The following is a 47,979-nucleotide window of genomic DNA, read 5'->3' as shown; positions in this document are numbered from 1 at the left end:
GCCCCGGCCCCGCCCCCCCCCTCCCCGAAAAGGCCGGTTGCGGATACGGCCCGCACTGGTTACCTTTACGCCATACTGCTGCCTGTTGATGCTGTTGGCATCTGCGCGGCAGCTGGGCTGACATCTGGTCTGGCATCTGGTCTGATATTTGGCCAGGGTCAAAGGCCACCATAAAATACATGTAAAAGCGGCACCGCCGCGGGAGAAAATATGTGGGATCTGGCATGGGTATATGACCCTTCGGCATGGGCCGGTCTGGGCACGCTGATACTGCTTGAAGTGGTGCTTGGCGTGGATAACCTGGTGTTCATATCGATTCTTGTGGGCAAGCTGCCACCGGAAAAGAAACGCCAGGCATTCATGACCGGTCTTGGTCTTGCCCTGCTCATGCGCATGGTACTGCTGGCCTTTATGGCGCGGCTAGTCATGCTCACAGACCCCCTGTTTACGCTGGGCGGGCACGGCTACTCGGCCCGTGACCTCATCCTTATGGCTGGCGGCGTCTTTTTGTTGCTCAAGGGCACCATGGAGCTGCATGACAGGCTTGAGGGCCACGCTGGCAGATTCAATACCGAAGGGCCGCGCGTTAGTTACTGGCAGGTGATTTTTCAGATCATCATACTGGACGCCGTATTTTCGCTCGATTCCATCATTACCTCTGTGGGTATGGTTGACCACGTGTTCATCATGATGCTGGCCGTGGTGGCGGCCATGGTCATCATGGTGCTGGCGGCCGCCCCCCTGCTGGAATTTGTGGAACGCCACCCCACGGTCATTGTGCTCTGCCTTGGTTTTCTGCTGATGATCGGCCTGAGCCTGCTGGCAGACGGCCTTGGCTACCATATCCCCAAGGGCTACATGTACGCGGCCATCGGTTTTTCCGTGGCGGTCGAGGCCTGCAACCAGTGGGCCCTGCGCAGCAGGCGCAGGCGCTACAGCATGCGCGACATGCGTGAATCAACTGCGCGCGTGATTCTCAACCTGCTGGGAGGCGGCGTTCCCGGTGGTGGCGAGGCCCAGCTTGAGGCTGCGGCTCTGGCGGGTGACGCCAACGGGCAGCTTTTTGCCCCCAAGGAAAGGGACATGGTCGCCCGCGTTATCCGCCTGGGCGGCCGCACGGCACGTTTTATCATGATTCCACGCCAGCGTGTGGAGTGGCTCGACAGCAATGCCGACCGCACCACGGCCACCCGGTTTGCTGCGGCCTCACGCCTTGCGTGGCTGCCCGTGCTGCGGCGTGATACCGACGAAGTGCTGGGTGTGGTGCACCCCGGCGACATTCTGCTGCAGGAACAGCAGGGCATAGGCAACAAGGAATGGAACCTGAAGACCTACCTGCGCCCCGCGCCAACAATTTTTGAGCATACCCCGCTGCCGACCATCCTTGAAGATTTTCGTACCCATCCGGCCCCTCTGGCCTTTGTGCGCGACGAATACGGCAGCGTTGTGGGTATCATTACCCCCGCAGAACTGCTGAGCGTGCTTGCCGGGCAGATGGGTGACATGCCCGCTGGCCCAGAGGTATGCCGCAGGCCTGACGGCAGCTGGGTGTTTCCTGGCCGCTTGGCGGTGGATCTGTTTGCCAGCTGGCTTGGGGTAAGCCTGCCGCCGCGCCTTTTCAGCGCCACCCTTGGCGGGTTGATCTTGGAACGGCTGGGCCGCATACCCGAACAGGGCGCGCGCCTGCGCTATCAGGGCTGGGAGCTGGAGATAACCCGCATGGACCGCCGCCGTATCGACGAAGTGAGGGCGGTCAAACTGCTGTTGCCCCACAGCGACAGCCGCAAGAAAAAAAAGTAATCCTGCATCTGTGTAAAACTGGTCTGACATGTTGACAGCTTGCAGGATGCGAGCGTAGGGTTGCCCCATGAGCATGAACACGCATTCTTCTTTCCGCCAGGTAGCGCTGCTATCCATTATGTGCGCCGTAGTAGTACGGTGTCACACTTTGCGCGCGTCTTGAGCAGGGAAGGTCTGAAGGCATATTTAAACCCCGCTGGCGCGAGTCGGCGGGGTTTTTTAGTCCGCACCGCCGCCGACAAGCCCCACCATCGAAAAGGAGTCTTGCGGCGATGTTACGTCTTACGGGAGCAGAACTCACCATCCGCCTGCTGGAAAACCAGGGTGTTACGCACATTGCGGGTATTCCGGGCGGCTTCAATCTTCCCCTTTACGACGCTCTTGGTCGCAGGGGAACAATCCGCCACATTCTCGCCCGGCACGAGCAGGGCGCTGGTTTCATAGCTCAGGGCATGGCCAGGGTAACTGGTCGCCCCGGCGTTATCTTTGCCACATCCGGCCCCGGGGCCACCAACACGCTCACGGCTCTGGCCGATGCGCGCATGGATTCCGTGCCGCTGGTCTGCATCACCGGGCAGGTTCCCCTGAGCATGATCGGTACAGACGCCTTTCAGGAGGTGGACATCTACGGCATGTCCATCCCCGCCACCAAGCACAACTTTATTGTACGCTCCATCGAAGAGCTCTTGCGCGTCATTCCCGAGGCTTTTGCCATTGCCGCAGGCGACCGCCCCGGTCCCGTGCTGGTGGATATTCCTCGTGACGTGCAGGTGGCTGTGGCCGAGCTGCAGGATCTGCCCGTAGCAGGCGGGGCTGCTCCCATGCCCAAGCCCGATGCACAGGCTCTGGCCCGTGCCGCAGAGCTTATGAACCGCGCAGAGCGCCCCCTGCTGTTGCTGGGCGGCGGCACGTCGTCTCCCGAGGCGTCTGAAGCCGTGCTGGCTTTTATGGAAGCACGACGCATACCGGCGGTCATGTCGTTGCGTGGGCTTGGCGCCATACCGCACGGGCACGAGCTGGTCGTGGGCATGCTGGGCATGCACGGGGCGCGGGCCTCCAATCTGCTGGTAGAAGAATGCGACCTGCTCATGGTGGTGGGAGCGCGTCTTGGCGACCGCGCCACCGGCAGGCTGGACAGCTTTTGTCCCAAAACCGGCATTGTACACATTGATATTGATGCCTGCGAAGTGGGCAAGCTGCGCACGCCACAGGTAGGCATTACGGCAGATGCGGCAGATGCCCTCAACGCCCTGTTGCCTCTGCTGCACAGCAACAATCACGAGCCCTGGCTTGAGCGCGTGGCCGCCTGCAAGGCAGAGCACGGCCTGCGTTTTGACCGCACGGACGAGGTGTGCTCTCCCTATGGCATCATCCGGCAGGTGGCGGAGATTCTGGACGGCAAGGGCATTGTGGCCACAGACGTGGGCCAGCACCAGATGCGCGTGGCTCAGGCCTACCCCATGACCCAGCCCCGGCAGTGGCTCACATCGGGCGGGCTTGGAACCATGGGCTTTGGCCTGCCCGCCGCCATTGGCGCTGCGTTGGCAAAGCCTGAAGAAACCGTGGTCTGTTTTTCTGGTGACGGCAGCCTGCTCATGAATATTCAGGAAATGGCCACCGCTGTTGAAAATCAGGCCAACGTCAAGATCATTCTGTGCAACAACGAGGCCCTTGGCCTTGTGCAGCAACAGCAGGATCTGTTCTTTGGGGGCCGCCTGTTTGGTTCGGCCTTTACGGCGGGTACAGACTTTGTGCGCATTGCCCAGGGGTTTGGCATGCCTGCCTACAGCCTGAATAGCGAGAGCGACCCCAGGGCCGTGCTGCAAAAGGCCCTGACAAATCCCGGGCCGTGTCTGCTTGAGGTGCGCATGAGCGCAGAAGAAAAGGTATTTCCCATGGTGCCGCCAGGAGCGGCCAACAGCCAGATGATAGAGGGGGTTAACGCATGAACGGTTCCATGACGAGCGCACTTACGACCTTGCACTTGAGCGTCAACAATCATCCCGGCGTGCTTTCGCACGTGTGCGGCCTCTTTGCTGGCCGCGCCTATAACCTTGAAGGCGTGCTGGTTACGCCCGAGGCCAACGGCGATACCTGCCGCATGTGGCTGGTGGTCAAGGACGACGGGCGCATGGAGCAGATTGTAAAGCAGGTGCGCAAGCTGCACGATGTGCTGGATGTGCAGGTGGGCCATGCAGAGCCCTCGGTATTCAACCGTCTGGCCGGTTGCCTTGAATGCTGAATAAATGCCGGGTGCGCGCATGGGGCGCCACCCGGCTATAGATGACGGATCAGGGCCTGTGCTCCTGGACGGGCTTGCGTTTGATGGACGCGCAATCCGGCCTGGAGCGCGGGCCTTTTTACGGCTCCAGCAGGTTAACCCCGTGTGAACCGTCGTAAGGAACGCGTTCGAACACCTTGCGGCGCGGGGTAAGACTGATGTGGTAATACTGGTTTTGTGGAATGTAGATAAAGGGCACATCTTCATTGCGCTGCCGCAAAAAGAGTGAAAGAAGCACACGGTTGATGGCCTGATGCCCCACAATGATCAGGGGCGCGTCGCCCGCCAGAAAAAGCGCCCGCCGTAGGCCGCGCTGCACCCGTTCGCGCAGCATGGCGTAGCTTTCGCCATTGGGGTAGGCGTATGTGTATTTGCTGGCGTTGCGGCCCAGGGTCACCTCGGGCATACGCTCGCGAATCTCGCTGTACAGCATGCCCTCGCAGTCGCCCGCCCATATTTCGTCAAATTCCTTAAAGGCCATGGCGTGGGCCTCGGGCCGCTCGGTGAGCAGGGGCGTGGCTGTTTCGTGCGAGCGTATGCGCGTTGAGGTAAATACCCATTCAATGGGCTTGTCGCGCAGGTGGGTTGCCAGCGCCTGTGCCTGTGCGCGGCCAGTGGCGGTGAGCGGCGGGTCGCCGCCGATACGGCCACGCAGGTTGAATTCCGTTTGTCCGTGGCGTGCCAGATACAGGCACTGGATCCATACGCTCACAACCATTTCGCGTATGGCGGGATAGTAGGGCGAACTCTCGCAGGGACGTTCGTCCAGAATGCGGTTGGCGGTGGAATCGACCCGCAGCCAGTATTTTTCGTCCTGCAGGGGTTCGTAGATAGTTTCGTAGTAGCTGATGCGCTTCATAAAGCTGGCGAGGGCCGCTTCTTCTGTATACGAGGCGTATTCCGGCAGGGTGGTTTTGCGGCGGATGCAGGCATTGAGCAGCAGCTGGTCTTCGTTGACGCATTCCACAAAGAGCACCGGATGGTCGGTGAGCGTCGTTTCGATCAGGTGCCTGCGGGCGCGGCTCACGTTGGTAGCGTCCAGAATGGCCACCTCGCCTTCGCTGGCCAGCCATTCCCGGGCCTGCTCCATGTTGCGCATGCAGATCATTTCGCGGGCTTCGCGGCCCGTTTGATTGTTGGGGTCGTAAAAATTGGGGTCGGTGGATTCCGCGCCAATAAGCGCCCGTCGCATGTCGCCATTGTTGAAAAGCCTGGCGGAGATGCCTTCGGTCATGAGCCCGTCGCGGATACGCTTTGCCAGCGTGGATTTTCCCCTTGCGGGCAGACCAACCATGGCCACATATAGTTTTTGCATACGACCTCCGTTGCAGCATGGTAGGAGAAAAGCCAGAAAAACGAAAGATCCCGGCACAGTTGGGGGATGCGCTTGCCTGCGAAACCGCTTGGGACTATTATATACCAAACATCTATAACAGCCGGGCACAGCCATGAAAATTGCAAGCATATGCAGAATGTTGGCTACTCGTTCTCACTGGGTCGTGCACAGTGGCTGGTTGGCTGTGCTGGCGGTTGTAATTTGCGCCAATGTTGTCTTTGACTACTTTCAGGTCAAATCTGCCGATTCCCGGCTGCTGGTATTCGAAAACAGTATTGCCGCGAACGTTGTCAAGTTTGAACTTGCCAGCGCGACCTCGCTGATCAATGCGGTGGAGGAACTGGTGACCGGGACGGATTCTCCTGGCTTGCAGTCTGCCCTCTCGCACCCGTCGGGCTCCAATACCCATATGGCTCATAATGCGGGGCCGCTGGACAAAAACCATGCGGCAGAGCTCCTTGGCGCCCTTGCCCGTAGCCACCCCCTTGTGGGAAGCATAAGTCTGGCAAACAGCTCTGGCCTTATTGCCTCCATAGGCAGTGTGGAAAATTCTTCAGACGCTGTCGTATTTACCCGCATCATTCAAATTGAAGACCGTGAGCCACTTACCCTGACGCTTATGCTCAGCAAGGGCTACTGGCAGCAGCATGCCGCCTTCAATTCCAACGAAACTGATACAGCCCTGTACACGGCATCGGGCAAGATGCTGCTGCCCTTTGCCCGCATTACAACGACTGAAGTACAGGAACTTGTCACTGCCATGCGTGGCATGGATACCGATGCAGCATCTTTCGGTGGCGGCTTAGTTCCTATGGGCACTGAAAAACTGAGATTTGTACTGCGTAAGGTTGCGGCCCCCTTTGTTGAAGGCGGCCCGCTGCTTGTCATAACGGTGATGACCGGCAGCGAAACACTTGCCCGCTGGCGCGGCAACATGCTTGTTCAGGTGCTTTGCTGGCTTGCGGCAGCCATTGTTTCCACCATAGTGCTACTGGTTGAAGCCCGGTCACGCCACCAGTTTGAAATGTCGGCGGTAAAGATGCACGAAAGCGTGCAGGCGCGTGACAAGTTCATCAGCGTGCTTATGGAGCACGCACCCATCATGGTTTCGTACTGGGATTCGCAGCGTAAGTGCCGCTATGCCAACAAAATGTACAGGAACTGGTTTGGCAAAAGCGAAACGGAGATTGCGGGTATTGATGTGCGAACCCTGCTGGGCGATGAGCAGTATGAAAAATGCGCATCCCTCATTGATGCCACCCTGCTTGGAGAGTCCCAGCATTTTGAACAGCAGCGCCTGAAGGCCGACGGTAGCCACGGCTATGTGCTTTCACGCTATATACCTGACGCAGACGGGTTTGGGGTAAAGGGATTTTTTGTCATTGCCTCTGACATCACAGAGCTCAAGCTGACCCAGCTGCAACTTGAAAGGCGCATTGAGGATCTGTACTCAATGGCAACCACGGATGCCCTTACCGGGCTCGATAACCGCCGTAATCTGCTGGAAAAGGTGCAGCTCGAGATAGATCGCGCCCTGCGCTACCGGCAGAATGTGGTATTTTTGATGATGGATCTCGACCATTTCAAGATAATTAACGACACATACGGCCACGATGCCGGCGACCGTGTTTTGCAGCGCGTGGGTACCCTATTGCACGAAACCACGCGTACGCCCGACCATGTGGGGCGGCTTGGCGGCGAAGAGTTTGGCATATTGCTGACCGACGTGACAACGCCACAGGCCACGGAGATCGCTGAACAACTGCGCCGAAAAATGGCGGCTCTTGTGGTTTCCTACGGTGATGTGGAGATATGTTTCACAGTAAGCATAGGTGTGGCGGGGTTGTTTGTCCCCGCGGAAAATCCCCTGCTAGACCTGATGAAGCGGGCAGATGCAGCCATGTATCAGGCAAAGAACAGCGGAAGAAACTGTGTGCGCGTGGCTGAAGATCTGGCTGAACCTGGGCTGGTTGAGGGTACTGCACCCAAAGCCTCGTAGCACTTCCCTCTGGGGCTGCGGAAACACGAAAAGGCAGCCCGGTAAAGCAAAAACCGTCTTTGTCGGCCCGTGTAAACGGCCAGACAAAGACGGTTTTGCAGATTATTGCAGCGTACGCGTTAACGCACGATGAGTTTCAAAAAGCGTTTTTTGCCCAGTTTGACCACATATTCACCAGCAGTCAGCGGGGTAATGGCGTCTTCGCAGCGCTCGCCGTCAACGGAAAGCGCGCCTTCTTTCATGAGGCGCTTGGCTTCGCCACGGCTCTTCACAAGGCCAGCCGCTTCAAGAAACACCGGAGGGGTGCTGTCTTCGCCGCAGGCGCAAGTGTGTTCGGGCATGTCATCCGGCACGCCGCCGCCAGCAAATACGGCGTTGAAACCCTGGCGGGCCTCGTCGGCGTCTTTTTCGCTGTGGTAACGGCTCACCATTTCGTGAGCCAGGTTTTCCTTGGCGGCCTTGGGGTGCAGCTCGCCGTTCTGCACAGAAGCCTTGAGTGCTGCGATGTCTTCAAGGCTTTTGGCAGAAAGCAGCTCGTAATAGCGCCACATGAGCTCGTCAGAAATGGCCATGACCTTGCCGAAAATCTGCGAGGGGGCTTCATCGATACCGATGTAGTTGCCGTAAGATTTTGACATCTTGCGCACGCCATCGGTACCCTCAAGCAGGGGCAGGGTCAGGATGCACTGGCTTTCAATGCCATAGTGCGCCTGAAGGGTGCGGCCCACCAGCAGGTTGAACTTCTGGTCGGTACCGCCCATTTCAACGTCGCTCTTGAGAGCAACAGAGTCATAACCCTGACACAGGGGGTACAAAAATTCGTGGATGGAAATGGGACGCTGTTCGCGAAAACGCTTTTCAAAGTCGTCGCGCTCCATCATGCGGGCCACGGTGTAGCTCGAGGCCAGCTTGATAAAGCCGGTGGCGTCCATTTTGCCAAGCCATGCAGAGTTGAAGGCTACCTCGGTCTTTTGCGGATCAAGGATTTTGAAGACCTGCTTTTTGTAGGTCTCTGCGTTGGCGAGCACCTGTTCTTCGGTGAGGGGCGGGCGGGTTTCAGAGCGACCGGAAGGGTCGCCGATGCGGCCCGTGAAGTCGCCGATAAGAAAGATGACATGGTGCCCCAGCTCCTGAAAATGGCGCATCTTGTGCATCACAACCGTGTGCCCAAGGTGCAGGTCGGGAGCGGTGGGGTCAAAACCCACCTTGATGCGCAGCGGTGTGCCGCGTTCAAGCTTTTTGCGCAGTTCTTTTTCGTCAATAAGCTCGGCAATGCCGCGCTTGATGATGGCCATTTGGCGGTCAATATCCGTCATCACCCATACCCCTGTGCTGGCTTCGGTATAATCGCCCGCGCAAAAAATATGCAGCGGCGTAGACCGAAAGTGATACCCCCAAGGCGGCGACAGTGTCAAACTGTGCCGCCAAGAAGTTCACCAGCGCTACATGCTCAGCAGCGCGGCAACCCGGCTGGCGCTCAGGCCGCTGTGCACGGAAAGTGCGCTCATGGGGTTTTGCGAGATCATGTCCATGGTGTCGTTCATCACGCCGTCCACTTCGTCGTCGGCCAGCAGGTTGGGGGCGCTCAGGCTCACCACGTCGTGCGATTGAGCGGTGGGAGCGGTGGTTTCTTCTTTTTCAATGCTGGGAAAGGCGAAGGAATTTGAAGAGTTGATTCCCGAAATATTCATGGCGACATCCTTTATGTTGATGACCCTCAGGGGGGTCAAATTTTCCGCATAGCGGCATGGTTGCCATGAAAGATGCAAAAAAGAGGCCACAAGCAGGATAATGCTGATTGCGGCCATACTCTGCAACAGGCGGAGCCTGAGGGAAATTATGTCTGCCCGGAGGGCCTGTTTCAGGCAGAATTTTCCGAATCCTGCAACTGGTCGGGGTAGTGCAGGAGACACTGGCGCAGCCGGGGGGATCCACCACGCACATTGAGCCAGTGCAGGCGGGTGCGGCGGGCGTTCCAGTCCAGTTCTTCCTGAAAGCGCAACCTCACGGCAACGCCTTCGCTTTCCACCGTTTTGCCAAAGCCCGCCCGTTTGGCAAGAAATACGTAGGGCGGAATCGTTGCGGGCAGTATGTTGGGGTGCAGAAAAAACAGATAGGTGGCATCGCCGCCAAAGGGGGGCATGGCCAGTTCCTCTGGCATGCAGATGCACGCACCGCCCTCTGAAATGTCAATGATGCGTGTGTGCGGCGCGCTTTCCTTGCTGTAGGTGCCAAGCATGGTGCGCAGGTCGTGGCAGGTGTCGGGTCGCGCCGGGGCAAGCAGCACGCTCGACATGCGGTTGTATTCGTCGCACCAAGGTATTCTTTTGCCGCTGCGCAACTGCCGTACCGTCACATGGCGCGAAAAACGCATGCCCAGGTACACAAGCTCTCCGGCTGGCCCCACTACGGTTTCAAGTATGCTGGCGGTGCCGTGTACTCCAACCCGCGCAGCGGTGTCTTCTGATATCTGGCGTCTGATGCTGAAGTAGAATGTGCCGTTGCCCACCTCCGCCTTGGGGTTGAGGGGGTGGAGTGTCATTGCACGCACGAAGAACTGGGCTTCCCTGCCGCTTACTTCACGCAACAGGCCTTCCAGTTTCATGCATGCAGGCTCGCCATTAAAAGCGAAGCAGCATTCCAGATGTATGTTGGCTCCACTGTCCTGAGCGCCTAGAAGCAACTCGTGGCAGTTTGAATTCCAGAGGCAGAATGAAGCGTCAGAAGACATACTTAGCCTTGTCAGATAGATTGAACATATAGATTATATAAGTCGCTATTTTATGTCAAAAAATTATTGGCATTTTCTATAATTGGAGCATATTTTTTGAGGAAAATTTATGTTTATATTGTAGTAGGATACGTAATTAATATCGATAGTGTAAGATTATCATTATCGGATTTTGGAAAGTGCTGGAATGAATAATTTTTTTTATAGACCTTGAAGGCAATATATACCTGCCCGGTATGGCAGGGTAAAGCCCCAACTTGCGCCAGAAAAAAGGGCCGCTTCATGTGAAGCGGCCCTTTTTAAGATCCAACCAGAACAAACCGGCATATCTTCTATCCACCATGTGGATTGCCTGACGCGGGCGTGGAAGACATGTGCGTCTCCGGCTTATATCTAGCCTTCTTTTTTAACCTTGGACTTGGTCATGGCCAGGCCAATACCTTCAAACAGTTCGAAGATGGCAAAGCCGTACCACAGGGTGTAAAGCACGTAGAACACCAGCATGGCAGCCATCAGCAGCACATGCTCGGACACCTTGGCCGCGGTAACACTGTAGAAGTTGTTACCCGGTTCCAGAGCGCGGCGCAGCACATGGTCAACCACCTGCGACTCGTTAATCAGGCGCTGCTTTTGCAGTTCCTTGATGCTGGGCGAAAGCGTGTACCACCATGCGGCGGCCACTTTAAGGGCGTTTTCGCCGCCGTACTTCTGCGAAACCTTGGCGGTGTCGTTGTTGTACAGGGCATCGGCATCGTCGGTGACAGAGGCAAGTATCTTGCCCAGGTCGCCGGTAAAGGTAACCTTGCCGTCGGTGGCCGATACATCGGTAGCACCGGCCTGCTGCAATGCCATGGCGGCAATAGGAGCAAGAGCGGCTTTCTTGAGTTTTACGGAAATCGTCACAACCTTACCATCGACACTCTGCACGTTTTTGCGAACGCCGGGGATAAAGTATGAGGAGCCCTTGGAAAGTTCGTTAAACACGTTATCAGCGTATTCCAGGCCGGTTACGTGCTTGCCGTTTTCGTCGCGCATGATGGGCATGAGCAGAGCGACAAACAGAACCAGGAACGAAATGAGCATCAAGCTGCCCCGGAAAAAGGGGGCTTTGGCGTGAATAAGCATAATCAGGCCTCCCCTCTGAGCTTGCCGAGGTTGAAGAAGAACTTGCTGAACACCCAAATGCCGAAGAAGGCAACAACAACCCAGAAGACCACGTTGCCCACGTCTTCAATGATACCCACAACACTGGGCGACCAGTTCAGCACTTCAAGCTCCACGAGCTTCTTGGGCAGGGTGGCGGCGCGGTTGATAAAGCCAGCGATGATCGAGATGGCATAAAAACCGCGAATATGGATGCCCTTGACCACCTTGGTGGTCAACGCGCCAACCTGGATGCCCAGCAGCGAGCCCAGCAGCATGCCGATGGCCAGGGTGTAGAACACATAGCCGTAAATGGCGTACTGGCCGATGGATGCAAAACCGGCGGTGAAGATGATCTGCAGAATGTCCGTACCAACGGTGGTCATGGAGGACACGCCGAAGATGTACACAAACATGGGGAAGGTGACGAAGCCGCCGCCCACGCCCATGATGGCGGCCAGAAGGCCCACGATAACGCCGCCAGCGGCGACGATCCAGCCGGAGATGCGGCGGCCGCCAGGCACGAGGTCTTCGTCAAAGCTGATCATGGGGGGCACGGCCAGAGCCTGCAGCTTCATGGCCACGCCAGTCATGCCAGCGCTGCCGCCGTGTGCGTCCTGATTGGCAGCGGCACCGCCGCGCGAGCTTTTCAGGAAGTCAAACAGCGCATAAAAGCCCAAAAAGCCCAGCAGCACGGCATAGATGGTGCTGATGAACAGTTCGGAAAGCAGGGGGTCGGCATTGTACAGGCCCTTGTTGATGGCGCCGCCAATAACCGTACCCACGCCAGAGCCCACCAGGAAGGCGATGGCCAGCTTGGTGGAGACGTTGCCCAGCTTTTTGTGCACCGTAGTGCCCATGATGGCCTTGGCGAAAATGTGGAACAAGTCAGTGCCCACCGCCAGGATGCCCTTAACGCCTGCGGCCATAAGGGCGGGCGTGATGATAAAACCACCGCCAGCACCGATACACCCGGTGATCAGACCGGCTGCAAGGCCCACTGCAATAGATGCAAGAAAGATTGTGTTGGTGTAGAACGCCGGAGCATAGGCGGTCTTGCCGCCCAGCATTTCATGATACTCATAGGCTTCGGCCAGGCAGCCTGCCAGGATGGGCAGTGCAAGAGCCAGAAGAATAAGCATCTTCTTCCTGTTTTTGAGAATGGAAGTGGATACTTCCAAATCCCATTTGGCGTAAGCCTGGGAGCTGCTCAGCAGAAATTCATACACCTGTCTGCCAAAACTCATACTCTCCTCCAATACGATTGTTCCGGCCAAAGGCCGAGGTCGTGGCCCCAAACAAACAAACCGATTAAGGCAATGCCGTGTGTCGCGTCATACACACAGCTGGGTTCTGTCAGTAGATATGTCTGAAATTTTTGTATTTTTCTCAAATTTCTCCAGCTTGTAACATGCTGTACCAAGTCACTCTGACATATTCGCTGGAATTTGTAAAAGAAATTTATCACGAGCGCCAGCGCTCAGGGTAAAATTATCTGAAAATCGTCCCATCATTAGCCAGTTTTTTGGTATGTCAGAATGCTCAATGACCACCGCTGGATATGAAAAAGCGCTCCCGCGCAATACTGTGGGGGGCGCTTTTTTGCCTTGGTTGTGAAATATTGGGCAGATTATTTTTTTGTCAAACCTTCGCTCTGCCCAAATATCACCAGCTCCATCCAGTCCAGCCCAAAATCAAGGGCTGCCTCATCGCCTTTCTGGCTGTCTTCCAGAATGGCAGCCTTGCGTTCCTCGGTGATGTTCACATGAGAGAACACGCGCATGTTTGTGATGAGTTCACGGAATTTGTCGAGCTGGAACAGACAAAGCACTAGCATGGTTACCAGCTTGGGTTCAAGTGGTTTTCCCGTCGCCCGAACCATGGCCATAAGGCGCATGTAGCGGTCATTTGAGGCGTTGAATGGCAGCAGTTCTTCGTTCTCGAGCCACTGGCGCGGTGTGCGCACCGTGCCTTTTTCAAAGCCGAGGCAGTGCGGTTCGCGCACCACAAAGAAGCGCTCCGAAATTCCGTCGGCCGCCATCTTGGTGCCGCGCCCAAGGGGGTAGTAGCGGCATGCACCGGGGCGGTCTTCGTACACCGAGCAGCCTGCGGGGGTCACAAATGGGCAGGGTTCGTCCGGCCCGTCGAGCATGCGCAGCATGGGCAGGGGAAAACCCGTGTCGGGAAAAGACCGCAGGGTGGTGAAGGTTGCAAGAAATTCTTCGCTGCCAAGGCCCAAGTTACGGCGCAGGCGCAGTACGTCGTAGGGCGTGAGGGGCAGGGTGAGTTCGGCGCAGCACCGGTTAAAACAGGGCACATCAGGGTTGCAGTCAAAGCAGAAGGTTTCGCCGGGCTGCAGTTCTGGTAGGCTTTCGAGCAGTTCGCGGCTGGCGTCAGAGGACATGGGAACTCCTGGTTGCGTGCCCGTGGCGCGGCGGCGCGGGGCGGGGGAAAACAGTAATGCCCGCCGCGCGGGCAAAAGACGGCCCGCTTGCGCAGGCCGCCTTGCCGTATGGATATGTGCAGTTTTACAGTATTGACGGGCTGTTATGTCGTTGGGCAGTGTTTGCCCTGTCAGGCCGTGCGGTGCTGTAAATGCTAGATAACCTTGTTCAGTGCGTACTCAATAATGCCTTCGGCACCGGCCTCGCGCAGGCGGGGGATAAGGTCGCGCACCACATCGATCTGTACCACCGATTCAACCGACAGCCAGCGGCCATCACGCAGGGGCGAAACCGTGGGTGAATTAAGCGAGGGCAGCATTTCAAGAATGGCGGGCAGGTTGTCTGCCGGGGCGTTCATCTTGAGAGCCACCAGATTTTCAGCCTTCAGTGCGCCCTGCAGAAGCAGGTCGAGCTGTTCGATCTTGGCGCGCTTGGCGGGATCTTCCCACGCCTTTTTGTTGGCGATCAGCACGGGGTACGAAATCATGACCTCGTCAATGATGCGCAAACCGTGGGCGCGAATGGTGGTGCCGGTTTCGGTCACTTCCACAATGCCGTCGGCCAGACCTTCCACAACCTTGGCCTCGGTGGCACCCCAGGAGTAGAAAACGTCGACGTTCACACCCTTTTTGTCAAAGTAGCGCTGGGTCAGGCCCTGAAGTTCGGTGGCAATGCGCTTGCCAGCGAGGTCGGCGGCGGTCTGGTAGGGCGAATCGCCCGCAACGGCCAGCACCCAGCGGCAAGGGCGATTGGAGGTTTTGGAGTACACAAGATCAGAAATGCGCACCACCTTGTCTTCGTGGTTGCGCTCGGTGAGCCAGTCGAGGCCGGTTATGCCCACGTCCAGCACGCCCGCTTCGATATATTCGCCAATTTCCTGCACGCGGCAGAGCGATGCGGAAATCTGGGGGTCATTGATGTCGGGAAAGTAGTTGCGCGTATGCTTGCGGATTTTCCAGCCCGCGCGTTCAAAAAGGTTGATGGTTGCGTCTTCAAGCGAGCCCTTGGGCACGCCAAGCTTGATAATGGGCATGGTATCCGCGCTCATGAGAATTTCCTTCTATCGACCGTAGACTTTTTTGGGGTCAAAAACCTGCGGGCTGCATTCCCGCACCGAGCCTTGCTTCAGTTCCCTGTAAAAGCAGGAGCGTCTGCCCGTATGACAGGCAGCGCCGCCAATCTGCTCAATGAGCAGCAGTATGGTATCATTGTCACAATCAAGCCGCGCTGAGCGTACTTTTTGCACATTGCCCGAAGTGCCGCCCTTGTGCCACAGCTCCTTGCGGCTGCGGCTCCAGTAATGGGCCTCGCCGGTTTCAAGGGTTTTGCGCCAGGCGTCTGCATTCATATAGGCCAGCATGAGCACTTCACCGCTGTCGCAATCCTGCGCAATGGCGGGCAAAAGCCCCTTGCTGAAATCGGGCTGAAAGTCGGCGTTGCCTTCCAGGGCCTCACCGCCAGAGTGGGAAGAGGACATGGAGCCTCCTTTGTTGCGCCGGTCGCGTGTGCGCAGTGCGGCACGCCAGGGCAAAAAATACGGGTTGATCGGGCGCGGCTTGGTCCGCGCAAACAGTTAAATCTACCTGCAAGCGCCCAAGGACGCAAGCATGGCGTTGATCGGGCGCGCAGGCTGCGCCCTGCAAGCCGCAACTTGCGAATCAGCGGCGTGTGTGGCATGCTGTCCCGTTAGCAAAACACTTATTTATGGCGGGTGTGCCGCCGGGAAAATACATGGCAGAATACGATTCCTCCGTTAATGAACATGCGGATGCTGCAACTGATGCCGTGCTGCAAGGCATAGCCGTCAGCGAACCCGAAGACTCACTGCCCAGGGTCACTCTTGAAGAACTGCCCCAGGCCGTGGGCGAGGCCTGCCGTCGGGCGGGCTGGCAAAGCCTTATGCCTGTGCAGTCGCTGGCCCTGCCCTATCTGCTGGCCGGGCGCGACATCATGGTGCAGTCACGCACCGGCAGCGGCAAAACCGGCTGCTACCTCTTGCCCATGCTTCCCCATCTTTCTGCCGACCTCAAGGCACCGCAGGCCCTGGTGCTTGCCCCCACGCGTGAGCTCGCCGTTCAGGTTGAGCGCGAGGCAGCAATAATTTTTGCAGATACCGGCATCCGCACTGTCGCCGTATACGGTGGCGTGGGCTACAAAAAGCAGATGGATGCCCTGCGCGATGGTGCGCAGGTTATTGTGGGCACGCCCGGACGTGTGCTTGACCACCTGCTGCGCCGCACCATGGATCTGCGCGACCTGCGCGTGCTGGTTTTTGACGAGGCCGACCGCATGCTTTCCATCGGGTTTTATCCCGACATGAAGGAAATCCAGCGGTATCTGCCGCAAAAACGCATCCACACCTGCCTGTTTTCCGCCACGTATCCGCCCCATGTGCTCAAGCTGGCGCGAGAATTCATGGCCGAGCCGGCCATGCTTTCGCTTTCGCAAAAAGAAGTGCATGTGGCTGAAGTGCAGCACCTCTTTTGCGAGGTGAAGCCCATGGATAAAGACCGGGCACTGGTGCGCCTGCTGGAAACCGAAAACCCCGCTTCGGCCATTATTTTTTGCAATACCAAGTCTAACGTGCACTATGTGACGGGCGTTTTGCAGGGCTTTGGCTACAGTGCCGACGAGCTTTCCGCAGATCTTTCGCAGTCGCGGCGCGAGGCCGTGCTTGAAAAGATCCGTCAAGGAAAACTGCAGTATCTTGTGGCTACAGACGTGGCGGCGCGCGGCATTGATATTCCGCAGCTTTCGCACGTTTTTCTGTACGAACCGCCGGAAGACCACGAAAGCTACATTCACCGTGCCGGACGCACGGGCCGGGCTGGCGCTGCCGGTACGGTCATTTCGCTGGTGGATGTCATGCAGCGCATGGAGCTTGACCGCATCGCCAAGCACTACAAGATCGGCATCATGAATATGCCCCTGCCCTCTGATGAAGACGTGGCGAGGGTGGCGGGCACACGCCTCACGGCCATTCTTGAGGGGCGTTTTCGCAACCTTACGGGGCTTGAGCGCATGCGCGTTGGGCGTTACGCTCAGCTTGCGCGCGATCTAGCGACGCAGAGCGATGAAGAAGACAACGTGCTGTTGTTGGCCATGCTGCTGGACTCCTGCCATCAGGAAAGCCTGCGTGAAACGCGCTTTCCCGACGGGCAGCCCCGTGCAGCCTCGAAGATGCAGGGTCAGGGGCAGCAAGGCCAGGGGCGGCAGGGACGTTCGCGCTCCGGGCGCGGCAAGCCCTCGGGAGGCCGCGGCAGTGATGCCGCCGAAGGCCAGCCCATGGTGAAAGAATGGGCCTCCGCTCAGGAAGGAACGGCAAGCGATGCCGCTTCGGGCGAGAGCAGACCTGCGCGGTCGGGCAAACGCCGCCGCCGGTCATCGCGCAGTCGTGGCGCGCAGGGAACAGAGGGTGCTGCAGGGCAATCTGCCGAGGGGCAGGGCCAGGGTTCGTCCCACGAGGGCGAAAACTAGGCATTTGGGTTTTATTGTAACCATACAGTGTGACAGCCATGCAGAACAGCGAAGATACCACCGCACAGGGGGCAGTGCGCGACAAAGCCCCTCACGAAGCCGCCCGGGCGGCCTTGGAGAATTTCAAGGCATTGCTGGCAGATGCCGACTTTACGCTTGAGCTTGAACTGATGGGCGTCAAACGCATGCAGTTCATGCGCCGCCGCCAGATGCAGGGTGAGCTGACGGGGCTGTATATTGCCCTGTGGCGGCTCGCACTGGCGCGGTCTTTTCCCGTGGATGCCACGTGTATGTTTGAGCTCTTTTTGCAGGAATACGCGCAGGCCCACAGGGACAAGCACAGCGCCCACCTGCTGAACCGGGCCAGGGAATACTGGGCCATGCTCGAGCCGCGCGGCGATGCCGACTTTAGCGAGGTGGCGCGGCATCTGTGCTCATTTTCCACCCAGGATCCCAATCAGGCTAAAAGCATCAACCTCAAGCTGGTGCTGCACATCCGCAAGATTTACAAACTCGTTTTCGACCGGCTCATCTAGACGCCGGACGTGCGTTATCTGTTCGGGAACCAACATACATAATGAAAATCGTTCATTCAGTAGACGCGCTGGGCACCCTTGCCGGGGCAGCGGTCACCATTGGCAATTTTGACGGCGTTCACCTTGGGCATCAGGCGCTCATCCACCGCACGCTGGAGGTCGCCGCGCAGGAAGGGCTGACCCCTGTGGTCATGACCTTCTGGCCGCACCCCCGTCAGGTGCTTTTTCCCGAGCGCGGGCATATGCCCCTGACCACGCGCGAAGACAGGTTTGCCCTGCTGGAAGCGCTGGGCGTGCCCTTTGTACTTGAGCTGCCCTTTAGCCGCGAGCTGGCCTCGCTGGATGCGGGCACCTTTGTGCAGGATATTCTTGCGCCCATGCAGCTGCGCCGTCTTGTGGTGGGGTATGATTTTACACTGGGCCGCAACCGTGGCGGGCAGGTTTCCGTTCTGCGCGAGCTGGGCGCGCTCACGGGGTTTACAGTTGAGCAGCTTGAACCTGTGCTTGTGAGCGGTACGGTGGTCAGTTCCACCTCTTTGCGCGGGCTGATCGGCCAGGGCGATGTGGCGCGGGCTGCAACCCTGCTGGGTCGGTTCCACGGCTTCACGGGCGAGGTTGTGCACGGCGACGGGCGTGGTGCCGGACTGGGCTTTCCCACCGCCAACCAGCGCAAGCCCGAGGTGGTGCTGCCTGTGGAAGGCGTGTACGCCACCCGCGCCTCGCTCAACGGGCATAAGTGGCCCGCAGTCACCTGCGTGGGGCGCAAACCTACCTTTGGCGACAACGAGCTCGGTGTAGAAACCTTTCTGCTCGAAGACGGCAAAAATCTTTACGGCCAGATGATGCGTCTGGAATTTGTGGCCCGCGTGCGCGGCGAAGAGCGCTTTGCCTCGGTGGAAGCCCTCAAAGAGCGCATTGCCCAGGACGTAAAAGACACCCGCTCCCTGCTGGCGCAGGCTGCGTACTAGGCGGGCCGCAACGGCAGGAGAAAGCATGATCTGCGCCGACGTCCATAACCACACCATAGCTTCACACGGTCTTGCCACCGTAAGCGAAATGTTTGCCGCCGCCAGAGCGCGCAATCTGGCATGGTACGGCTTCTCCGAGCATTCGCCTCTGCCGCCTGGCTATTCGTGCCCCCTGTACAAGGGCGACCTCGCCGTTACTTTCCCCGCCTATGCAGCCGAGGTCATGGCTCTCAGGGAACAGTCGGCCAGCCATGCTGGCAACAGGCCGGGATGGCCGCGCGTGCTCATGGGCATGGAGCTGGACTGGCTGCCCGTGAACATGCCCTGGATGCGCGACGTGATCAGCCATTACCCCTTTGACTACATCATCGGCGGCCTGCATTTTGTGGGTGACGTGCCGGTAGGTTCGCCGCGTTGCTGGGGGCCGGAGGTGGAGCGCGCCGAGCGTTTTGCCCGCTACGATGCCTATTATGAAATCATGCGCGGGCTGGCCGCCAGTGGCATGGTTGATGTGGTGGCCCACCCCGACTTCATCAAGGTTTGCTGCTACGATGATTTTCAGTCATGGCTGGCCCTGCCCGGCAGCACAGACCGCATTGCCGCCGTGCTCGAAGCCATGCGCGCCACTGATACTGCCATGGAGGTTTCTTCTGCCGGGTTGCGCAAACCTTTCCAAGAGCCGTATCCCGGCCCGGCCATCATGCGGCTGGCGGCAGACCTTGGGCTGACCATCAGCTTTGGCTCCGACGCGCACAACACAGAAGACACCGGCTCGCACTTTGGCGAATTGGCCGCCTATGCCGCCTCGTACGGATTTACACGCAGCCGCATCTGCGTGGGGCGCGAACGCCGGGTGCTGGATTTCTAGCTGGCGGGTCTGCCTGCCACGTATCTTTTTGGAGTGTAAAAAAGCCCCCGCTCCGGCAAGGAACGGGGGCTTTGTGCGTGTTAAGCCAGTGTGGTTATTTCAGCAGGCCCACGGTCTGGATGATATAGATCTTCCAGCCTTCAGGTAGGGCCAGTTTGCCGTCAAGGGTGCGCATGCCCGAAACGTGCACAAAGTTGCCCAGTCCGGCAGAGGCGCAGTAGAGGCCCGCATTCTGGTACAGCGAACCCACATGCGCGCCGCCCCATTCGTTGGCCTGCGGAATGGCGTAGAGCAGGGTAAGCGACCCACCGCCCATTTCACCGCGCCAGTCTCCGTCCAGTACCTTGATCAGGGTATTGTCCGCATCATACAGCCACACTCCGTTTTCAAGGGCCACATAGACGCGTACATCCTGTTTGTTCATGGCTGTGGGGGCTGTTCTGCGGCCATCTACGCGGTTTTTTCCCCAAGTGGCCCACAAAAGGTCACTGAGCTGCTGCGGCGCAAGGGCCGCACCACTGTATTTTGTTTTGGTAGAATGCCGTTCGTTCAGGGCCTGCATCAGGGGCATGCCGCCGCTCTTGCTGGGGGTGGGCAGCTCCATGCGCACGGGAGTTTCTGCCGCCTGAGCAAGGCTGGGGCTTGCGGGCATGAGCGCCAGAGCGGCCAGAGAGAGGAGCATGGAGAGTGAATGACGGATGTTACGGATCATGGGGTTCTCCGCGTGATGGTTGAATGGTAAGCACAGTGTATTGCTATGAAATTTGATCCGCACAACGGGCTTGTGCTGTGGGCCGGGCCGGAATGATTCAAATTTCGCTTTGGGGGGCGCGTTCAAGCATGGAATCAAGGGCGGCAAGGGCGTGTTCACCGCTCATGCCCATGCGGGGGGCCAGCTGGGGCAGGTTTTCAACGGCGTCACAGGGGCGCACGTACAGTGGCTCTATATCGGCGTCAAAATAGTCACCGTGGCGGGCCAGCAGACACAGCGAGGCCGTATCCGGGCTGACCAGACGCGGCATGGCGATCATCTCTGCCTGCTCGGGAGCCACAATCATGCGCATACCCGTCAGTTCACCAAACACGTCGGCATTGCGGGTCAGACCGCTGCCGCAAACATGGATGCACCGGTGCGGGTCTGTGCCTTCGGGCAGGGGAGCGTGCACGGTGGCCTGCATGCGGCGCAGGGCCTCCTGCGGCGAGCACAGGTCTACGGCCTTACCCGGCTGGGCCGGAATTTGCGGGCCATACGACATAAAAGGCTGGCAATGCACAAGATTACGGCGGGCATGTGTGAGCACCCACACGGGGGTGCCGTAAAACAGGTTGTGCTGCAGCACGGCGCTGGTGGCCAGGGCCTGCATGTAGTCCAGGCCCGCAAGGCGGGCCTGACCCACGCGGCGCAGGGCAGCGGCAGTGGTGAGCACCAGCCGTATGCCGGTAAACGACCCCGGCCCGCGCACGCAGGCTATGCGGCGAAAGGCGGCGGGCGCTATGCCAAGTGTTGTGCATATTTCGGCCAGCGCCGGAGCCAGAATTTCCGTAGCCCGGTCGGCCTTGTGCCATTCCTGCACGCAGAGCAGCCGCTCGTCTTCGGTCACAACGATCTGCAACGCGCCCTCGGCGGCGTTAAGAATCAGCTCCAGCCCGGTGCCAGCCTGCATTATGAACCGCTCCCGAACCATCCGGTATTTTTGAGAATACGCCACAAGTCATTGTAGGTTGCCAGCAGCATGAGCGCCACAAGGAGGGCAATGCCCACGCGCATGGCGTATTCCTGAAAGCGCGGATTGGGCGGGCGGCGAAAAATGATTTCCCACAGGCAAAAAACAATTTGTCCGCCGTCAAGCACGGGTATGGGCAAAAGATTCAGGATGCCAAGGTTGATGCTGATCAGCGCGGCCAGGGCCAGCAGGCCTGCAAGACCCTCGTGGGCCTGTTTGCCGACCATCTGCATGATCATGATGGGCCCGCCCACCTGATCCAGTGGCACAACTCGCTCGGCCAGCTTCACAAAGCTTTGCCAGGTTAGCGAAACCATGTCGGCGGTCTGTCCTGCACCGGCAACGGCAGCGCCAGCAAAGCTGTGGCGTTCAAGGCGTACCGCACCAGAGTTGCGTATGCCGATGAGCCATGCGCTTTCTTCTTCACCAAAAATGGTCTTGCGGGTAGAGCGCTCGGGCGTCAGTTCCACGCTGATGATCATGCCCTGTTGCGTCTGAGCGGTCTCGGCCTGTTCCATTTTGACCGTTTCATCGGCCAGCGCTTCTTTATTCGCCTGCGGGGCCATGTCGGGCCGCGAAAGGGTCACTTCAAGCGTTTTGCCGTTGCTCTGGGCAATGGTGTCGGCCATGGCCTGCCAGTTGTTAACGGCAAGGCCGTTGATGCTCACAATGGTGTCGCCGGGCTGTATGCCCGCCTTGTCAGCCGGGCCGTTCTGCACCACGCCGCCAACCTGCGGCAGCAGAATGGGCGTACCCCAGCCAAGGGCCAGAGCCCAGCACAGCAGCCATGCCAGAATGATATTGGCCGCAGGGCCAGCAGCCACCACAAGCAGGCGCTGCCATGCGGGGCGCAGGGCAAAGCTTTCTTTTTCGGTAAAGCCAGCGGGAATGTCCTTGGGATCGCTTTCGCCCACCAGAGCCACATAGCCGCCCAGCGGAACCAGCGAAAGGGCGTATTCCGTCTTGCCCTTGCGGTATTTGAGTATTTTGGGGCCAAACCCCAGAGAAAAGGTCGAAACACCCATGCCCAGCCAGCGGGCTACGGCAAAGTGCCCCAGTTCGTGAAAAAATATCAGGCCGCCAAGAACGACCACTACGGCAATAACTGTTGTCAGCACAAGGAACCTCCGTCGCGGGCAAGGGTGTACACAAGCTCGCGGCTCTGGCGGTCAAGACTCTGCATGCGATCCGCCAATGTATGCGCCTCAAGTTTCAGGGCGGCGTCCGCGTTTGCGGGCTGGGCCGGGCCGTCAAGAGGCGTGCAGAAAGGCTGGTTGCCGGGGTTGGAAGCGCCGTGCGCCTCCAGTGCGGCCTCTATCAGCCGGGGTATGTCCATAAAGGCGCAGCGACCGTTGAGAAACAGGTCTACTGCGGCCTCGTTGGCGGCGTTAAGCACAACGCAACGTCCGCCGCGGTTTTCAAGCACCTGTTTGGCAAGCCCAAGACAGGGAAATGCAGATTCGTCCGGTTCGTGGAAGGTAAGCGGCTTGGCCGTGAGGTCAAGGGGCGGCACGTTTACCGGAACACAGCGGGGCCAGAGCAGGCAGGCGGCAATGGCCATGCGCATGTCGGGCGTACCCAGCTGTGCAAGCTGGCTGCCGTCATGAAATTCCACAAGCGAATGCACCACAGACTGCGGGTGCACCAGAACCTTGATGCGCTCGACAGGCAAGCCGTAGAGGTGAAAAGCCTCGATAACCTCTAGCCCCTTGTTCATGAGCGTGGCCGAGTCAATGGTGATCTTGGCGCCCATGCTCCAGTTGGGGTGGTTGAGGGCCTGCTCGATGGTGACGCCGTTCAGGGCCTCGCGGCTCCAGCCGCGGAATGGCCCGCCGGAGGCCGTAAGAATGAGCCTTTCCACTTCCTGCCCGCGACCAGCGAGGCACTGGAAAATGGCGTTGTGCTCGGAATCAACTGGCAGCACCACGGCGCCTGTGCGGGCGCATACGCGGCGCACAAGGTCGCCCGCCAGCACCAGCGATTCCTTGTTGGCAAGACAGATCACCTTGCCGGCGAGAGCCGCGGCAAGTGTTCCGGCAAGGCCCGCCGCGCCGACCTGCGCAGACAGCACGGTAGAGGCTTCTGGCAGCGAGGCCAGTTCCGCGTAGCCTTCGCGGCCCACAAGGATGTGGGGCCGGTAATCTGCTGGCAGCAGGGCGCGCAGCTTTACTGCGGATTCCTCATCCAGCACGGCAAGGTGCTGTGGCCGCCATTCAAGGGCCTGCTCTGCCAGGCGCTGCACATTGCGCGCACATGCAAAACCCACCATGCGGAAAAGTTGCGGGTGCGCCGCAGCAACGGCCAGCGTGCTGCGCCCGATGGAGCCGGTGGAACCCAGCAGCACAAGGCTGCGCGGCCATGTTTGCTGCCAGCTTTCGCTGGGCGCTTCAGAAATGTAATTGATGGAAGGGCCGCCCAGACCGGGCCAAAGTTGCGCCATGATGAGGTTGTCCTTTTATGGGCGCGCGCAGGTACTCGAAGCGCGTGTGCGCATAAGATAGGTACTGCGGCAAAAAATTCAAGCGTTCCGGTGGGGGCCGGTAACCGGAATCATCCGGTAAATCCGGTCATGCCCCGGCACTTGGCCAGCCTGTTGGGGCAGGCGAGCGGCGCAGCCGGTAACTGTCCAGTTGCCAGCATGCGCCGCCCGTCACCGCAAACAGCGGCAATGGGCATGATGCCCTAAAAGAAAAAGAACCACTGGTCCACAACGGCCACCATGGGCATGGCAAACAGCAGGCTGTCCGCCCTGTCAAGGATGCCACCGTGACCGGGCAACAGGTTTCCGGAGTCCTTGATGTTGACCGAGCGCTTGAGTGCCGATTCAAAAAGGTCGCCCAGCTGGGCAAATGCGTTGATGGCAATGCCCAGCAGCGCAAAAGAGAACCAGCCTGTCTTGCCGTAGATTTCGCCGTAAATGGCACAAAAAATTACGCAACCCACAAGGCTGCCCACCGCGCCCTCAGAGCTCTTTTTGGGGCTTACGCGGGGCCACAGCTTGTGGTGACCAAAGCGCGTGCCCACAAAGTAGGCCGATGTGTCAGAAATGGCCACGGCGGCAATGACAAAGATGAGCTTGGTGGTGGAAAGATAGGTGGCCGGCAACAGCAGCAGAGGCACATAGGCCAGGCCTGCCATAAAGATGCCGCTGGAGGCAAAGGCATTGTCGTCCTCGATAACGTCCCACCTGAAAAGAAAACTCATGGATGCCAGCACAAAACCCGCGCCCAGAAAGACCAGTGCGTCCTGCGGTCTGTGCATCCAGGTGAGGCAGATCATGCCCCAGCCAAGCACGATGGCGCAGACGCGGCTGGGCACGCGGCCCGTGGGTCCCCAGAACAGCGAGTAAAATTCCCACAAGCCAAGGGCGCAGACCAGCAGAATGACGAACAGAAGGGGCAGGCCCCTGAGCCAGAGTACCAGCAACAAGACCGCTGCAAGGGCAATACCGGTAAAGATGCGGCGAATGTCGATGGACTGTGTTGAAGGATCAATGGGCATCAATTTGCTCCTGTGTTTTGCCGAAGCGGCGCGAACGGGCAGCATAGGCATCAAGTGCCATGCGCAGTTGCGCGGCATCGAAGTCCGGCCATGGCACGGGCGTGAAATACAGCTCGCTGTAGGCGCACTGGTAGAGCAGGTAGTTGCTCAGGCGCTGCTCGCCGCTGGTGCGGACAAGCAGGTCGGGGTCCGGTTGTCCGGTTGTGTACAGATGGTCGGCCAGGGTCTGCTCGGTCACGTTTTCAGGCCGCAGACCTTCGCGCAGCATGTTTTGCACGGCGCGTACAATCTCGCCCCTGCCGCCGTAGTTGAGCGCAAGGTTGAGCACCATGTCCTTGCCGCCCTCGGTACGTTTGATGGCGTGGCGTAGGGCTGTGCGCTGGGCAAGGGGCATGGAGTCCAGGTCGCCCAGCACCCGCATGGTAATGCCTTGATCTACCATGCGCGGAACCTCGCGGCTCAGAAATTCCATCAAAAGGCTGAACAGGGCGCTGATCTCGGTCTTGGGGCGGTTCCAGTTTTCGCTGGAAAAGGTGTAGAGAGTGAGGTGGCGTATGCCCAGCGACCGGCATTCGGTCACGATGGCGCGCACTGTTTCGGCACCTGCACGGTGTCCCGCTTCGCGGGGCAGGCCTCGTGCCTGGGCCCACCTGCCGTTGCCGTCCATGATGATGGCAAGATGGGTGGGCAGCTTGTCTGGATGATCCGTCATGCAAAAGCCTGTGGTGATATGTCCTGCGGGCCCGCGGCCATACTGCAACTATGCAGCAAGGCCGCGCCCCGCAGTTGCCTGCGGGGCGCGCGCATCCCCGGCGGATGACCCGCCACGGGCTAGATTTCCATAATTTCTTTTTCTTTGTTCGTGCATTTCTTGTCGGCTTCGGCCACAAACTTGTCCGTCAGCTTTTGCACGTCTTCAGAAGCCTTCTTCTGTTCGTCTTCGCTGATGGCCTTGTCTTTTTCCAGCTTTTTAAGGCTGTCGTTGGCGTCGCGACGCACGTTGCGAACCGCCACCTTGGCTTCTTCGGTATATTTGCGGGCTACCTTGACCAGTTCCTTGCGGCGGTCTTCGGTGAGCGGCGGCAGCATGATGCGGATGAGCTTGCCATCGTTCACGGGCGTAAGGCCCAGGTCAGACTTGAGAATGGCCTTTTCAATGATTGAAATGCCGCCCTTGTCCCAAGGCTGGATGGCAACTGTGCGGCTGTCGGGCACAGACACGGAGGCCATCTGGCTGATGGGCGTGGGTGTGCCATAGTAGTCGGCCTTGATGCCGTCTACCAGCGCGGTGGAGGCGCGGCCAGTGCGCAGCTTGGAAAAGTCACGTTCCTGAGCGGTAACGGCTTTTTCCATGCGTTCTTCGGCGTCCAGAAGGATGCTGTCTATATCCATCAGTATTCTCCTTGGGGGCTCTAGTTCTGAACGATGGTTCCCACGGTTTCGCCGGTGACGGCGCGGCAGATGTCGCCGCCGAACATGCGGCACACGATGATGGGCACGTTGTTGTCGCGCACAAGTGCAAAGGCCGTAGCGTCCATGACGCCCAGGTGGCGCGCCAGGGTTTCATCGTAGGTGATGCTGTCGAACTTGACGGCATCGGGATATTTGGCGGGGTCCTTGTCGTAGATGCCGTCCACCTTGGTGGCCTTGATGATGGCATCGCACTTCAGTTCCATGCCGCGCAGGGCAGCGGTGGTGTCGGTGGTAAAGTAGGGGTTGCCCGTACCGGCGGCGCAAATGACCACGCGGCCTTTTTCCATGTGGCGCAGGGCGCGGCGGCGAATGAAGGGCTCGCACACTTCCTGCATGGTGATGGCCGAGAGCACACGTGTGGGGTAGCCCAGCTTTTCCAGCATGTCCTGCACTGCAAGGGCGTTGAGCACGGTGGCGAGCATGCCCATGTAATCGGCAGACGAGCGTTCCATACCCTTGGCCGAGCCGGAAAGCCCGCGAAAAATATTGCCCCCGCCAATCACAAGGGCCATTTCGACGCCCATTTCGAGCACGGTGCCGATTTCGCGGCAGATGGTGGCTACGGTTGCAGGGTCGATACCGGTCTTGTTTTCACCGGCCAGGGCCTCGCCGCTCAGCTTGAGCAGCACGCGCTTGTATTTCAGTGTGGGCATGGGTCCGCCTTGGTAAAGGCTTGAGGTGTTGCGGGCTTGCGCCAGACGCAGGAAAAGGGCTGGACTTTTGGCCCCGCCCCAAAACGAATAAAATGTAACAGAAATTACGCTCAGCTCAAAGTGTTTTTGCGCAGGGTTCCCCGGCCGGAAGGTTCAGCCGTCCATATCCATGCAAAAAAACAGGCATTGCCCTCATGTCAGGGCCATTCCTCCACGCTCATGGGCAGGCTCTGGGCTATCTGCTTGAGGGCCTCGCGCGCTTCACGCTCACGGTGGGGCGAAAAAATCACCCGCAGCAGGGCTGTCTTGTTTTCAAGCACCGTAAAATAGGCCACGTGGTCGTAGGCCTCAAGCAAAAAGCGGAACAGGCCCGTATGTGCTGGTGCAAGGCGCACCAGCAGATTGCCGCTGTGCGTGGGGGGCGGCAGTGCGGGAGCAGGTTTGCGCCGCTCGCGCAGGGCTGGCGGGCAGTCTCCGTGGTTGCTGGCCCGGGGCATCAGTATAACCCTGTAAAGCGGGCCAGAATCACCAGCGCCAGACCAAAGGCAATGGTGAGAAAATAGTTTTTTGTCCACCATGCCACCAGCAGGGCAGGCAGGGAAACCATCAGAAAAAGGTTGGACGGCCCGGCATTGAAGTGCCCTTCATAAAAGAACACATCTGGCCCCACCAGAGCTGCCATGACGGCCACCGGCACAAACGAGAGCCAGTGCCGCAGCAGCGGGGGCAGGCTGTCGCCCTTTAAAAAGGTGACGGGCAGAATCTTGGGCAGCAGGGTAACCACAACGCTGCCCAGCAGGCAGAGCAGCAACGCGCTGTTGGCGCTGAACCATCCGGTCTGGCTCATTATTCTGCCTCCTCTGTGCAGGCTGTGCCCATATTTGCGGCGCTGTTGCGGGTCGGGGTGTGCCCATTGGCTGCAAGGTCGCAGGGCGCTCCCTCACAGCGGGCCTTGCGCAGCAAAAGCCACGTGCCAAGGCTGGCCCCAAGTACGGTTGCCACGGCAATGTTCCACTGGGTCATACCAGCAGCCTTGAGGCTGATGGAAAGCACCGTGGTGAACAGCGCCACCAGCACATGCAGGCGGCTGACGCACTGCGGCACCAGCAGGGCAAGAAACATGGCTGTGAGGGCATAATCCAGCCCAAGGGGTTTGACGTCGCTGACCAGTTCGCCGCAAAAGGCCCCAATGGCTGCGCCAGAAACCCAGCCGAGCTGGGCAGTGTGGTTGCACACAAAAAGCGTGGTGAGGCTGCGCTGCCAGCCGTTCTGAAAGGCCGTTACGTGTACGGCAAAGGTTTCGTCCGTGAGGCCCAGCCCCAGCAAAAAGCGCTGCATGCGCGGCAGGCCCGTAAGCCAGGGGGACTCTGCGGCCGATTGCAGCAGGTAGCGCAGGTTTACAATAAACACCGCCGCAATGATGGAAAGCGCGCTTGCGCCAGCGCCCCACATTCCGGCAAAGACAAACTGTCCGGAACCGGAAAACATGAGCACAGACATGGCGACTGCCAGTGACGGAGATATATTGTTTTTGACTGCAAGAACCCCAAACGCGAAGCCCACGGGCAGGTAGCCCAGTACGATGGGCAGTGCGCGCCGCAGGCCCTCCGCCAGGGGGGAAGCGGAAGAAATGCCAGACATGTCATAACCTCGATAAAAGTAAGGCAATGACGCTACTCCCTTTGGCTCCGGCTGGCAAGCCAGAGGGCAGCCAGTCGGAGCGCAGGGAATGTGAGGAGGGGGAATCGTCGGGCAGATGACAGATGCGGCGTTTGTCCGCACCACGCTGCATCTACCACCAGAACAGCGGGTACCTCTTGCGGGCGGCGAGGTTGTTGGCCACATAGGCCAGGGCCAGCATGCATATGGCACCAGCCGCGCAGGGCAAAATGACATACCAGTAGCCCAGCTTGTGGATGCCGGGGCCGCCGATAACCGCAATCAGGGCCGTTGCGCCACCCGGAGGGTGCAGGGTCTGGGTTGCGTGCATGAGGGCAATGGCCGTGGAAACGGCCAGTCCCGATGCCAGAACGGGATCATCGCTGAGCAGCAGCTGGCAGGTAACACCCACCAGAGCAGAAAGCACATGGCCGCCCACAAGGTTGCGGGGCTGGGCCAGCGGACTGTGGGGCGCGCCAAAGGCCAGCACCGCAGACGCACCGAACGAGCCGATAAGCAGCGGCAGGTTCCATTCCTGGGCGCTCAGGCGTTCCAGCATGGCAAGGCAGATGATGGAAAGGCAGCTGCCAGCCCATGCCCAGAAAATTTCATTCCAGTCGGCCCGTGGCGGGGCCATGGTTCCCGCACGCAGGCGGCGCAGAACACGCATCATAGGCATCCTCGGATTCGTTGTTACAGGAATTGCTGCAAAACCGGTTTTGGCTGTTTATAAATGCACGGCCTGCGTCAGATGCGGGCCATGGCAAGAAAGGCCGCGTGCAGGGCGGCCAGTACCGCAACAAAGGTGGGGCCAGCCCATACCTGCGAACCGGGCAGCCCGTAAAATGTGACGGAAAGCGCCTTTTGCGGGCAAACAGCCACGCAGTCACGGCAGAGGTTGCAGTCGGCGTTGGGAGCAATGGTGGTTGCGGGGTCACCCATGGCATCCTGACGGCACACGCGCACGCAGGCCATGCAGTGGCAGCACGAGCCCGTGCGCCGTACGCGCCACGGCGCAATACGTCCCAGCCATTTTGCCAGCAGACCCAGCGGACAAAGCCCCCGGCAGTAGGCGGGGTACCCGGCCTTGCGGCTGACCAGCAGCGAAGCAGGCAGGGCCAGCAGGCCCAACAGCAGGCCACAGCTCAGCGCCGCTTCTACCGGTGCGCCTGTAAGACGCAGCAACAGGGGAATGCCAAGGGTCAGGGCCAGCATGACCAGCCGCAGGTACGGCAGCCACGCAGGTGCGCGGCAGGGGATATCCTGACGTGCAGACGGGCTTGCCTCGGTGTCGGCGGTATCTGAAGATTTGGCCATGCGGATAAGGCCGCGGGGACCACCAGCACAGGCCTTGGCCGCCGTGGCGTCCCATACGCCAAAATAGCACAGGTGGCTGCACCACGCGGCGCCCGCAAGCAGGGTGGAAAAGCTGAACAACCCAAGCATGAACCAACCGCCACCCCGGTACACGGGCGCTGCGGCAATAAGCCCCGGAACAGGCAGGTGCAGCTGGCCGCTCAGCAGAAAGCGGCTTTCAAGCAGCAGCCCCAGAACCAGCTGGGCAAAGAAAACCATGGAGAACAAACGCCACAGACGCATTCTGGCCTGCGGCGATTTTTTACCGCTCAGCCAGCCTGCGGCAAGGGCGGCCCACACACCGGCCAGTGTCAGTTGCAGGCTGCCCCATTGGGGGAAAAAGCGTTCCAGAACAAGCAGGTCTGGCTTCATGATCCACACCGGCAGCAGCAGGCCCACGCACAGGAACAGCGCTGCAAGCTGGATGCGGGCCGTGCCCTCGCCCTTGTGGAAGCGTTGTTGCGCGGTCACGCGCAGAAGGGGCCATGTGGCAAGAACCGTCAGCAGGGCAACTGTCAGCAGTATGGCCGCCAGCCTGTGCCACGGCTCGCCCATGAGCATGCGCATCTGCACAAACTGGCCTGCACTCCATATCCACCGGGCGGCCAGCAGTGGCAGCACCAGCAGAAGCAGCAGCCGTACCCATGCGGCGCGGCTCCATGCCAGCAGGGCCAGCACAAGACAGGTGGCGGCAAGGCCGGGCTGACCGCTGCGCCAGAAGTGCGCACCTGCGGGCAACAGCATGATGAATGAAGGCAAGGGGATAAGGCGGGAAGCTCCGCTCATGTCAGACTTCCTTAAAATACAGCTTGTTATGCGCAATATTGCGCCGCTGGCAATGACGGGAATCAGTTACTTGGGCAGCTTGCGCTTGCCCACCAGGTTCACAACATCAATACGTACAACGCCTGTGCGGGCCAGGGCCGCATCTGGCGTGGGCGTGGGGCACAGGGCGGCATAGCGTTTGGCCAGGGCATCAAGGGCGCGGCCTTTTTCGGCCGGGTCTTCCACAAGCACTGCGCGGCCAGTGCCGCAAACGGATTTATAGTAGGTAGTGGATTTTTCCTGATGAATGCGCACATCGGCCGCCAGGGTAAAGGCCACATTGGGATTGTTGCGGATACAGTCGAGCTTGTGCCCCTCAAGGGCACAGTGAATGTAGACGCAGTTGCCCAGGTGCACGAAATTGAGGGGAATGACATAGGGAAAATCCCCGTCATGCATGGCCAGACAGAGGTCTTCGGCTGTGGAAAAAACTTCGTCAAAAAATGCCGGATCGAGGCATTCGCGGTCCTGTTTGCGCATGAGCGGCTCCTGAGGCTGTGTGCTGGCTGGTTACAGCGCAGAATTGTTGCCGATTGATTGCGGCGTGGGCACAATGCCTGTGGCAAAACAAGAGGTGGAATCCATGTGGGCGCTGGCAGCCGCGCATTTCTGCAGGCAGCGCTGCCAGTGCAGACGGGCCGACGCGAGGTCTGCTGCATCGGGATGCCGCTCGGCTTCGAGCTGGCGCGCGCGACGTTCAGCGGTCATGGTGTGGCCGCCCTTGCGTTGTGTTGCGGCTATGACCTGTGGGTTTATCCTGCCCTGGCACAAAAAGCCATCCACCACCGTGTTGCCGCCAGCCTGCAGCAGCTCGTAGGTGGCAGCCACGCAGCGGCGGGCGTGTTCCGAATGCGGCCATGCGCCCAAGGTGCCAAAAAAGAAAACCTGCTTGCCGGTCACGCTGGCCATATAGCGCTGGGCGCGCGCGTCGGGCAGCCCTTTGCGTACCCAGAAGCCCAGAGCCAGCAGATCATAATCGTCGGGATTGGGAGCATGGCGCACGGCAAAGCACGGAACGCCCGAAGTATCGGCCAGAGCCTCGGCAACCTTGCGGGTATTGCCGGTGCATGATGAATAGACAATGCAAGCTTTCATGAAATTCTAAGCCTCGGCCCTTTCGCGCAGAGCATCGGCATCGAGCAATGTTACCCGGCGACGGTCACGGTCGATAAGCCCTGCCGACGCCAGTGCGCTGAGCTCGCGGCTCAGGCTCTCGCGGCTGATGCCCATCTGGCGGGCCAGTGTTTCCTGTGTGACGCCCATGCTCAAAGTGGCGCTTTTTTCCATCTTGGCCCGGTGCAGCAGCCATGCAGCCACACGACCAGATACGGATATACGGCCCTGTGATCCGGCAATCTTGTTGATGAACAGGCGCTGACGCAGGCTCATGGCATTGAGCAGTGCAAGGCTTAGCGCACCCTCATTGCGCAGGGATTCAAGCAGGGCCTTGCGGTCGATGCGCAGCACCGTGCCCGCCTGCACTCCAATGGCGCTTACGGGCAGGCCTTCTTCGTAAAACAGCACACCAGCATCCAGCAGCCTGCCAGGCCTCACCAGATGCAGCACGCATTCCTTGCCCTGAGCAGAATGGCGGCACAATTTGACCATACCGGAAAGCAGCAGCATGGGGTCTGTGGTGGCTTCGCCCTCCCTGAAGAGGGTGGTGCCAAGGCTGAAGGGCTGCAAGCGCGCGTGTTGCGCGAGCTTCTGCCGTTCAGCTTCAGACATGGCCGCAAAGGGGCCCGCTTGCAACGCAGCGTAGATGGTTTGCAGGTCGCCGTTATCCATCGCTTTTCCCCATTCTGGCCGCCGCTATATGCGGGGCGGATTTGAATGTGCTGTGGGGGCCAGCTGTGGCTGGCTGCTCCCTCATGGGTGTTCCAGGTTCTGCCTGTGGCGGGATTGCTCCCGGTGCATGTCAGCCTGTGCACAAGTGCTGTACACCAGAAATAATTGAATTGTTCTGTGACGTCGGTCACAAAAAAGAATGTTATTCAAAAACTTTTAATAATGAAGCTGGATTTGTGAAGGGAATATGTGCGGTGAACCGATATTCTCAGGTTGTTGCGCACAAATAGCAAGGCCCCGGCAGATGCAGGCATGTGCCTGCGCCCGCCGGGGCCTGAATGGTTCTATGTCAGAAGTGGTTACTTCTTGCCGCCCTTTTTGGCGGACTTTTTACTGCTCTTGGCTGCTGCCTTGGGAGCAGCCACCTTGGGAGCGACAGGAGCTTCTGCCGGAGTTTCCACCGGGGCGGCTTCAGCAGGGGCTTCGGGAGCAGCCTCGGCCACCGGAGCAGCTGGAGCTTCTTCCACCACCGGGGCGGCTTCCACCACGGGCTCGGCCTTTGGCTCTTCAGCAACCGGTGCAGCGGGGGCCGCTACGACAGGAGCTTCCACCATCGGGGCAGCGGGAGCTTCAGCAACCGGTGCGGCAACCTCGGCCTTGGGGGCTTCGGCAGCGTTGGCGGCAGCCGTCACAGACGCGCGGGGGCCGGGCTCGGCCACAGGGGTGGCAGGCTTTGCGGTGTCGCCTTCAGCGGCGGGCTTCTTCTCAGGCGCGGGGGCCTGCACCACAGAGCCGTCGGCCAGCACCAGCGAAAGGGCGTGGGCCGGGCAGGCTTCCATGCAGGCGGTGATGCGCTTGCCGTTTTCCATGCGCCAGGCGCGGCACATGTCGCAACGCACGGCAACCTCGCGGCGGGCGCGCTGGGCGAGGGTTTCGCCGTCTTCGCCGTCCACGGAGGGCATACCGATGGTTTCAAGGGTGATTGTTCCGTAAGGGCATGCGGCGATGCACATCTTACAGGCTACGCAGTATTGCACGCGCATGATGATGCGGCCATCGGCATCCTGCTGCAGCGCGCCGGTGGGGCACACATTGGCGCAGGGTGCGTGGTCGCACTGGTGGCAACGCACGGTGGTTTTAAAGCCTTCGGCCTTAACAACCTGTACGCGCGAAACCAGTTCATCGCGGTGTTTCATGGCCTCTTTAAAGCTCATGCCGTGGTGGGCAGCAATGCAGGCCACTTCACAGCGGCGGCAGGCGCGGCATTTGTCGGGTACGACCTGGATATGTTCAGTCATGGTCCGTTTCCTCGGATGCAACGTGCAGGGCCATAAGAGTCATCCCATGGCCCCCGTTGAAGTGGATGTTTTCGCCGCCGCAACTTGGGCAGACGAAATGCCGTTGCGTCAGGCTGAATTCATGCCCGCACTGATGACAGCTGCAGGCCAGGGGCGCGGTGGTCAAAGTGAGCTTCGCGCCCTCCGCCAAGGTTCCTTCCGCCAGCAGTTCAAAGCAGGCGGTGAGGGTTTGCGCTTCTACACAGGCAAGCAGGCCCAGTTCGCACTGGAATTCTGCAATGCGGGTAACCGGTGATTCCGGATTGGTCGCATTGTGCTCTTTCACAGCCTTGATGGCCATGTCCAGCAGTCCCTGAACCAGCGTTGCCTCGTGCATAGGTAAACCCGGAGCCTTCCTGCCTAGCGTTCGGTGCAGGAAACGCAGGGGTCGATGCTGTTGGTAATCAGAGCCACATCGGCCACTTTGCAGTCACGCATCATGACACCCAGAGCCTTCCAGTTCATGTAGGAAGGCACGCGCCACTTAAGACGCGAGGGCATATCCGTGCCGTTGGTGCGGATGTAGTAAAACACTTCGCCACGCGGTGCTTCGGTGCGTGCGCAGGCCTCAGCAGTACGGATCTGGCGCATGGGGGTCGTAACCTCGCCTTCGGGCATCCTTTCGATGCACTGGCGGATGAGGCTGAACGATTCAAAAATCTCGTGCAGCCGCACCATGGTGCGCGAATTGACGCAGCAGCCGGTCTCGGTGATGGACTTGAAGTCCAGCTTGCCGTAGGCGGCGTAGGGCGAGTCTTTGCGCACGTCAATGGCAACGCCGGAGCCACGGGCCACGGGGCCCACCACGCCGAGGTGCAGGGCGTCTTCCTTGGGCAGCAGGCCAAGGCCCTTGGTGCGGCCCAGAACCATGCCGTTGGTGGCGTAAATCTCGCGGATTTCGTCCACGTGCGGTTCAACCTTGGCCAGCGTCTTGAGCATGTAGTCCAGCAGTTCGGGGGTAACGTTGTACTTTACGCCGCCGATGCAGTTGGCCGCCAGGTTCATACGGTTGCCGTAAACGGTTTCTTTGAGATCCTGCATCATTTCACGCACTTCCATTACGTGCATGAACAGCGACTTGAAGCCGATGATATGCGCCTGAATGGCAGTGTTGAAAAGGTGCGAGGCAATACGCTTGATTTCTTCGGCCACCACGCGCAGGTAGCAGGCGCGCTCGGGAATGGTGATGCCAAGCACGTTTTCCACCACCATACTGTAGGTGAAGGAGTGGCTGTTGGAACACAGCGAACACACGCGCTCGGTCAGGGTTACGTTCTTGACAAGGTTGCGCTGGGTGGCCATGGCTTCCATGCCACGGTGCACGTGCCCAGAGGTGAGCTCAACGTTGCGAACGGTTTCACCATCCACCGTGAGGTGGAAATATACCGGTTCCTCGAGGGCCACGTGTACGGGGCCCAGAGGCATGGTGAAGGTGTTGCTCATGAGCGGCGCTCCTTGTCATTGAGAATGCGTTCCCAGAGGTCGGTGGTGCAGGCCCCGTTCATCATGATGGACAGGGGCACGGCCTCGTTGAGAATGCCTGCGTCAAGCTCTTCATCAAGAAACAGGCGGGTGGGATTGGGGTGACCGGTAACCTGAATGCCGTAAAGTTCCATCATTTCGCGCTCATGCCAGTCAGCGTTGGCAAAAAGCGGGGTGATGGAGGGCACGGTGGGCCACTCGCCGTTAAGGGTAACAGTCATGTTGTAAACCACGCCATCAAGCTCGAAATGGTAGCAGACTTCCTGCATGGGCTCGCTGAGCTGGCGGCGGTTGTAGGCCGTGGTCATGCACAGGCGGGCGTTGGCATCACGCATGATGGCGGCGGCTTCCTGAAGCATGCGCGGCGTACCGAGCCTGAACCAGTGGAAGGCATTGCCGAAGCTGTCGGCGCTGTGATGTACGGCGTCGTCTTCGGTGCACAGGGCCGAGAGCCCCTCAATGACTTTGGCGTTGCCGTTGATTGTCTCTTGCATATGTTCTCCGCGGGTATGATCCGCTAATCCTTTGTGGGAGCGGCAGAAGTAACGCTGCTCGCCGCCGATTCGCCAGTGGCGGAGGGCAGGGCACAGGCATTGCGCTTGCCGTCTTCAATCTGCCGGCACTTGGGGCAGAGCCTGCGCGTCAGGTCCCTGTCGATTTCATTATTATAGGCATAGAGCTTGTCGGCCAGCTTTTTGGGCAGGGGCCGCATGAGCTCGCCGCAACCGTCGCAGGGCACGTAGTGCACGGTCTGCTGTTCGATGCGGTTAAACTTGTCAGCTTCAGTGTGCGCGGTGTGCCAGTCAGTGGTGATGCTCATTGCGCCGGTGGGGCAGTAATGGCGGCACGAGGCACACAGGCAGCACGAGTTTTGCCAGATGGTGATGGTAAAACCCTTGCGGTCGGGCAGGGGCGAGATGTTGATGGCCCCGGCAGCGCACGAGTGACGGCAGATGCCGCAGCCCATGCACAGTTCAGGATCAACAACAGCCTTGCCGCGAAGCCGGTCGGGGGTGAAGGTTTCACCCAGCGGGAAGGGATCGGTGCTCGGACCTTCCAGCAAATTGCGGAACAGTACTTTCAGGAAGCCCGCCATATCACTCCTCCAAGCCCAGTTTTTTCATCCATATGGACCGCGCAAGCACCACAGCCTCAAGAATGGCCTGGGGGCGGGGCGGGCAGCCGGGCACATTGACATCTACGGGAATGTAGCGGTCGAGGGGGCCTTCGATGGAATAGCCCTCGCGGAACACGCCGCCCGAGATGGGGCAGATGCCCACAGCCACGGTTACCTTGGGTTCGGGAATTTCATTCCACACCTTGAGCACACGGTCACGCACCCTGGTGGTCAGGGGGCCGGTGACAAGCACAATGTCGGCATGGCGGGGGCTGCCGCAGTAGCGGCAACCCAGACGTTCCACGTCATAGCGCGGAATGCAGGCGGTAGTGGCCAGTTCCACGTCGCAACCGTTGCACGATCCAGCGTTGATGCGGAAAAGCCACGGCGACCGCACGGAGAGTTTTTTAAGCATGTTATCCAGCGACACGTCGGCCTCCTTACATCACCCAGACCAGTATCAGGCTGCACAGCGCAAGCGCCGTGGGCACCGTTATGTAAAAGCGGAACGCCTGATCAATGCGGAAGCGCCCGGTGGCCGATTTGACCAGGGTAAGCGACACCAGCATGAGCGCAAGGCACTTGAGCAGGAACCAAACCAGATTCACCAGCCATATATCAGATATGGTGCCGGGGAAGAAAAGCGCAACCCCCAGGCCCAGAACAACGAAGGTCTTGAGCGCGGAAGTGATCTGGAACATGGCCAGCAGGGGGCCGCCGTATTCCAGCAGAGGGCCTTCGATAAGTTCGGTTTCTGCCTCAGGAATATCAAAGGGCACAACGCCCATGGTTCCGGGCAAGAAGATCAGGTACGCCAGGAAGGCGGGGATCATGGTGGGGTTGAACCCAAACGAACCCACCTGCTGCTGCATGGCAACGATCTTGAGCAGCGAAAATTCCGCGCCCCATGCTCCGCCGGTCAGAATCTTGCCTGTCAGCATGGCAACCGCAAGCAGAATCATGAGCAGAGGAGTCTCGTAAGCCAGCATCAGCATCATTTCGCGCGAGAAGCCCACAGCGCCGTAAGGCGAGCTGGAGGCCGAGCCACCCAGCATGATGGCCATAGCCGGGATGGGCAATAGGTAGAAGATCACCAGCAGGTCGCCCATGTTGAACAGGCCGTTGAACACGCCGGGAATCGGTATAAAGGCCGCGCACACGGCCATGCCCGTAAAACCGAATACCGGGGCCATCAAAAAGACCGAGCGGACAGCGGTTTTGGGGATCAGGGTTTCCTTGGTCAGCAGCTTGGCAATATCAAGCCAGGGCTGGATCAGCGGGGGGCCGACGCGGCGCTGCAGCCGCGCCTCGACCCGGCGGTCAAGTCCTTTGAAGAACATGGCCACCAGTAGGGCAAATGCCCCGCCGGGGAAGATGCACATATGCAGTATGGCAAGCAGGGTATCGCTCATCAGCGGTTCTCCTTGGCGGTCTTTTCACCGCCCATAAGGCGGAGGATGTCCCCGTAAATGCTGGAGGGCTTCATGCGGCTGGTGGATGTTTCAACCGGCAGGCCGCAGGTGTGGACGTCGATTTCGCGCAGGCGGGTAAAGCGCAGCACAAACCAGCGTCCACCAGCAAAGGCGAGGGCCATCATCACAAACATGCCAGTGGCGTTCCATGCGCCGGGGCCGGAAAGCACACCGGACAGGCCCACATTGAGGGGCATAAAGCCGTACTCGGCCAGCACGTTGTTGATGGGGCCAAGAGCCAGACCGGGGAACACGCCCGTGATCACGCAACCGGCAGCCAATATGCCCATGGGCGCGCGCATGATCAGCGGGGCCTCATGCACATCGTGCAGGTTGGGTGAGGGCTGGCCCAGGAAGGCCGCATGCAGGAACTTGGCAATGTAGGCCATGGTCAGCACGCTGCCGATCAGGGAGAGCAGGGCAAGGAAGGGCTGGCCCGCTTCCATGAGGGCATGGTAGATCAGCCATTTGGACGAGAAACCGCTGGTAGGCGGCACGCCCACCACCGAAAGACCGGCAATGGCGAACATGGCAAGGGTAAAGGGCATCTGGCGGCCAATGCCGCCGAGGTCGTCAAGGGTTTCCCTGTGGGTGGCAAACATGACTGCGCCGCACACAAGGAAGAGCAGGTCTTTGAAGAACACGTGGTTGATCACGTGCAGCATGCCGCCCGCGTACCCCAGTGCGCCGCCAGCGGCAACCGCCAGCACCATGTAACCCAGCTGGCTCACCGTAGAGTAGATGAACACAAGCTTGATGACGTTGGTGCGCAGGGCCTGCAAGGCAGCCATGATAATGGTGATGCCGCCAACCCACATGGCGATGGTGCTGATGATGTTCTGCTCCATGCCGCCCAGCACGCCAGCCAGCATAAAGCCGCCGCCCATGAGCATGAACAGCTTGATGAGGCCGAGAATGGCGCTCTTAAGCAGCACGGACGAGATGTAACCGGAAACAGGCGTGGGAGCCAGCGCCGGGTGCATCTGCCAGTCAATGCGGAAGGGCAGCTGCGCCGCCTTCATCAGGAAGCCGGCGGCCAGCAGGGCCATGCCAAGCCAAGCAGCGCCGTGGGGCATGTAGGGGGCCGCACCGGTGAGCAGGGTGGCGTTGAAGGGCGTGAAAGGCCCAACCAGACACATGCCCAGGAAGATGAATCCAGCGCCAAACACGTTGAAGATAAAGTACTTGAAGGCTTCGCGCAGCGAGTCCTTGTCGCCTTCGTGGGCAATGGCCAGGTACAGCGTCCACGAGCTCATGATTTCCCAGAACAGGAAGAAGCTCAGCATGTACTGACTGGCTGCCATGCCGATGAGACCGCCGCACATGGCGGTAAAGGCGCAGTAGAAGCGCCACTGGCGATGGCTGTGTTCCATGTAGCCAAGGGCGTAGGCCATGTTGACCGCACCCAGCACGGGAACAACCAGGGCAAAGCAGAATGAAAGCGTATCAAGACCGCGGCCAAACAGCACAACCAACAGTGCGGTGAACAGCAGCACACCCACGCTGGCCCAGCCGGCCTTCTTGCGATCGCGGTAGAACATGGCCGGGATCAGCGCGCCAAACACCGGCACAACCACAAAGATGGGCCACGAAACATTCATGGCGACCAGCACGTCGGGGTCGGTGAGGTTGGGCGTGAAGCACATGGAGGCCACAGGAACCACAAGGTTCATGGCAAGTTGCGGGGCAAGGCCCATGATGACGCAAATTGCGGCCAGAACAGCCAGGCCGATCTGCATGCTGCGCGGCACCTCGGTGACGGCGGGCAGGTCTGCGGGGCGTTCTTCGAACACCAGGGTTTTAAGAATGCGCGTATAGTAGATCAGTCCCACCAGCGAGCCGCCCAGAATCAGGGCCGCCAGCCAGATGTGCCCAGCGGCTGTGGCCGCCTGGATCATCATGAACTTGCTGTAGAAAGCGCCAAAGGGCGGCAGACCCATGATGCTCACAAGGCCGATGCCCATGCAGGCAACGGTAACGGGCATCTGGCGGCCAAGGCCGCGCAGGTCGGCAAGCTTGCGGCTGCCCGCACGCATGATGAGAGCGCCTGCACCAAGGAAGAGCAGGTCTTTCATGATGGCGTGGTTGAGCATGTGCCACAGGGCACCCGTGGTCGAGAGCCATGTGCCAATGCCGAGCACCAGGGCGATTTCGCCAATCTGACCAAGGGTCGAGTAGGCCAGCATGCGTTTGATGTCATCCTGGCGCAGGGCCATGACTTCACCATACACAAGGGTGGCCGCGCCCATGGCAACCAGGCCCGTGCCCAGCCACGAAAGGCCGAACAGGCCGGGCATGCCCACGATCATGGGCCGCATGAGCAGCACCACAACTATGCCGAACACGCCCATCTTGGTGATGATACCCGAAAGGGGACCAGACACGGAAGAAGGCGCTGCGGGGTGGGCGTCAGGCAGCCAGGAGTGCAGGGGCACAAGGCCCATCTTGACGGCAAAGCCAGCAAGGCAAAGCACAAATGCGCCCTGAACCAGACCGGACGAAAGCGTGGGATCGCCCAGCAGCAACAGGCCGGGCAGCATGAACAGCGCGCCGCCCGCGCACATTACATAATATTTGAGACCGGCGTCGTAGGCGCTGCGGTTGTTCTCATGCACCACCAGGAAGTAGGAGGCGAAGGTCATGAGTTCCCAGTAGCCGTACATGTTCGCCGAATCGCTGGAAGAAACGATGCCCGCCAGCGAGGCGAAGGTAAGCAGCAGGAAGAACCAGTAGCGGCCATGCCGTTCATGGATGTAGCTCAGCGAGTACACGCTGACCACCAGAGCCACAACGCTGACCATGATCAGGAAGAGCTTGGCGGTGGGGGCTGCCTCGGCTGCCAGTGTGGCAAAGAGCGCCAGTGCGGCAGAGGCCACGCCCACAAGGGGAGCGCGGTCAAACTTTACCAGAAAGGCAGCACCGGTGGCGAAGGCGCCAAGGTAGTAACACCAGTATGCAGGGTGTGCTGCCGAATGCGGCACAGCCACATTATAGGCAGAAGCCAGCATGCCGGTGATCGGGCCGCGGAACACGCCCAGCAGGGCCACAACCGCAGCAAGACCCAGCATCAGGAAGACGTTGCCCGCAGGCGCCGCCCAGGAGCTGCTGGAACCTTCGTCTGCAGTGGTGTCGAGCACGGCGATGCGCACGGCTTCCACATGCAGCCAGATAAGCACTGTGGTGGCCAGAGCCATACACAGCAGAGCAGCCATGGCGCCGGGCATGCTGCCCAGTACGCCTGCACTGATGAACATGCGCGCTTCAGGCACCAGGAATGGCGAGCCGCCCACTGCGGCCAGCATGCCCAGCCCGAAACAGGCGGCGGTCCAGGGTTGACGCTTAGCGGTAGCGCAAAGATCCTGCAGCTGTACCGGCGCGCCAAGCGCCGGGGGGGTAAGCCGCGTCAGGGCAGCCCAGGCCAGCAGCCGAGCAGCTGCCTGGAACAGTACGAAGAGCCACAGGCCCGTACTGTTGATGCCGCCACTGGCTCCCAGACCCAGACAGAAGATGCCTGCGTCGTGCAGCGAACCCCATAGGATCAGGCTGCGGGGATTGTTGCGCTGTTGCACGGATTTGGCCGCGCCGTACAGCATAAGGGCCATGCCCACGAGAAGCGGCACAAGAAAGCCGCCAGCCGAAAACAGTGATTCCGTCATAGTTTGCCCCGTGGTTTGCGGGTCTCTCGGATGAACCCGGCGGATCAGCCCGGTCAAGTCCGGGCCGCATTCCCTAAATGGTGTGATGGTATCACCACCATACCATGTCGTGAAAAAATACTTTTAAAGAGTTTTTTTGCCTTAGCCCACTTTGCAAAGCGTTGCAAGCAACAACTCTTTTAAAAAGATCAGGTAGATTGCAAAATTTGGTATCAAAACGGGTAAAAAGTGAATAGGTGAAATAACGGCTGTGTGTTTTGCGCGATTTTGGGAGGCTGTGAAATCGGTATGTTAGTTCTCATTTAACTGTTTACACAATCAAATTGTGCAAAAAATCGCTAATGCATTGTGCAACGTTGTGAAATTCAATGACAACGACATGTTAAAATGTGATTTTTTGAACTATCGGAATATGAGCTAAATCGTGCAAATTTCGCAGTAGCAATAAATAGAAAAACGTGTGAAATATGCGCTGATATTTCTGGCAAAGTCATTGCGTGCTGCGCGCTTTTTTGTGATTTATTTTACCAGTGTGGCAGAGGTCAGATGGCTCGCGCCAAAAAAAATTGGGGCCGGAAAAAAAGTGAGAATTTTTTTTGAGCGATCAGAAAAGAGGGAAAAAAGGAGGTCGACCCGCCCGGAAACAGCCCGGAATTATCCTGACTGTCCAGATGGTTGTGCGGCTGCATTACGCAGACGTAACGTGCTGTCACGATAGGTGCAGGCGTGTTGTAAGGATAGGTGGAGCACTGATGAAGGGCTGGTGATGCTACTCGTCGCGCAGGCGGCGCGACATGAGATTGTGCAGCACTTCCAGCGGGTCGCAGTTGCGGTACAGTATGCTGTGCACGGCTTCCGTAAGGGGGGCGTCCACGTGCAGGCAGCGGGCAAGATCGTAGATTGCCGCGGTGGTCTTTACCCCTTCTGCCACCATGCCGAGGCTTGCGGTGATCTGATCGAGCTTTTCACCCCGGCCAAGTCGCAGCCCAACCTGCCGGTTGCGCGAGAGGTCGCCGGTGCAGGTCAAGGTAAGGTCGCCCAGGCCGGAGAGGCCCATGAATGTGTGCGGCTGTGCGCCGCGCGCCACGCCAAGGCGGCTCATTTCTGCAAGGCCACGGGTTATGAGGGCCGCACGGCTGTTGTGCCCAAGGCCAAGCCCATCGCATACGCCTGCGGCAATGGCCATGACGTTTTTGACGGCGCCGCCCATTTCAACGCCCATCACGTCGGTGCTGGAATAGCAGCGAAAGCTGGAGCTGGAAAATATCTGACGCAGGGTATGTCCAAGGGCTTCGTCCGCCGAGGCAAGCACCACTGCCGTAGGCAGGCCCCGCAGCACGTCTGCAGCAAAGGATGGGCCGGAGAGAACCGCATATCGGGGGTGCAGATGGGCGAGAGATTGCTGGGCAATCTCGGCACAGGTGACAAGGTTGGCTGTCTCAATGCCCTTGGCGGCGTTGACAAGCACGGCATTGCTGCAAAAGTGCACTGCATTGGCCGCAAGCCAGCCGCGCAGCTGCTGGCACGGCACGGCCAGCACCACAATCTCCCTGCCCAGAACCGTGGGGGCCGTGGTAGCGGCCAGGTTGGGGTGCAGGGCAAAGCCCGGCAGGTAGCGCGGGTTTTCGTGGCGGCTGTTTACAGCTTCGGCAACGGCAGCGTCACGCAGCCAGAGAGACGTATCGTAACCGTTGGCGGCCAGCAGGTGGGCCAGGGCTGTGCCCCAGCTACCGCCGCCCGCAACGCAGATGGTGGGATTGGACATGATTGGTTCAGAACCCCAATGTTGATTCCTGACCTGGCCTGTCGGGCAGCCTGTCCTGAGACTTGGGCAGAGGGTCGTTGCGAGTCATGCGGCTTGCGCCAGAAACAAATCGTACCAGAAACATGCCGCTGAAGCGCTGGTCCTTGTAGACCTCCACGCGGTAGAGCCTGCCCTGGCGGTCAACAGAAAAGCGCGTCTGAAAGTCCTTGAGGGTCATGGTTTCGCCGCTTTCATCCTTGCGGCCGCTGTCGTAGCCGATGGCGTTGACCCTGTAACCGTGCGCGGGCTGTACCACAAGACTTTTGGACACCTCCACCACCTGACCGAACTCGGCCTGGGCCTCGCGGCCATCTGCAAGCACGCGCATGCCCGTGATGCTGTGGTCCATCTCGCGCCAGTCGGGGCGGATGAGCGTAATCATGCGGTTGCCGTAGTGTACGCAGTACTGGCCTTCCTCACCCTTGGCGCAGGGCAGCACGGCCATGATGGGTTTTGAGGTCACAGCCTGGGCTGGTGCGTCTTTTGAGAGGGGCAGCAGATTAATGGCCGGGCGTACATCTTCAAGCGGCAGGAATATCTTGTTGTCGGCAAACGAAACACCCAGGTTGTCCAGCAATGCCTCGCGTATGCCATCGGGGTTCATTTCAAAATTTCGCGTAAAGGTCACACCCGCCTGCGTCAGGAACGATTCAACCATCAGCAGGTGATAGTAGGCGCGCACTTCAACAGAAAATTCCTTGCTGGCTTCAAGCCCAAAAGCCGCCTTGCCCTGCCTCACGGCAAAGTATGAAAGGCTTCTGTCCATTTCGTGGTCGCCTTCGGCTGTTTTGGTATTGTGCACGTGCAGAGTGTGCTGCGGTGAGAGAAGCCTGCTGTTGGCTGATTCGGCTGCCTGTCGGGCTTCGTCGCCCAGCGAACCCATAAATGCCCCGGAAAGGGATTCCTGATCTATGATGACAGACTGCCCCCATCGGTTGGGATTGCGCAGTTTGTCTTCGTACGACTGCCGGTAATAACCGCTGCCGTCGTGCAAGTTGAGCACAAGGTTCACACGGGGATGACTGATAAGCTCCTGAATGCGGCGTACCGTGCCAAATTCGGGGTCGCTGTTGTCGAGCTTGGCAAACTTGCGGTTCATATCGCCGTGCAGGCCGCGCGAGCGCTTGATAATGCTGGGAAAGTTGAGGTTGGGCACAACCCACAGCACACCCTTTTGAATGGTGTAGTGCGTGGTCAGCAGGGTAGCAGCAGAAAATCCGCCCGGCTCGTCACCCTGAATGCCGCCCACCACGAGCACCACCGGAGAGACCGGATTGCTGGCAGCCGCAGTCAGCAGGATATCAGCAGTCGGGCTGGCGTCGCTGGTGTGCACTGGCTGCACAACCGTGGCTGCCTCTCCGCTTGTGGTTATGGAGCCCTGCGCATCATCCCCAAGCCGTATGGTGGTAAAATCCAGCGAAAAAACGCCGGGAGCCGCCACGGCAGGCGTAGCGGTCAGCAGACAGCACAGCAGGAAAATCCAGCGGCCCGCGCAAAAAATATCTGTTACTCTGGTGGGATGTGTTTGCATGCCTGTGGTGCCGTTGCGGTGAGGGTGCGAGGGATGTATGGCAATGATTACCTGCCCGTTACTACGCCATTTGGCCGAAAACGGCAAGGTACGGGACGTAAAGCGGAAGTATCCGGCTGGCTCCTGCAGCGCTCCTGCTCTGGCCTGGGTTGTCTGCGGCGGATGGGGTGCCCCTTCAATAATAGTCAGGGGGCGTTGCCGCACGCGCATCTGGCATGCTGGCAGCGCCCCCTGATTTTTAAACAGGCTGTGTATGAACCCTTGGGGTTATTCCGGGTCAAAACCGATGTTGCTTATGGCCGTTTTCAGGGCCTGCATGTCCACCGGTGCGGTTTCTTCAAAGCGCAGTTCCTTGTCTTCAAGGCTCACCTGCGGATTGGCAACGCCCGCAATCTTGGCCGCCGCTTCTTCAACCGCCGCCTTGCAGTGACCGCAGCGCATGCCATTGACTTTCAGACTTTTCATCGTATCCTCCATCAGGAAAGCGTTTTCATTTTCATCTACACACTACGCCCGGCCACACCGAAAGACAAGTGGAGAGCCCATGAATACCGATACAGAAAAATCCGCATGCCCCCTGCGTTTTGACATTGGCGGCATGCATTGCGCCGCCTGCTCCTCGCGTATCGAGCGGGTGGTGGGCCGCATGGAAGGAGTGGAAAAAATCAGCGTCAATCTGGCGGCTGCCAGTGCGGAAGTCTGGCCGGGCCAGGGTGACGGAGCAGAACTGCAACAACAGATAATGGAGCGCGTCGCCGCCCTGGGGTTCACCGCCACTCCTGCGGCCAGCGATGATGCCGCCCGCCAGTTTGAAGAAAACAAGGCCAGGGCGGCGGCAGATATCCACGCCCGCCTGCGCCGTCTGCTGCCCATGGCGGCATTTGCCGTACCCCTGCTGGTCATTTCCATGGGGCACATGTTGGGGCTGCCTCTGCCGCGGGCAATTGACCCGCATCTTTCACCAAATGCCTTCATGCTGGCCCAGCTGGTGCTGACCCTGCCGGTGGTGTGGCTGGGGCGTCATTTTTATGTGGATGGCATCGCCGCACTGTTGCGCAAGGCTCCGGCCATGGACAGCCTGGTGGCGGTGGGCACTGGCGCGGCCTTTCTGTTCAGCCTTGGCAACACACTGCTGGGTCTTGCAGGCAGCGAGCCCATGACCCGAGCCATGAACCTTTATTATGAGTCGTGCGCTGTGCTGCTGACCATGATCGAGCTTGGGCAGTTTCTGGAAGCCGTGGCCAAACGCCGTGCTGGCGATGCCATGGGCGCGCTCATGAGCCTCACGCCAGAGCACGCGCTGCGCCTCAGTGCGGAAGACCCGGCTGCGGCCCCGGAACAGATTGCCCTTGATCAGGTGCGCGTTGGCGACCACTTGCTGCTCAGGCCCGGTGGCCGCGTACCGGTGGACGGTGCAGTGCTGACCGGCAAGAGCGCCGTGGATCTTTCGCTGCTTACGGGGGAATCCATACCCGTACCCGTGGGGCCGGGCGACAAGCTGGCCGCTGGCAGCGTCAACGGCGAGGGCTCCCTCACCTTTGTGGCCGAGGCCGTGGGCGGCAACACACGGCTTGCACGTATAATCCGGCTGGTGCGCGAGGCGCAGGGCAGCAAGGCTCCCATTGCGCGGCTTGCAGACAGGGTGAGTTTTTACTTTGTACCCACGGTTATGGTTCTCGCCCTGGTGGCGGGCCTCGCGTGGCTTGTGTTCAGCGCAGAGCCCATAACCACGGCGTTTACGGTGTTTGTGGCCGTGCTGGTTATGGCCTGCCCTTGCGCCATGGGCCTTGCCACGCCCATGTCCATCATGGTGGGCACTGGGCGGGGCGCGCAGCTCGGCGTGCTGATCAAAAACGGCGCGGCCCTTGAACAGGCCGGGCACATCAGCGTACTGGCTGTGGACAAGACCGGCACTCTCACCACGGGCAAGCCCGTGCTTACGGGCGTGACCCTGCTGGAGAGTCCCGCAGGCATGGACGAAAACACGCTGCTGGGCATGGCGGCCTCGCTGGAGGCGCGCTCGGAACATCCCCTTGCCCTCGCCCTTGTGGGGGCGGCCAGGGAGCGCGGCCTGCCCCTACTGCCCGTGGAAGATGTGCAGGTGGCCCCCGGCATGGGTATTTCCGGCCAGGTTGTTGTAGATGGCGGCCCCGTGGGCATTGCTGTTGGCAACCCGGCCTTTATGACCGAGCGCGGGCTTGCAGTGCCAGAAGAAACACAGGGCAAACTGGTCCAGCTGGCGCAGGAAGGCCAGACCCCCCTGTTGTTGGCTGTGGAACAGCAGGGTAGCACGCGACTGGCGGGTATTCTGGCGCTGGCAGATGCCCTGCGGCCTGAATCGGCCTCTGTGGTCAGCCGGCTGCGCGGCATGGGTGTGCGTGTGGTCATGCTAACGGGCGATAACGAGCGCACGGCAAAGGCCGTGGCCCAGCTGGCTGGTGTAGACGAAATTGCCGCAGGTCTACTGCCCGCAGACAAGGCCGCCTATGTGCGACGGCTTCAGGAAGAAGGCCACGTGGTGGGCATGGTGGGCGACGGCATCAACGATGCTCCGGCGCTGGCAGCCGCCCATGTGGGCATGGCAGTGGGAACGGGCGTGGATGTGAGCGCCGAAGCGGGCGATATTGTGCTGATGCGCGACGGTATGGAGGCCGTGCTTACGGCGCTGGCCCTTTCGCGAGCAACCATGCGCAACATCCGCCAGAACCTGTTTTGGGCATTTGGCTACAACGTGCTCGGTTTGCCGGTGGCTGCCGGGTTGCTGCATGTTTTTGGCGGCCCCATGCTTTCGCCCATGCTGGCTGGCACGGCCATGGCGCTTTCGTCCGTTTCTGTTGTGACCAATGCCTTGCGGTTGCGGTTTTTCAATATCAAATAAACAGGCCCGCAACAGGCTGGGGAACGAGTTGTAGTCCCTGACGGCTTCCGCGTGCCTCCTGCCTTTGTGGGGCCGCAGGGTAAACTGGCAGGGCCGTGAAAACTAAAAAAGGAAGTGGCCCCCCCCGGCGGGGGGGAAGG

General features: G+C 59.6%; 46 protein-coding genes. 9 read left to right on the top strand and 37 right to left on the bottom strand.

Features of this window, described 5'->3' with window-relative positions; translation table 11 throughout:
* Window positions 1-210 precede the first annotated feature (210 nt).
* The 3 genes from F8N36_RS10025 to ilvN all read left to right on the top strand — a co-directional run bounded on the left by F8N36_RS10025 (window position 211) and on the right by ilvN (window position 4,042).
* Window positions 211-1,800, top strand: coding sequence for a transporter associated domain-containing protein (locus tag F8N36_RS10025; protein ID WP_291332672.1), 1,590 nt, complete (start codon window positions 211-213; stop codon window positions 1,798-1,800).
* A gap of 272 nt (window positions 1,801-2,072) precedes the next feature.
* Window positions 2,073-3,749 (top strand): acetolactate synthase large subunit, encoded by a 1,677-nt coding sequence (ilvB, locus tag F8N36_RS10020; protein WP_291332671.1) that lies wholly within the window; start codon window positions 2,073-2,075, stop codon window positions 3,747-3,749.
* Window positions 3,746-4,042, top strand: a complete 297-nt coding sequence (gene ilvN, locus F8N36_RS10015; protein ID WP_291332670.1) for an acetolactate synthase small subunit — start codon at window positions 3,746-3,748, stop codon at window positions 4,040-4,042. Before ilvB ends, ilvN begins: the two co-directional genes overlap by 4 nt.
* A gap of 118 nt (window positions 4,043-4,160) precedes the next feature.
* Here the strand turns inward: ilvN and F8N36_RS10010 are convergent, their stop codons facing one another.
* Window positions 4,161-5,396 (bottom strand): 6-phosphofructo-2-kinase/fructose-2,6-bisphosphatase, encoded by a 1,236-nt coding sequence (locus tag F8N36_RS10010; protein WP_291332669.1) that lies wholly within the window; start codon window positions 5,394-5,396, stop codon window positions 4,161-4,163.
* Between the two features lie 157 nt (window positions 5,397-5,553).
* Here F8N36_RS10010 and F8N36_RS10005 point away from each other — a divergent pair, with 157 nt between their 5' ends.
* Window positions 5,554-7,416 (top strand): GGDEF domain-containing protein, encoded by a 1,863-nt coding sequence (locus F8N36_RS10005; RefSeq protein ID WP_291332668.1) that lies wholly within the window; start codon window positions 5,554-5,556, stop codon window positions 7,414-7,416.
* Window positions 7,417-7,535: 119 nt separating this feature from the next.
* Here F8N36_RS10005 and tyrS read toward each other — a convergent pair whose 3' ends face one another.
* The 8 genes from tyrS to hisI all read right to left on the bottom strand — a co-directional run bounded on the left by tyrS (window position 7,536) and on the right by hisI (window position 15,211).
* A complete protein-coding gene (gene tyrS / locus F8N36_RS10000; RefSeq protein ID WP_291332667.1) occupies window positions 7,536-8,732 on the bottom strand; it encodes a tyrosine--tRNA ligase in 1,197 nt (398 codons plus the stop codon).
* A 126-nt stretch (window positions 8,733-8,858) separates the two neighbouring features.
* Window positions 8,859-9,107, bottom strand: a complete 249-nt coding sequence (locus tag F8N36_RS09995) for a hypothetical protein (protein WP_291332666.1) — start codon at window positions 9,105-9,107, stop codon at window positions 8,859-8,861.
* Between the two features lie 170 nt (window positions 9,108-9,277).
* The gene (locus F8N36_RS09990) at window positions 9,278-10,021 is read right to left on the bottom strand and encodes a hypothetical protein (RefSeq protein WP_291332665.1); all 744 of its coding nucleotides are present in this window, start codon (window positions 10,019-10,021) and stop codon (window positions 9,278-9,280) included.
* 519 nt (window positions 10,022-10,540) lie between these two features.
* Window positions 10,541-11,230, bottom strand: coding sequence for a hypothetical protein (locus tag F8N36_RS09985; RefSeq protein ID WP_291332664.1), 690 nt, complete (start codon window positions 11,228-11,230; stop codon window positions 10,541-10,543).
* A 44-nt stretch (window positions 11,231-11,274) separates the two neighbouring features.
* The gene (locus F8N36_RS09980) at window positions 11,275-12,537 is read right to left on the bottom strand and encodes a sulfite exporter TauE/SafE family protein (RefSeq protein WP_291332663.1); all 1,263 of its coding nucleotides are present in this window, start codon (window positions 12,535-12,537) and stop codon (window positions 11,275-11,277) included.
* Between the two features lie 383 nt (window positions 12,538-12,920).
* The gene (locus F8N36_RS09975; protein WP_291332662.1) at window positions 12,921-13,694 is read right to left on the bottom strand and encodes a YkgJ family cysteine cluster protein; all 774 of its coding nucleotides are present in this window, start codon (window positions 13,692-13,694) and stop codon (window positions 12,921-12,923) included.
* Window positions 13,695-13,888: 194 nt separating this feature from the next.
* Window positions 13,889-14,782 (bottom strand): ATP phosphoribosyltransferase, encoded by an 894-nt coding sequence (gene hisG / locus F8N36_RS09970; RefSeq protein WP_291332661.1) that lies wholly within the window; start codon window positions 14,780-14,782, stop codon window positions 13,889-13,891.
* A 12-nt stretch (window positions 14,783-14,794) separates the two neighbouring features.
* On the bottom strand, window positions 14,795-15,211 hold the full coding sequence (gene hisI, locus F8N36_RS09965) for a phosphoribosyl-AMP cyclohydrolase (RefSeq protein ID WP_291332660.1): 417 nt from the start codon (window positions 15,209-15,211) through the stop codon (window positions 14,795-14,797).
* A gap of 254 nt (window positions 15,212-15,465) precedes the next feature.
* Between hisI and F8N36_RS09960 the strand changes: the two genes are divergently transcribed.
* The 4 genes from F8N36_RS09960 to F8N36_RS09945 are packed head-to-tail and all read left to right on the top strand — an operon-like array spanning window position 15,466 to window position 19,583.
* On the top strand, window positions 15,466-17,211 hold the full coding sequence (locus F8N36_RS09960) for a DEAD/DEAH box helicase (protein ID WP_291332659.1): 1,746 nt from the start codon (window positions 15,466-15,468) through the stop codon (window positions 17,209-17,211).
* 38 nt (window positions 17,212-17,249) lie between these two features.
* Entirely contained in the window at window positions 17,250-17,747 is a 498-nt protein-coding gene (locus F8N36_RS09955; RefSeq protein ID WP_291332658.1) for a hypothetical protein, read from the top strand.
* A gap of 41 nt (window positions 17,748-17,788) precedes the next feature.
* Window positions 17,789-18,715 (top strand): bifunctional riboflavin kinase/FAD synthetase, encoded by a 927-nt coding sequence (locus tag F8N36_RS09950; protein WP_291332657.1) that lies wholly within the window; start codon window positions 17,789-17,791, stop codon window positions 18,713-18,715.
* A 25-nt stretch (window positions 18,716-18,740) separates the two neighbouring features.
* Window positions 18,741-19,583, top strand: coding sequence for a histidinol-phosphatase (locus F8N36_RS09945; RefSeq protein WP_291332656.1), 843 nt, complete (start codon window positions 18,741-18,743; stop codon window positions 19,581-19,583).
* 94 nt (window positions 19,584-19,677) lie between these two features.
* Here the strand turns inward: F8N36_RS09945 and F8N36_RS09940 are convergent, their stop codons facing one another.
* The 28 genes from F8N36_RS09940 to F8N36_RS09805 form a co-directional block, all read right to left on the bottom strand.
* Window positions 19,678-20,295: a nitroreductase family protein gene (locus F8N36_RS09940; RefSeq protein WP_291332655.1), complete on the bottom strand. Its 618-nt coding sequence runs from the start codon at window positions 20,293-20,295 to the stop codon at window positions 19,678-19,680.
* Between the two features lie 97 nt (window positions 20,296-20,392).
* Window positions 20,393-21,247: a tRNA (adenosine(37)-N6)-threonylcarbamoyltransferase complex dimerization subunit type 1 TsaB gene (gene tsaB, locus F8N36_RS09935; protein WP_291332654.1), complete on the bottom strand. Its 855-nt coding sequence runs from the start codon at window positions 21,245-21,247 to the stop codon at window positions 20,393-20,395.
* Window positions 21,247-22,425, bottom strand: coding sequence for an RIP metalloprotease RseP (gene rseP, locus F8N36_RS09930; RefSeq protein WP_291332653.1), 1,179 nt, complete (start codon window positions 22,423-22,425; stop codon window positions 21,247-21,249). The genes tsaB and rseP overlap by 1 nt, the downstream gene beginning before the upstream one ends.
* Window positions 22,419-23,747 (bottom strand): 1-deoxy-D-xylulose-5-phosphate reductoisomerase, encoded by a 1,329-nt coding sequence (gene dxr / locus F8N36_RS09925; protein ID WP_291332652.1) that lies wholly within the window; start codon window positions 23,745-23,747, stop codon window positions 22,419-22,421. The genes rseP and dxr overlap by 7 nt, the downstream gene beginning before the upstream one ends.
* Before the next feature lie 110 nt (window positions 23,748-23,857).
* Window positions 23,858-23,983: a hypothetical protein gene (locus tag F8N36_RS09920; RefSeq protein WP_291332651.1), complete on the bottom strand. Its 126-nt coding sequence runs from the start codon at window positions 23,981-23,983 to the stop codon at window positions 23,858-23,860.
* A 6-nt stretch (window positions 23,984-23,989) separates the two neighbouring features.
* Window positions 23,990-24,808: a phosphatidate cytidylyltransferase gene (locus F8N36_RS09915; RefSeq protein ID WP_291332650.1), complete on the bottom strand. Its 819-nt coding sequence runs from the start codon at window positions 24,806-24,808 to the stop codon at window positions 23,990-23,992.
* Window positions 24,798-25,520: an isoprenyl transferase gene (locus F8N36_RS09910; RefSeq protein ID WP_291332649.1), complete on the bottom strand. Its 723-nt coding sequence runs from the start codon at window positions 25,518-25,520 to the stop codon at window positions 24,798-24,800. Before F8N36_RS09910 ends, F8N36_RS09915 begins: the two co-directional genes overlap by 11 nt.
* Before the next feature lie 119 nt (window positions 25,521-25,639).
* Window positions 25,640-26,200: a ribosome recycling factor gene (frr, locus tag F8N36_RS09905; RefSeq protein WP_291332648.1), complete on the bottom strand. Its 561-nt coding sequence runs from the start codon at window positions 26,198-26,200 to the stop codon at window positions 25,640-25,642.
* A gap of 20 nt (window positions 26,201-26,220) precedes the next feature.
* On the bottom strand, window positions 26,221-26,934 hold the full coding sequence (gene pyrH / locus F8N36_RS09900) for a UMP kinase (RefSeq protein ID WP_291332647.1): 714 nt from the start codon (window positions 26,932-26,934) through the stop codon (window positions 26,221-26,223).
* A gap of 197 nt (window positions 26,935-27,131) precedes the next feature.
* Window positions 27,132-27,431, bottom strand: coding sequence for a DUF4911 domain-containing protein (locus F8N36_RS09895; RefSeq protein WP_291332646.1), 300 nt, complete (start codon window positions 27,429-27,431; stop codon window positions 27,132-27,134).
* Entirely contained in the window at window positions 27,431-27,781 is a 351-nt protein-coding gene (locus F8N36_RS09890) for an AzlD domain-containing protein (RefSeq protein ID WP_291332645.1), read from the bottom strand. Before F8N36_RS09890 ends, F8N36_RS09895 begins: the two co-directional genes overlap by 1 nt.
* Window positions 27,781-28,575 carry an AzlC family ABC transporter permease gene (locus F8N36_RS09885; protein WP_291332644.1) on the bottom strand — a complete coding sequence of 265 codons (795 nt, stop codon included), beginning with the start codon at window positions 28,573-28,575 and terminating at the stop codon, window positions 27,781-27,783. The genes F8N36_RS09890 and F8N36_RS09885 overlap by 1 nt, the downstream gene beginning before the upstream one ends.
* Before the next feature lie 151 nt (window positions 28,576-28,726).
* Entirely contained in the window at window positions 28,727-29,266 is a 540-nt protein-coding gene (locus F8N36_RS09880) for an HPP family protein (protein WP_291332643.1), read from the bottom strand.
* A 74-nt stretch (window positions 29,267-29,340) separates the two neighbouring features.
* On the bottom strand, window positions 29,341-30,735 hold the full coding sequence (locus F8N36_RS09875) for a 4Fe-4S ferredoxin (protein ID WP_291332642.1): 1,395 nt from the start codon (window positions 30,733-30,735) through the stop codon (window positions 29,341-29,343).
* A 66-nt stretch (window positions 30,736-30,801) separates the two neighbouring features.
* Entirely contained in the window at window positions 30,802-31,254 is a 453-nt protein-coding gene (locus F8N36_RS09870; RefSeq protein WP_291332641.1) for a pyridoxamine 5'-phosphate oxidase family protein, read from the bottom strand.
* A gap of 30 nt (window positions 31,255-31,284) precedes the next feature.
* A complete protein-coding gene (locus F8N36_RS09865; RefSeq protein WP_291332640.1) occupies window positions 31,285-31,869 on the bottom strand; it encodes a flavodoxin family protein in 585 nt (194 codons plus the stop codon).
* 6 nt (window positions 31,870-31,875) lie between these two features.
* A complete protein-coding gene (locus F8N36_RS09860) occupies window positions 31,876-32,562 on the bottom strand; it encodes a Crp/Fnr family transcriptional regulator (RefSeq protein ID WP_291332639.1) in 687 nt (228 codons plus the stop codon).
* Window positions 32,563-32,921: 359 nt separating this feature from the next.
* Window positions 32,922-33,860 (bottom strand): 4Fe-4S dicluster domain-containing protein, encoded by a 939-nt coding sequence (locus tag F8N36_RS09855; protein WP_291332638.1) that lies wholly within the window; start codon window positions 33,858-33,860, stop codon window positions 32,922-32,924.
* On the bottom strand, window positions 33,853-34,236 hold the full coding sequence (locus tag F8N36_RS09850) for a hydrogenase maturation nickel metallochaperone HypA (protein WP_291332637.1): 384 nt from the start codon (window positions 34,234-34,236) through the stop codon (window positions 33,853-33,855). The genes F8N36_RS09855 and F8N36_RS09850 overlap by 8 nt, the downstream gene beginning before the upstream one ends.
* A 23-nt stretch (window positions 34,237-34,259) precedes the next feature.
* On the bottom strand, window positions 34,260-35,342 hold the full coding sequence (locus F8N36_RS09845) for a nickel-dependent hydrogenase large subunit (protein WP_291332636.1): 1,083 nt from the start codon (window positions 35,340-35,342) through the stop codon (window positions 34,260-34,262).
* Complete coding sequence (locus F8N36_RS09840) at window positions 35,339-35,875, bottom strand: NADH-quinone oxidoreductase subunit C (RefSeq protein ID WP_291332635.1); 537 nt, start codon at window positions 35,873-35,875, stop codon at window positions 35,339-35,341. The genes F8N36_RS09845 and F8N36_RS09840 overlap by 4 nt, the downstream gene beginning before the upstream one ends.
* A 23-nt stretch (window positions 35,876-35,898) precedes the next feature.
* A complete protein-coding gene (locus F8N36_RS09835; protein ID WP_291332634.1) occupies window positions 35,899-36,477 on the bottom strand; it encodes a 4Fe-4S dicluster domain-containing protein in 579 nt (192 codons plus the stop codon).
* A gap of 1 nt (window position 36,478) precedes the next feature.
* Window positions 36,479-36,913, bottom strand: coding sequence for an NADH-quinone oxidoreductase subunit NuoB (gene nuoB / locus F8N36_RS09830; RefSeq protein WP_291332749.1), 435 nt, complete (start codon window positions 36,911-36,913; stop codon window positions 36,479-36,481).
* 25 nt (window positions 36,914-36,938) lie between these two features.
* Window positions 36,939-37,910 (bottom strand): complex I subunit 1 family protein, encoded by a 972-nt coding sequence (locus F8N36_RS09825; protein ID WP_291332633.1) that lies wholly within the window; start codon window positions 37,908-37,910, stop codon window positions 36,939-36,941.
* Complete coding sequence (locus tag F8N36_RS09820; protein ID WP_291332632.1) at window positions 37,910-41,626, bottom strand: proton-conducting transporter membrane subunit; 3,717 nt, start codon at window positions 41,624-41,626, stop codon at window positions 37,910-37,912. The genes F8N36_RS09825 and F8N36_RS09820 overlap by 1 nt, the downstream gene beginning before the upstream one ends.
* A 769-nt stretch (window positions 41,627-42,395) precedes the next feature.
* The gene (locus F8N36_RS09815) at window positions 42,396-43,391 is read right to left on the bottom strand and encodes an NAD(P)H-dependent glycerol-3-phosphate dehydrogenase (protein ID WP_291332631.1); all 996 of its coding nucleotides are present in this window, start codon (window positions 43,389-43,391) and stop codon (window positions 42,396-42,398) included.
* Window positions 43,392-43,398: 7 nt separating this feature from the next.
* Window positions 43,399-44,961 carry a M99 family carboxypeptidase catalytic domain-containing protein gene (locus F8N36_RS09810; RefSeq protein WP_291332630.1) on the bottom strand — a complete coding sequence of 521 codons (1,563 nt, stop codon included), beginning with the start codon at window positions 44,959-44,961 and terminating at the stop codon, window positions 43,399-43,401.
* Between the two features lie 267 nt (window positions 44,962-45,228).
* On the bottom strand, window positions 45,229-45,426 hold the full coding sequence (locus tag F8N36_RS09805) for a heavy-metal-associated domain-containing protein (RefSeq protein ID WP_291332629.1): 198 nt from the start codon (window positions 45,424-45,426) through the stop codon (window positions 45,229-45,231).
* Between the two features lie 79 nt (window positions 45,427-45,505).
* Here F8N36_RS09805 and F8N36_RS09800 point away from each other — a divergent pair, with 79 nt between their 5' ends.
* Complete coding sequence (locus tag F8N36_RS09800; protein WP_291332628.1) at window positions 45,506-47,839, top strand: heavy metal translocating P-type ATPase; 2,334 nt, start codon at window positions 45,506-45,508, stop codon at window positions 47,837-47,839.
* Window positions 47,840-47,979 lie beyond the last annotated feature (140 nt).

It is taken from the genome of Desulfovibrio sp., from assembly GCF_009712225.1.
Lineage (GTDB): Bacteria > Desulfobacterota > Desulfovibrionia > Desulfovibrionales > Desulfovibrionaceae > Desulfovibrio.
This window is presented reverse-complemented; position numbering and strand designations above follow the sequence as displayed.

Excerpts from the sequence above, each read along its gene's own strand:
- dxr (WP_291332652.1), bottom strand. The coding sequence starts at position 23,747 with ATGGCGCAACTTTGGCCCGGTCTGGGCGGCCCTTCCATCAATTACATT.
- F8N36_RS09950 (WP_291332657.1), top strand. The coding sequence starts at position 17,789 with ATGAAAATCGTTCATTCAGTAGACGCGCTGGGCACCCTTGCCGGGGCA.
- F8N36_RS09975 (WP_291332662.1), bottom strand. The coding sequence starts at position 13,694 with ATGTCCTCTGACGCCAGCCGCGAACTGCTCGAAAGCCTACCAGAACTG.
- hisG (WP_291332661.1), bottom strand. The coding sequence starts at position 14,782 with ATGAGCGCGGATACCATGCCCATTATCAAGCTTGGCGTGCCCAAGGGC.
- F8N36_RS09985 (WP_291332664.1), bottom strand. The coding sequence starts at position 11,230 with ATGCTCATTTCGTTCCTGGTTCTGTTTGTCGCTCTGCTCATGCCCATC.
- F8N36_RS09850 (WP_291332637.1), bottom strand. The coding sequence starts at position 34,236 with ATGCACGAGGCAACGCTGGTTCAGGGACTGCTGGACATGGCCATCAAG.
- pyrH (WP_291332647.1), bottom strand. The coding sequence starts at position 26,934 with ATGCCCACACTGAAATACAAGCGCGTGCTGCTCAAGCTGAGCGGCGAG.
- F8N36_RS09885 (WP_291332644.1), bottom strand. The coding sequence starts at position 28,575 with ATGTCTGGCATTTCTTCCGCTTCCCCCCTGGCGGAGGGCCTGCGGCGC.
- F8N36_RS09810 (WP_291332630.1), bottom strand. The coding sequence starts at position 44,961 with ATGCAAACACATCCCACCAGAGTAACAGATATTTTTTGCGCGGGCCGC.
- F8N36_RS09875 (WP_291332642.1), bottom strand. The coding sequence starts at position 30,735 with ATGAGCGGAGCTTCCCGCCTTATCCCCTTGCCTTCATTCATCATGCTG.
- F8N36_RS09835 (WP_291332634.1), bottom strand. The coding sequence starts at position 36,477 with ATGGCGGGCTTCCTGAAAGTACTGTTCCGCAATTTGCTGGAAGGTCCG.
- F8N36_RS10010 (WP_291332669.1), bottom strand. The coding sequence starts at position 5,396 with ATGCAAAAACTATATGTGGCCATGGTTGGTCTGCCCGCAAGGGGAAAA.
- F8N36_RS09800 (WP_291332628.1), top strand. The coding sequence starts at position 45,506 with ATGAATACCGATACAGAAAAATCCGCATGCCCCCTGCGTTTTGACATT.
- F8N36_RS09995 (WP_291332666.1), bottom strand. The coding sequence starts at position 9,107 with ATGAATATTTCGGGAATCAACTCTTCAAATTCCTTCGCCTTTCCCAGC.
- hisI (WP_291332660.1), bottom strand. The coding sequence starts at position 15,211 with ATGTCCTCTTCCCACTCTGGCGGTGAGGCCCTGGAAGGCAACGCCGAC.
- F8N36_RS09870 (WP_291332641.1), bottom strand. The coding sequence starts at position 31,254 with ATGCGCAAACAGGACCGCGAATGCCTCGATCCGGCATTTTTTGACGAA.
- F8N36_RS09865 (WP_291332640.1), bottom strand. The coding sequence starts at position 31,869 with ATGAAAGCTTGCATTGTCTATTCATCATGCACCGGCAATACCCGCAAG.
- frr (WP_291332648.1), bottom strand. The coding sequence starts at position 26,200 with ATGGATATAGACAGCATCCTTCTGGACGCCGAAGAACGCATGGAAAAA.
- F8N36_RS09960 (WP_291332659.1), top strand. The coding sequence starts at position 15,466 with ATGGCAGAATACGATTCCTCCGTTAATGAACATGCGGATGCTGCAACT.
- ilvB (WP_291332671.1), top strand. The coding sequence starts at position 2,073 with ATGTTACGTCTTACGGGAGCAGAACTCACCATCCGCCTGCTGGAAAAC.
- F8N36_RS09895 (WP_291332646.1), bottom strand. The coding sequence starts at position 27,431 with ATGCCCCGGGCCAGCAACCACGGAGACTGCCCGCCAGCCCTGCGCGAG.
- F8N36_RS09980 (WP_291332663.1), bottom strand. The coding sequence starts at position 12,537 with ATGAGTTTTGGCAGACAGGTGTATGAATTTCTGCTGAGCAGCTCCCAG.
- F8N36_RS09855 (WP_291332638.1), bottom strand. The coding sequence starts at position 33,860 with ATGACTGAACATATCCAGGTCGTACCCGACAAATGCCGCGCCTGCCGC.
- F8N36_RS09860 (WP_291332639.1), bottom strand. The coding sequence starts at position 32,562 with ATGGATAACGGCGACCTGCAAACCATCTACGCTGCGTTGCAAGCGGGC.
- F8N36_RS09940 (WP_291332655.1), bottom strand. The coding sequence starts at position 20,295 with ATGATCCGTAACATCCGTCATTCACTCTCCATGCTCCTCTCTCTGGCC.
- F8N36_RS09815 (WP_291332631.1), bottom strand. The coding sequence starts at position 43,391 with ATGTCCAATCCCACCATCTGCGTTGCGGGCGGCGGTAGCTGGGGCACA.
- ilvN (WP_291332670.1), top strand. The coding sequence starts at position 3,746 with ATGAACGGTTCCATGACGAGCGCACTTACGACCTTGCACTTGAGCGTC.
- F8N36_RS09915 (WP_291332650.1), bottom strand. The coding sequence starts at position 24,808 with ATGCCCATTGATCCTTCAACACAGTCCATCGACATTCGCCGCATCTTT.
- F8N36_RS09845 (WP_291332636.1), bottom strand. The coding sequence starts at position 35,342 with ATGAGCAACACCTTCACCATGCCTCTGGGCCCCGTACACGTGGCCCTC.
- F8N36_RS09890 (WP_291332645.1), bottom strand. The coding sequence starts at position 27,781 with ATGAGCCAGACCGGATGGTTCAGCGCCAACAGCGCGTTGCTGCTCTGC.
- F8N36_RS10025 (WP_291332672.1), top strand. The coding sequence starts at position 211 with ATGTGGGATCTGGCATGGGTATATGACCCTTCGGCATGGGCCGGTCTG.
- tyrS (WP_291332667.1), bottom strand. The coding sequence starts at position 8,732 with ATGACGGATATTGACCGCCAAATGGCCATCATCAAGCGCGGCATTGCC.
- F8N36_RS09805 (WP_291332629.1), bottom strand. The coding sequence starts at position 45,426 with ATGAAAAGTCTGAAAGTCAATGGCATGCGCTGCGGTCACTGCAAGGCG.
- F8N36_RS09820 (WP_291332632.1), bottom strand. The coding sequence starts at position 41,626 with ATGACGGAATCACTGTTTTCGGCTGGCGGCTTTCTTGTGCCGCTTCTC.
- F8N36_RS09945 (WP_291332656.1), top strand. The coding sequence starts at position 18,741 with ATGATCTGCGCCGACGTCCATAACCACACCATAGCTTCACACGGTCTT.
- F8N36_RS09825 (WP_291332633.1), bottom strand. The coding sequence starts at position 37,910 with ATGAGCGATACCCTGCTTGCCATACTGCATATGTGCATCTTCCCCGGC.
- nuoB (WP_291332749.1), bottom strand. The coding sequence starts at position 36,913 with ATGCTTAAAAAACTCTCCGTGCGGTCGCCGTGGCTTTTCCGCATCAAC.
- F8N36_RS09910 (WP_291332649.1), bottom strand. The coding sequence starts at position 25,520 with ATGACGGATCATCCAGACAAGCTGCCCACCCATCTTGCCATCATCATG.
- tsaB (WP_291332654.1), bottom strand. The coding sequence starts at position 21,247 with ATGCAGGCTGGCACCGGGCTGGAGCTGATTCTTAACGCCGCCGAGGGC.
- F8N36_RS09840 (WP_291332635.1), bottom strand. The coding sequence starts at position 35,875 with ATGCAAGAGACAATCAACGGCAACGCCAAAGTCATTGAGGGGCTCTCG.
- F8N36_RS09990 (WP_291332665.1), bottom strand. The coding sequence starts at position 10,021 with ATGAAACTGGAAGGCCTGTTGCGTGAAGTAAGCGGCAGGGAAGCCCAG.
- F8N36_RS09955 (WP_291332658.1), top strand. The coding sequence starts at position 17,250 with ATGCAGAACAGCGAAGATACCACCGCACAGGGGGCAGTGCGCGACAAA.
- F8N36_RS09880 (WP_291332643.1), bottom strand. The coding sequence starts at position 29,266 with ATGATGCGTGTTCTGCGCCGCCTGCGTGCGGGAACCATGGCCCCGCCA.
- F8N36_RS10005 (WP_291332668.1), top strand. The coding sequence starts at position 5,554 with ATGTTGGCTACTCGTTCTCACTGGGTCGTGCACAGTGGCTGGTTGGCT.
- F8N36_RS09920 (WP_291332651.1), bottom strand. The coding sequence starts at position 23,983 with ATGCCCATTGCCGCTGTTTGCGGTGACGGGCGGCGCATGCTGGCAACT.